Consider the following 49,711-nt stretch of genomic DNA (forward strand, 5'->3'; position numbering starts at 1 on the left):
GTGTTGCCCACCGATCAGGAGCTGCTGGACATGATCGCGAACGAGATCAATATCCGTCCCCGGCGGTGTTTGGATTCATGGTCCCCGGTGGAGGTCTTTAATAAACTACTGTCCGATGAACAACTTGCTTAGGCGACTTGACACTGCCGTGTTCTTCTTCCTGGAACGTTTCGCTGTGCTGGGGCTTGGGGGAGCTCTGGCGCAGTCCCCCTTGAGTGCCTGCGCGTCTGTCTGCGGCGTCCACTACATCGAGCCTGATGACAACGGTTGAACCCCACGTGCCCATTCGGTGGCGTCAGCTCATCCGTGATTGGATGCCGATAGTGGTGCTGCTCCCGCCCGCACTCGGCCCACGTATCGCGTATTCGTCCTCCAGCCTCGCGTGCCTGGCCATTGGTGCCGTGCGGATGCTGGGACATCGATGCATCGTTGGCCAATGTCTGGAACCTACCCTCGCCTGCGACGTTGAGCGCCCTTGTCGCGTTTCCGACGTGCGCGTGTCCATCAGTGCGGTGGAAAGTCTCCACGATCCACACTGTGGCCTTGTGGTCGTAAAAATCAGCTCCGTGGGTCTGGGGAGCCGTGCTCGCGGCGGCACCCGTGGGGGCAACGGTCAGGGTTGTCACGCGTGGAGTCATTCGAGGCACCTTATCCGTTGCTGGAGGAACTTTTCGATTGTGCTCGACGGTACATGGGTTTTCCTGCCCTGTCTACGCTTTTTGCAAACTTTTTTGTTCGTGCAGGTCAATGTCGGCAGCACATGCGCAGCTGTGCTGGGCGTGGCTTCTTCGCGCTGAGGGGAAAGTCGGAAAACCAGCACGGCAGCGTGCGCACTGCGTGGCATGGCAAAGGCTGGGGGATGCCCCAATGGGCGATACCCTTGATGGCCCCCCGGCTGTGGGTAGGGTGGCAGGTACCCTGCGCGATGCAGGGGTGATTCTCAGAAATTTCTCAGCGGGAAGCGTTGATCGGGGTCGGCACCAGTGTGGCCCTTATTGGCGAGGCATCTCTGCATTGGTGCACCCCTCCTCAAGAAAGGTCGAAGACATGGGCATTGTGGAAATCCTCATCGTGCTGCTCAGCATCGCGGTCCCGGTTGTGACTGTGGCGCTGGTGATTTGGGCGCTGATGACGCTGGCTCGGATGAAAAAGGACGTCGATCAGCTACGGCAGGACGTCGACCGGCTGCAGTCCACGCCCTGATTTCACAGGCTGCACGGCGCTGAGGGGTGGGGTATCTCAGCACCGTGCGGCGGCAGGGGAGGTTCCAGGGGGAGCTTGGGCGCGTGGGCGCTGTCCGGGCGCTCGTGTCGTGGTTCGCGTGCCTGCGGGGAAGGGTCCTGGGGGGTGGGGGGTTCGCTTGGCGGCAGGGTGCACAGTCACTTCCCGGTGCGTGGGGGAGGGGTGGGCGGTTATGTGCCTGGGTGGTTTGCGAAGAAGGCTGCGGCTTTTTCCAAGAACTCCGCCTCTTTCTTCATCCGGAGGTTCTCGGCGCGCAGCCGGCGGTTTTCTGCCTCGAGGGCGGCCACGTCCCGGGTGCTGGGGCTGGTGTTTTTGCGGCGGGTGCGTTCTTTGGACACCCAGGCGCGGACGGTGTTGATGGACACGCCGGCTGTAGTGGCGGCGTCGCCGTAGGTCATGCCGGCATCAATGACCTTGGAGGCGACGTCCCGGCGTGGGTCGTCGGTGAAGCGGGGGTGTGAGGTGCTCATGTCGATATTCTTGGCCGCTCGTAGCCGGGGATCGTGTGTTTGTGCCGTGAAGGGCGTGGTAGGCGGGTACTGACTGCGCCCGGATGGGGTGGTGTGAGTCGCCAAAGGGATACCGCTCTTCGGGTGAGTAGTGCAGGGTTGCCTTAAGTGCTGCTGATGGCCGTGGACTGTCGCCGGGTGGGCGAAACGGATGCGCCCTTTTCACCCACTTGGCACTGGGGTGGGGTTATCCTGCTGGCAATGATTGTGCCAAGAACGTTGTGTTTGACGTCTCACCGCGATTTTTCTCGTGGTGCCCATCACGACCTTGGAGAAAGGGTGGTTCCCCGTGAACACCTTGAAGAACATCATCGGTGGCGAGTTTGTCGCCGCCCACGGCACCTCGACCTTGGACCTGGTCAGCCCCGTTGACGAGCAGGTGGTTGGCATCTCACCGATCTCTGACGCGACGGACGTGGATGCCGCCGTCACCGCCGCCGCCGAAGCCTTCCGCACGTGGCGACGCACGACCCCTGCTGCCCGCCAGGCAGCACTGTTGGCGATCGCGGACCTCGTGGAGGAGCATGCCCAGGAGATCGCAGAAATCCAGTGCCGGGAGACCGGCCAGCTGGTGGAGATGGTGAAGACGGAGGAGTGCCTCGTCGGTGCCGACCAGATCCGCTTCTTCGCCGGCGCGGCCCGCACGCTGCAGGGGCTGTCGCAGGGGGAGTACATGGAGGGCCACACCTCCTCCATCCGGCGGGAGCCCCTGGGTGTTATCGCCCAGGTGTCCCCGTGGAACTACCCCTTCATGATGGCAGTGTGGAAGCTCGCCCCGGCGCTCGCCGCGGGCAACACCGTCGTCATCAAGCCGTCGGATACGACGCCGTCGTCGACGCTGAAGTTCGTCGAACTCATGCAGCAGGTCCTGCCCGCAGGCGTCGTCAACGTGGTGCTCGGGGATGCCACGACGGGGGCAACGTTGGTGGCCCACCCGCAGGTGCGGATGGCAGCCATCACGGGTTCTGTGCCGGCGGGCCGCGCGGTGGGCCGCAGCGCCGGCGAGAACTTGAAGCGCTCCCACCTGGAGCTCGGCGGCAAAGCCCCGGTCATTGTCGCCGCCGACGCGGATCTTCCTGCCGCTGCCGAAGGCATTGCCGCCGCAGGATTCTTCAACGCCGGCCAGGACTGCACGGCCGCCACCCGCATCCTCGTTGACCGCGCCGTGGAGGAGGAGTTCACCTCGCTCCTCGTCGCTGAGGCCGCGAAGCTGCGGTGCGGGGCGCCGGATGATCCGGACGCGTTCTACGGGGCGCTGAACAATCGCCGCCACTTCGACAAGGTCATGGGCGTGCTGGCGGAGCTGCCGGCGCACGCCCGCATCCTCACCGGTGGGACCCGGGTCGGCGACACCGGCTTCTACCTGGCGCCGACCATCATCGCGGGACTCACGCAGCAGGACAAGGCCATCCAGGAAGAAACCTTCGGCCCGGTGCTCACGATCCAGAGCTTCGACACCCTCGATGAGGCCCTGGAGTTGGCCAACGACGTCTCGTATGGGCTGGCGTCCTCGGTGTGGACGACGAACGTGCACACCAGTGACCGGGCCGCCCGCGAGTTGGAGTTCGGCTGCGTGTGGATCAACTGCCACATCCCGCTCGTCGCGGAGATGCCGCACGGCGGGTTCAAGGATTCCGGCTACGGCAAGGACCTCTCCCTCTACGGGATGGAGGAGTACACCCGCATCAAGCACGTCATGAGCGCCCACTAACCCGACCCCCCGACGTGGCGTTGGGCCCACAGGCACAGGTGGGCCAGCACATAGTGCCCCTGCGCAGGGCGCATCCCCGCCGACTCGCGCGGCAGGTGCGTCCCCGCAGCCCGTGGCTTCGTTCCCTTTTCCCTTTTCTTCTTCGTGTGTTGTTCCAGCCAGTCCCCGCCGCGCGTGGCGGAACTGGCGCAGCTGACCCCATTTTTCAAGGAGTTTTCTCATGTTGACCAGCGATGTTGTCATTATCGGTGCCGGCCCGGCGGGGTTGAGCGCGCCTACCGCCTGCAGCAGGCCGGGCACACCGTCACCGTTGTCGAGGCCCGCGACCGCGTGGGCGGGCGCACCCGCTCCGACGTCATGAATGGTGCCTGGTACGAGATCGGCGGCCAGTGGGTGTCCCCCGACCAGACGGCTCTGATCGCCCTGCTCGAGGAGCTCGGCCTGGAGACCTACCAGCGCTACCGCGAGGGGGACTCCATCTACCTCGGCCCGGACGGCCAGGTGCGCCGCTACACCGGGGAGATTTTCCCCTGCGCCGAGGACACCCAGGAGGAGATCAAGCGACTCATCGCCCTCATGGATGAGCTCGTCGCCACCATCGATCCGGCCGCGCCGTGGGAGCACCCCCGCGCCGCCGAGTGGGACTCCATCTCCTTCGAAGCGTGGCTGGCAACCCAGTCCGAGGACGAGGAGGCCAGGAAGAACATTGGCCTGTTCATCGCGGGCGGCATGCTCACCAAGCCGGCGCACGCGTTCTCCGCGCTGCAGGCGATGCACATGGCCGCCTCTGCCGGGTCGTTCACGAACCTGGTGGACGAGGACTTCATCCTCGACGCCCGCGTCATCGGCGGCATGCAGAAGGTGTCGCTGACCCTGGCGGACAAGATCGGGGAGGACTCCATCATCCTCGGCACCCCGGTGCGTCAGATCGCCTGGGACGACGAGGGCGTGACCGTCTACGCCGGCGCCCGCGCCGGCGAGGTGGAGACCACCGTGCGGGCTCGCTACGCGATCCTGGCGATCCCGCCGAACCTGTACAACACGATCTCCTACGTGCCGGAGCTGCCGCGCACCCAGCAGATCATGCACCAGCACCAGTCGATGGGCCTGGTGATCAAGGTGCACGCCACCTACGAGACCCCCTTCTGGCGGGAGGAGGGGCTGAGCGGCACCTGTTTCAGCTCCTCGAACCTGGTGCAGGAAATCTACGACAACACCAACTACGGCGACACCCGCGGCACCCTCGTCGGTTTCGTCACCGACGTCGACGCGGAGGCCATGTTCGCCCTCCCGGAGGAGGAGCGCAAGCAGACGATCCTCGCGGCGATGGCCACCATGCTGGGGGAGAAGACCATGCACCCGGAGTCGTTCTACCTGTCCGACTGGGGTGCGGAGGAGTGGACCCGCGGCGCGTACGCCACCTCCTACGATCTCGGGGGCTTGAGCCGCTGGGGCAAGTACAACGAGCAGCCCGTCGGCCCCCTCCACTTCGCCTGCTCCGACATCGCCGGCGAGGGCTTCCAGCACGTCGACGGTGCGGTGCGGATGGGCCAGAAGGTCGCCGCCACCCTGACGCAGTTGCTGGCGGGGAAGTAGCGTCATGCGCTGCCTCATCGGATACGAGGCGACACCCCAAGGCCTCGATGCTCTCGGCGTCGGTATCGACCTGGCGCGCGCGACGGGCGCGGAACTCGACATCGTCGTGGTGCTGCGCCGCCACAACGCCTTCAGCCACGAATACCCGCCCAGTGGCCGCATCGACGACATCCTCGTCAGCCAGGCCTTCGGCTGGCTGCGGGAAGCGATGGCGATCGTGCCCGACGACGTCGACGCCCGTGGTGTCGTGCTCTCCGACACGAATACTGCCGAAGGGCTCATCCGCGCCGCCGACAGCCGGGGTGGGGACATCATCGTCGTCGGCGGGGCATCCGCCAGCCCCCTGAAACGCCACACCCTCGGCAGCGTGGCCACCGACCTGCTGCTGGCAGCCCCGGTGCCCGTCGCCCTGGCGCCCCGCGGCTACCGGCGGGGCCCGCTGCACCGCATCAATGCTGCCGTCGGTACCCGCCCCGGCACGGTACCCCTGGTGCGCGCCAGCCTCGCGGTCGCCGCCCAGGCCGGCCTGCCGCTGCGGCTGGTGGCCCTGCCGGGCCACGCCCACGGGCGCGCGACTGCGGCCGCAGCCCTCGAACACGCCGAGGGGGCGCTCGCAGAAGCCCAGTCGCAAGTGCCGGAGGCCAGCACCAATACCACGGTGGACGTCGCCCCCACCGACGACATCAACGCTGCCGTGGAGGCCATCACCGTCGCCGACGGCGACGTCTTCTTCGTCGGGTCCTCCCGCGTCGAACACTCCCGGCACCTGTTCTCCCGGGCCATCGCGATGCGGCTGCTGAAAAACCTCGACTGCCCCATCGTCGTCGTACCCACCGAGTACGCCGGCCTGCGGCACATCGACCCTGGAGGCTCCCCGGAGGTGACCCCATGAGCACACCCACCCTCATCCCGCAGCCCACCGCAGCGAAACCCAAAGGCCTGGCCGCCGGGAAAGTGGGCTTCCTCTCCGCCGCGATCATCGGCATGAGCTGCATCGCGCCGGCCTACACCCTGTCCGGGGCGCTTGGCCCCACCGCCAGTGAGGTCGGCAACCACCTGCCCGCCATCTTCCTCGTCGGCTTCATCCCCATGCTGCTCGTCGCGATCGGCTACCGGCAGCTCAACGAGGCGATGCCGGACTCCGGCACCACCTTCACCTGGGCAACCCGCGCCTTCGGGCCGGCGATTGGGTGGCTCGGTGGTTGGGGCTTGCTGGCCGCCACGATCCTCGTGCTGTCCAACCTGGCGGGCATCGCCGTGGACTTCTTCTACCTGCTGCTCAGCCAGATTTTCCGCGACCCATCACTCGCCTCCTGGAGCGCGAATATCCCCGTGAACATCGCCACCTGCTTCGTGTTCATGGTGATCGCCTGCGCGGTGAGCTACCGCGGCATGGACACCACGAAAACCGTCCAGTACATCCTCGTTGGACTGCAGCTGTGTGTGCTGCTGCTGTTCTCCGGGATGGCGCTGTGGAAAGCCCACCAGGGCACCGCCTTCGACACCACCCCTTTCTCCTGGGAATGGTTCAACCCCTTCGGCGTCGACAGCTTCTCCTCCTTCGCCGCCGGCATCGCCCTGTCGGTGTTCATCTACTGGGGTTGGGACGTGGTGCTCACCATGTCGGAGGAAACCGAAGGCTCCTCCACCACCCCCGGCAAAGCCGCCACCGCCACCATCCTCGTCATTGTGGTGCTGTACCAAATCATCGCCATCGCCCTGCTGCGCTATTCAGGCACCTCCGACGGCGAGTACGGGCTCGGCAACCCCGCCATCCAAGAAAACATCTTCGCCGAACTCGCCGGCCCCATCATGGGACCCGCAGCGATCCTTATGTCGATCGCAGTCCTCGGCTCCTCGGCAGCGTCCCTCCAATCCACCTTCATCGGGCCCGCCCGCACGATGCTCGCCATGGGCTTCTACGGGGCACTGCCGAAAAGGTTCGGCACCGTCAGCCCGAAATTCCAATCACCCGGCTTTGCCACCATCGTCGCCGGCATTGTCGCCTTCGGCTTCTACGCCATCATGCGCGTCATCAGCGAAGCCGTCCTCTGGGACACCATCACCGCCCTCGGGATGATGGTCTGCTTCTACTATGGCATGACCGCTTTTGCCTGCGTGTGGTACTTCCGGCACCACTGGTTCGACTCCTTCGGCAGCTTCCTCACGAAGCTCGCCTGCCCACTGGTCGGCGGCGGCCTGCTCATGGTGTTCTTCGTGCAGACTTCCATCGACGCCATGGACCCGGCCTACGGGTCCGGTTCGGAACTCTTCGGCCTCGGACTGGTCTTTGTCCTCGGAGTGGTCATCTTGTTGCTCGGGGTCATCACGATGGCGCTCACCTGGTGGCGCAGCCCCGCCTTCTTCCACGGCACGACGCTGAGCCGCGGGCTGCCCACCGACCAGGACTTCGTCACCATCGACGACGCATTCGGCCTCCCGCCCGCATAGCGCCGACGCGCACACCCGGCAGACGACACCCGCGCGCACCCGCCCTCCCAGGCACGCGTGCGCGCCGGGCAGACTGGGCCTGCACCCGCTGTACTTCAAGCGGTGCAGGCCCAGTGTCGTGTGCGGGGTCGGATCGGGTGGGTCGTCGAGGTACCCAGGAGTACGCAGAGAGAACGTACGCACTCGGTCAGCGCGCGTGCGCGTCGGCATTACAGGTCCCTGAACCGACCCCACCCGCACAATATCGGCGATACGCGGTGCCGCATCGGATGAGGCTCAAGGGGCCTGCGCCCCACGCCTCAGGGGACAGGCGCGCCAGGTGGCCTGTGTGCGTGCGCTCCCACGCCCCTGGAACCGGGCGCGACCACTGCTTGATCCGGAGGGGCCTGGTGCTGGGGCAGCTCCTCGATACCCCTACCAACTCCCCGGAATCAGCGCTACCAACTAGACGGAACACCCCTACCAACTACACGGAACACCCCTACCAACGACCCCGATTTCGCGCACCGCCATGGAGCTGCGCCGCACACGTCTGCGGGCAGGAGCCCAGACAGCCCCGTGCCCAATCCCGGGGGCGGACACCGCGGGTTGGCGTGAAAAATCCCCGGCCTGCGCGGGTGGCAGGGCCGGGGCTGACGAAGGTGCGCGAGGGCGCGGGAGTGGGAGTGGCGCGTGGATCCGACTCCACGCGGGGCGGGGGCGTGCCTACGCCCAGGCGGCGGGCACGAGCCCGAACAGCAGCGCCACGCTGAACAGGAACGCCGCCGTGTAGACCACGATGATCGTGGCCTGAATCAACGGGTGGGCAGGCCATGTGACCTGCCAGGCGGTGGGGCACTCGTCGGTGCGGCGCGCCGCGCGGAGCAACAGCACCGGAATGATCGACATGATCGCGCCCGCGAACCCGCCAGCGTAGCCGAGGGCATCAACGAAACCACCCCAGCCGGCCAAGGAAATAGCCAGCGGCGGGAGGACGGTGAGCAGCACCGCGAGGATGCGCTGGGTGCCGTATTCGGGCCAGTGCGCCATGTCGATGATGTTGCGCATCGTCGTGAACCCGATCGCGAGGAAGCTCGTCAGCATCGCCAACAGGGCGAAGATGTTCGCCAGATAGTAGGCGACGGTGCCGAGGTTCTCACCCCACGCGATGGTGACGACCTCCGTGACGTTGTCGCCCAGCAGCCCCAGGGCGGCGAAAGGTACGAGCGCGAGCGTGAAGCCGGTGATGCACATCCCGCCGATGATGACCTGGGGGATGGCCTTCGGGTTGTCGTCTTTGAGCCCGCGGGCGAGCTCCGGGACAACGTACTGCGCGAGGAACGTGAACACCGCCAGGTTCATGATCGGAACGATGAAGTAGGGACGCAGGATGAGCAGGTTGTCCATGTCGATGCCGGGGCCGACGAACGTCCACCCGCAGAGCACCACAATGATGAGCGCCATGCCGACAGTAATCGCGCCTTCCATGACGCCGGTGGCGTGCAGGCCCCGCCACATGACGAAGGCCCCGAGGGCGAAGAACACCAGGGAACCGGCGATGGGCGGCACCCCCAGCAGGTTGTGGGCCAGTCGGCCCGAGCCCGCGGCATAGGCGATGAGCGCGCCGACGCCGTTGATAATGACGGCGATGAACACCAGCCAGCGGCCCAGCTGGCCGAGGTATTTCTCCGCCAAGCCGGACAGCTGCAGCGGCTTCGACGTCCGCAGGGACACCTCCGCGACGTACAGCATGGAGATCGTCGTCAAGGTGCCCGCGATCACCAGGGCGATGAGCAGGGCGAGGAAGCCGCCATTCTTGCCGGCATAGGGCAGGGAGAGGATGCCGGCGCCGATATTCGTGCCGAAGATGAGGGCCACTCCCTGGATGGGGGTGATGCGGTGCTCGTGCGCCTCCTCAGGCGCGTGGGCCAGCGCTTGCGCGAGGGGGTTGTGGTGCGGGTGCTCGGTGCCGTGGGGGAGCGTGTGCTCCGAGTGACTCGTGGTCTGCATCAGGGGTAGACATCCTTTGGAGAAGAGGAATCCCGCAGAAACTGCGGGAACGACAAAAAGAAAAAGCTGCGGCCGTGAGGTGCCGGCGGGTTGCCGGGCGCGGCCGGGGTGAATGCAGGGTGAGTACGCGCGGGCCGGGGCGAACAAGGGCGAAAAAACACCGCGCCGGTGACTGTCACAGCATCGAAGAAACTCCACGATGCCGTGTCTTCACGTGCCACCGGGCGGTGGTGCCGGGCGACGGACCCTATCTCCCTGTAGGGCTGGGCGGGGTGGGCCGTCGACCGTGGTGAGAATGCTGGGGCGACGGTGCGCTTAGGGCAGCGCCACGTACTTGACGTCCAGGTATTCCTCGATGCCCTCGGTGCCGCCCTCCCGGCCGAAACCGGACTGCTTGATGCCGCCGAAGGGGGCCGCCGGATCGGAAATCACACCCCGGTTAATGCCCACCATGCCGGCCTGGAGTTCCCGGGCCAGTTTCTGTGCGGTGTGGGTGTTTTCGGTGAAGGCGTAGGCCGCGAGACCAAACTCGGTGTCGTTGGCCTTGGTAATGCCTTCCTCCAGGGTGCTGAAGGTGCTCACCGTGGCGACGGGTCCGAAGATTTCCTCCCGTAGGATGCGGGCATCCGCGGGGATGTCGACGAGGACGGTGGCGGGGTAGAAGTAGCCGGGCCCTGCGGGCAGGGTGCCGCCGGTGGTGGCGCGCGCCCCGCGGGACAGGGCGTCGTCGACGAGGTCGGCGATGCGGTCGCGCTGCGCGGCGGTGATGATGGGCCCCAGGGTGGTGCCCTTGTCGAGGCCGTTGCCCATGACCTGGGCGGCCATGGCCGCGGTGAGCCGTGAGGTGAATTCCTCGGCGAGGGAGTCGTGGACGAGGAAACGGTTGGCAGAAATGCAGGCCTCGCCGCCGTTGCGCATCTTGGCCTGCATGGCGCAGCCCAGCACCAGGTCAATGTCGGCGTCCTCGTGGACGAGGAAGGGCGCATTGCCGCCCAGCTCCATGGAGGTGCGCTGCAGGTGCTGGGCGGACTGGCCCACCAGCACCTTGCCCACCGCGGTGGAGCCGGTGAAGGTCACCTTCCGCAGGCGGGGGTCCGCCATGAGTTCGGCGGAGAGTTCCTTGGCGTGGGTGGTGGTGATGATCTGCACGAGGTGGGGGTTGATCTCGTGGCGGGCCAGCACCTCTGCGATCACCTCCCCGAGGAGCAGCATCGTCAGCGGGGTTTCCGCCGCCGGCTTGACGATGATGGGGCAGCCCGCGGCGAGCGCGGGGGCGATCTTGCGGGTCGCCATCGCCAGGGGGAAGTTCCACGGGGTAATCGCCAGCACGGGGCCAACGGGGGCGTGGGTGACGAGGATCGTGCCGTTGCCCGCAGGGGCGGCGGCCAGCCGCCCCTGGATACGGACGGCTTCTTCGGCGAACCAGCGGAAGTACTCGTTGCCGTAGGCGACTTCGCCGAGGGCTTCCGCGAGCGGCTTGCCCATTTCCTTGGTCATGAGTTCGGCGAACTCTTCGCGGCGGGCCGCGACGGCGTCGAAGATCTCGAGCAGCACAGTGCTGCGGAGGCGGGGTGCTGCGTCCTTCCATTCCTCGCCGGCGGTGACCGCCTGGTCGAGGGCCGCCATCCACTCGGCGCTGGTGGCGTCGTGGACTTCTGCGAGGGTTTCTTCCGTCGCCGGGTTGATCACGGTAAAAGTCTGCATGGGCGAAAACTCTTCTCGAAGTTGGGGAACCGAACAATAAGCCAGGGCACGTCACGCATCACCGCAGTCGGACAGGCCCTGCGCACAGAGGCTGCGAATCTCGTTGTGGGCCACGGGCGTGGTGTGTCACGTGAACGAAACAGTCATTCTACGTGTGCGCGGTCACTCATGTGGGCGTTTGGGCAGCAGTCTTGATCACTGTCTAGGTGTGGCCTGCTGCGGTGCACCTGGTGGGGTGGCCTGTGTAGGGTGGCCCTGGTGTGCCTGTTCGGGGTGCTAGGAGCGGGCGGCGATTTCCTCGGCGAGGATGCCGAGGCCTTCGCGCAGCAGCGCTTCGCTCATCACCAGCGAGGGCAGCAGGCGGATGACGTTGCCGTCCAGCCCGCAGGACAACAGCAGGATGCCCTGGGCCTTGCAGGCGGCGACGACGTCGGCGACGAGCTGGGTCCCGGGGGCACCGTCAGGGGTGGTGAACTCCACGGCGACCATCGCGCCCCGGCCGCGCACCTCGGCGACGGTGGGCAGTTCCAGCAGCGGCTCGAGGACCTCGCGGATGATGGCCTCCATCTCCCGGGCGCGGCCGGCCAGGTCGTGGGTTTCCATCTCGTCGATGGCTGCGAGCGCTGCCGCGCAGGCCACAGGGTTGCCGCCGTAGGTGCCGCCCAGGCCGCCGACCACGGGGGCGTCCATCATCTCCGCGCGGCCGGTCACGGCCGACAGGGGCATGCCGCCGGCGATGGCTTTCGCGGTGCACACCAGGTCCGGCACGACGTCTTCGTTAGTGCAGGCGAACCAGTCGCCGGTGCGGCAGAACCCGGCCTGGATTTCGTCGGCGACGAACACGACGTTGTTGTCCGTGCACCACTGCTGCAGGGCGGGCAGGAAGCCGGGGGCGGGCACGATGAAGCCGCCTTCGCCCTGGATGGGCTCGATGACGAGGCAGGCGAGGTTCTCCGCGCCGACTTCCTGCTCGATTTTTGTCAGCGCCCGGCGGGCGGCGGCGGCCCCGTCGAGGCCGTCGCGCAGCGGGTACGACATGGGCGCCCGGTACACGTCGGGGGCAAACGGCCCGAAGCCGGTCTTGTAGGGCTTGTTCTTCGCCGTCATGGCCATCGTCAGGTTGGTGCGCCCGTGGTAGCCGTAGTCGAAGACCACCACCGCATTCTTGCCGGTGTAGGCGCGGGCAATCTTCACGGCGTTTTCCACGGCCTCCGCGCCGGAGTTCAACAGCACCGACTTCTTGGCATGATCGCCGGGGGTGAGCTCGTTGAGCTTCTCGCACACCGCGACGTAGGACTCGTAGGGGGAGACCATGAAGCTGGTGTGGGTACAGCGCGCGGCAGCCTCGGCCACGGCAGCGGCGACCCGCGGGTTCGACCCGCCGACAGAGGTCACCGCGATGCCGGAGGCGAAGTCGATGAAGGAGTTGCCGTCGGCGTCGAGCAACACGCCACCGTCAGTGTCGACGACGAAGCCTGGCAGGCCCGGCTGCAGGGCGCGTGCCACAGCGTCCTCGCGGCGCTGCGACAGTGCGGAAGAGACAGGCCCCGGCAGGGCAGTAGTCAGGCGGCGTTCCTGGGGGATGCGGTAGTCGAAATCTTTCATGGCGGTTACAGCCTTTACGGTTGTCCTGGTGATGATTGGCGTGCGCGGCGAGGGTAAGAGCCTGCGGCTCCACGGGCGGGTGTGTGCTGTCCCTGCCGCGCAGTCACAGTGTGTTTCAGCGCACCACACCAGGCGAGTCCCCTCATGGGCGAATCGAGGGTGCTACTTTGTACGACATGGCGAACACACAGCGTGCGGGCACCACAGGGGCCACTCGGGAGAAAGCCGCGCGGGACTCCACGACAGCAACCCCGAAGGCGGCGTCGCAGGCAACGGCGCCTGCGCCAGCCACCACGCCACCGGCTGCTGCGCCGCCGGCTGCTGCGGCGGGGCAGGCGGTGACACTGCCGGTGGGGTGGCTGTACCGGGCAGGGCTCGGCATCCTCCCCGCCAACACCTGCGAGGCGGAGTTCAGCATTGTGCAAACCAGCGAACTCAAAGACCCCACCACGTTTATCCTCCCCGGGGCGATCGTGCTTACCCTGGGCCTGGCCTTCGCCGACCGGCCGGAGGATCTCGAAGGGCACGTCCACGCCCTCCACGAGGCGGGCGCGGTCGCCATCGGCTTCGGCACCGGCGTCGCCTTCGACACCATTCCCCCGGGTGTCCGCGCCGCGGCGGACGCCTGCGGCATGCCCCTGTTTGAGGTGCCCCGCGAGGTGGCGTTCATCAAGATCGCCCACGCCGCCCACACGGAACAAACCCGCCAGTCCCGCATCCACCAGCAGTGGGCGAGCGACACCCAAACCCGGCTGACACGGGCCGCCGTCACCGGCGACCTGGGCCAGGTGCTGCAGGACGCGGCCAGTAGCCTGCAGGCGGCAATCGTGATCGTGGACAACGATGGCCGCGTCCGCGGCCACGGCGGCACCGCCATCGCCCCGGAGGTACGGGAAGCCATCGTCGGCGACGCCGACACCCAGCGCAGCCGCGCCGGTTACCACGGCACGATGAGCTACCTGGTGCAGAAGATGACCCAGGAAGGCGACCGCTACCACCTGCTGCTGGCGCTGCGGGACCACGGCTTCGACACTTTTGAACGGGCCGTCATCACCCACTGCGTCGGCCTTGCAGACATTCTCCTCAAACGGCCCGCCTACCTGCGCAGCGCGCGCAATGAGCTGAACTCTTTGGCGGTGGCGCTGCTGCTGGGCATCACCACGGAAGGCGCCTCCATCGAGCACGCGATGCGCAACGTCGTCGACGCCCGGGGTCGGGTGCGGGCGGTCGTGGCGCGCGCCAACGAGGCCCGCTACCTGGAGACCGCCCACCGCGCGGTGGACCGCCGCCTGGCGCAAGCCACCCGCTCCCTGTTCTCTTTGCCACTGGCCGACGATTTGCGCCTCTACCTGTTCCGCGGCAACCGGCAGGTCGCCAGCATCGTGGACTTCTTCGGCCCGGAGGCGAAAAACATCGCCCTGGCAGTAGGCCCACCCACCGACTGGGACACCCTCACCGAGGATGACATCACGGCGCTGACGCGCCGCGCCCGCGCCACCGCGGTGGGTTCCTGCGCCAGCCCCTTCACCAGCGGCAACCACTGGCTGGCGGACCCGGCCGTGGTGACGGTGCTTGAGGGGCGCGCCGCCGAAACCTTCGGGGTCCTCGCCCGTGACGATGCCGCCTTCGGCACCGACTACACCCGCACCCTGGAAACCTACCTCCGGCTGGGCGGCCACCTGGGGCAGACGGCACAAGCCCTCGGCGCGCACCGCCACACCATCCGCACCCGCCTGCGCCGCATCGCGGAAGTCTGCGCCGTCGATCTCGACGACCCGGTCGTCCGCGCCGAGCTCCTCCTCGTCGCCGTGCACCGCACCACCGACACCGCATCCCACAGCGCCTAGGCTGTGCGCTCACGGCGACGCGGCACACGCACGCAGCACGCCCCAGCGGGGAGCAGCTGGGAAGCAGGCACCGGGGGTTGAAGTGTCACACGGTGTGTATGAAACCTGCGATTTACCCGCTCCGAGCAGCGGAAACGTGCGAAGTGTAATCTCCTTGCGCACGCCCATGTCCTGAGGCGCTGTGGGCTACGGCATGACCATGTTGATGGCCTCGAAGCGGGCCTCCATCTCGTAGCGGTAGTCCTCCGTCATCGGGCCGATGTGGTTCGCGATCACCTTCGACTGGGCATACTCCCAGCCGCTTCGGTCGGGTACTTCCGGCTCGCCGAAATAGTCGAAGGCGTATTCCATCAGATTCACGTAGGCGCGTCCCAGCGTCTCCAGCCAGATGTTGCCGTTGTAGAGCTTGACGTAGGCGCGCATCCAGTCGAAGTTGACCAGGCTGAACAGGTCGGTCTCGGGGGTACCGCCGGTGAGTTTGTAGCGTTCGGACTCGGCCAGTTCACGAGCCTCCCGCGCGTACTCGTGGAACCGGGCATTTGCGGGGTCTTTCTTGAACTTCTCATTCAGCGCATGGAGGCGGGCGCGTTCTTCGACGATGCCGAACGTCGACGCCGGCCGCTTCAGCCCTTCGTCCCACCAGCGCTGAGTTTCCTCGCCGCAGGGTTCGATGAGCACGCCCGTCAACTTGTGAAGGAAGTTCTGGACGTGGCCCAAGCCCTGGGGGTCAATGTTGGTGAACGCCGCCACGGACTCAACGAGGGTGGGGTGGGTGTCCTCCCCGACGTAGAGGCAGTCGAGCGCCTGCTTGAGCTCCCGGTGGTCGTAGAGGTAGTAGGTCACTCCGGTGTCCTGGTCGGAGATGTTGAAGTGATAGGTCGGCATGGTGGCCACTCCTTGCTTGTGATCGGTGACAGGGGACTGTCCGGCCCGTGCTGGGGTCGGTGGTTGTCACGCTAACGACGGGCGCCAGGAGCCATGCCGGCAATTCTTGAACATTTGTACGAATCCCCATGATAGTGGCGGTGTGTGGGGGTAAAGAGGTAATCCCCCCGATCGGTGCTGGTCTCACACGTGCAGCCCGCTGTGAGTAGATGGAGACCGCGCATGGCAAAGCACCCAGCTGTCCTCGCAACGGGAAGCGAATTCTCCTCGCGATGGCAGCTGGGTGCTTGGGGTGGCGCTGGCGCCAGAAAAAGGGTGACGCCTGAAAAAGAAGCGCCGTGGGGGACGGGCTGTGGAGGGCCTGCGGCTTAATCCTCGTCGGGCTCCAGCACCTGGTTGCCATCCACGGTGCGCACGCCCTTGACTTCCTTCATCCGCGGAGTCGGATCGAGCTTCTCAGCGATCGCCTTCCGCGTCATCGTCACCGCCTTCTGGGTGACGGGAGAGTTCACCGTCGCCTGGTAGCCCTTCTTGATCTGCTCATAGCGCTTCCGGCCAGCCTTCGTACCGAACACGTAGCCAGCGGCAGCGCCTACGACGAATTGGATCATGGTTCCTCCGACCGCGAAAAAATAAACAACAGGTCCCGCCCCGTGGCACGTGTTGGGGAGGACTCGTACGCAGACAACACCCGGCAACCCGCAGTGGAGAAGAAACCTGCGCCGACTGTGATGTGCCGGGGTGTGTCTTCAGCCTACTTAACTCCCCGCCACCCCAGCAGAGTTCCCCGGCAGTATGCGGCCGCGTGGCCTGGAGTGGTGGGGGAGAGCCACCCGCACAAAGTCCTTCGCTGGGCGCCTGTGCCGCACAGGCAAAACCCCTACCGGGCGCGCATAACGCCTGGTAGGGGCTGAAGGAAAAATGTGGGGCCAGCGGGGCTCGAACCCGCGACCAACGGATTATGAGTCCGCAGCTCTAACCGACTGAGCTATAGCCCCAACATGACCGCGAGTGCATCGCAGCATCCCTCCAGGAGGGGCTGCCTCACCCGTGGGCAACGGGTGAAAGTATAGACCACCCCAAAGGGGGTGCATTCTCGTGCCGGGCTCGCGCCAGTGCCACGTTCGCGGGGTGCGCCGACGTGGGCGGTGCTCGCGCGGCGGTCGTGGTGGTGGTTGGGGTGTGGTTCCTGCGTGTCGGAACCTGTGGCTGACGTGCGGATTTGCCAGAGCTTACGGCAGGTCATTATAGTTTCATCTCGTTGCACAGCGCACCGCCGAGTAACATATTCCCCCATAGCTCAATTGGCAGAGCATTCGACTGTTAATCGAAGGGTTACTGGTTCGAGTCCAGTTGGGGGAGCAAGACTTGAAGGAATCCTCACACCACGCCCGGTGTGAGGATTTTTTGCGTTCCGCCGAGCCGGTGAATCTGGGGGTTAAACGACAAAATGTGTGTCTGGGCGGCGGGTTCGTCCGCTGATCTGGGGCGGCATTGTGGGGGCCAATGTGTCCGGTTCGTGGTCAATGATCGAACTTAGGTAACCCAACCTAGCGGGGGGGGGATCTTCGATATGGTCCACATGTCCTGGTCTGTCTACCAGGGCAAACTCTGTGGCCGATGTCTGGAGTGACCAGCACACGTTCCCATGACCACTGTAGCGCCCTCGTCCCCGACGACTCTGATCGGTGGCGACGCTCAAGGGGCGCGTCGGTGGTGGGCTCAAGGGTGTGGTCCTCCGGCACCCTGCGCCCAGTCTGTCTTCCGGTGTGCCTTGGCACCAGCCGTTCCGCGCGACGCTTCGCGCGTGTGGGCTGTGTGGCGCGATGGGGACTGGCGGCGAAAGACGGTCACGCACAGTTTCACACTTTTCCCCAGTCTTTCCCCGAAAGGTTTCCCCATGGCCAACGATCAGATCCCGGGCCAGCCGGATCCGCAGCAGCCCCAGGTCGTCTACGTCCAGGCTCCGAAGAAGCCCTGGTACAAGAAGCTCGGCTGCATGATCCCGCTCGGCATCGTCGTGCTCATCATCATCGCCATGTCCATGAGCATGGGCGGCTCCAGCGACTCTTCCTCTGATTCCTCCTCCGGCTCCTCCTCGTCGGTTGATTCCGCACAGGCTGCGGATACCCCGGCGATTCCGGTGACCGCCGTCGACCTTGTTTCGGCTTACGAGGCGAACGAGATCGCCGCTGACAAGGAGTACAAGGGCAAGAAGCTTGAGCTCACCGGCACCCTGAAGTCCGTCACTGAGACCTTGGGTACCTACACCGTGACTCTGGAGGGGCCCGAGATGTCTATCGCCGATGTGTGGTGCAAGCTGCAGAAGTCCCAGGTGGACGCCGCGGCTGAGCTGGTCACGGGCAATGTCATCACTGTCCATGGTGTCGGCGATGGCTATGACAGCCTGAACGCCTACGCCAAGGATTGCACCCTGAACTAAGTAAGGCGGCTGTGGGCACGAGCCGCGCCCACACCCCACGCGCTCACGCGCGCCCCGCGTAGAGTCCTCGCGCAGGATGCTCTCACACCCCGCCACCGGCTTTGGTCGATGGCGGGGTGTGCTGCGTTGTGCGGGGTGCGGTTACTGGGGGCTGGGGCTCTGGCGCTGGTGCAGTACAGATACCTGGGTGTGCGGGTGCTGTGTGCGGCACTGTGTGCCTGCCGGGGTGGATGGCGGTGTCCCGCCTGCCGGTGGTGCGCGCCGCCGGGGTCCCGGTTCGGGCAGGGGGTAGTCGATGTGCTGCCGGGTGTGGGGGAGTGTGTGGGTGTGGCGGCTACCCCCACGGGGTTGTGGTGCAAGTCTCGTTACTTGTGTGCTGCCTGGCACAATGGTCCGCATGCCCACAGTTGACCCGACACTCCTGGCTATGTACTCCACGCTGGACCTCATCGGCGTGGTGCTCAACGGTGCTATCGGCGGCACGATTGCCCGGCAACGCAACTTCGACATCATTGGTTTCTCTTTCCTGGCGTTGTTCTCCGCGCTGGGTGGCGGCATGCTCCGCGACACGCTCATGCAGCGCGGCACCCCCGCCGCGATCGCGGAGCCCATGTACATGGGCTTTGCGGTGGCCGGTGGGTTGCTGGCGATGTTCGTGCATTTGCGGGGCCGCGCCTGGGAGCTGTTTGAGGCCCATGCCGATGCGGTCATTCTGGGTGTGTGGGCGGTCACGGGCTCGACGAAGGCGTTGAGCTACGGGATGCCGTGGGCCTCAGCGCTGTTCATGGGCATGCTCACCGCCGTCGGTGGTGGCATGATCCGTGATATTGCGACCGGGAATATCCCCTCGATTTTCGGCGGCAACAAGCTCTATGCGACGCCGGCGCTGGTGGGTTCGGCGACGATGGTGGCATTCCACTACTTGGGCCACGATGCGGTGGGCATGATCGTGGCGACGACGGTGGGCGCGGGGTTCGCGATTGTGGCGTATTGGCGGGGCTGGGTGCTGCCCGCGAATCAGGAGTGGGCGCCGATCAACATGACCGCAAAGCAGTTGGCCCGGGCGCTGCGGCGGGCGGAGGACTCCGGCCGTACCCGGGAGCGTCGCCGTTGGCGGACGGCGGTGGGGGAGGGGCACTTGCCCGCCGGGGAGAAAGGTGACCTGGAGGGCGAGCTCACCGCAGATCTGGAGGCCGACTGTGCGGCTGAGGCTGCCTGCGAAGCGGCGGCCACCCAGGATGCGGCAGCGGCGCACCACGCCCCCGAACGCCCCACCGCTGAGCACGCCCCGCACACGTGCCCCGCGGGGGACGCGGTGCCGGACGCCGATATGGTCGTCGCACTGGTGGAGCACGAAGCCGACGTGGCGGCCCGCGCGGCCCAGCGCGCCGAGGACATTGCCGCCCAGTTGAGTCGCCTCGCACACGACGTGCATGACGTGGAGGCGGCGCCACACGTGGAGGCAGCACCGAACCTGGAGACTCACTCCAGCGGCCAACGCGCCGGACACGCCACTGGCACCGACCACGGCACTGGCCACGGCCACGGCACCGGCCATCGAAGTGTGGGTGCGCCCGCCCCGGGCTCTCCCGATCCTGCGGGCAGCGATACGTCTGCCACCGACTCTGCGGGGCACACCCCGCCCGGGGGCGTTGAGCCCACGCCGTCGACATGACGTGCCCGCGGCACGCCACGATGCCCGGCTCTGCAGGCACCGCCGGGTGCCGGGCGGGGCACTGCGTGAGGTGAGGTTGTCGTCCCCGGTTGTCGTGCCTGTTCGGGCAGGCCGGGGCGATTCCGTGCGCGGGGGATGGCGGTCGCGGATCGCGGGCCGCGATGTGCGATGACTCGTGGTCTAAGGGGTTGTTTCCTCGAGGCACTGCCTTAGCAGTACGAACTCGTCTTCTGTGATGACGCGGTCGTCCCGTGGTGGGCCGTCCTGCGGGCTCAGCAGAGAAAACACCACCTCGCGAGGAACGTCCCGGCAGGAGTCTGTGATCGTGTGCGTGAGTTGGAAGGAGATCTCCGACGATGCGAAGTGCTCGGGGTCGGTGAGCGTGCGCTTCTTGTACAGCCCAATTCTCGCCATCGGCTCGTCCACGTGGGCAGTGACGTTATCCACCAGATAGATCCTCGCAGGCAGGTGCTCCTTGGCCGGCAAGTGCTCATAGAGCTGGCCCACAGTGGTCGCCGCCGCGGGGAGGAACGGCGCGTTCGCCGGCGTGGAACACAGCTGACTGTCGAGATGCTCGATCGGCACACATGTGGTCATCTGCGCGCGGTGGTCCATGAGCGGGGTGGCGAAGAATCTGAACACGCTGAGAATCACGGCGATGCCGACGATGAACACCAGCGGGGGAACCCACACACCCCGGCGCAGGACACCGATCGCCGCCCCCGCCGCGGCCAGCACCGCCACGGTGAGGGCCACCGCAGCCACCGAGCGTGCGCCGCTGAGCACCTCGTGGTGGATGACGGTGGTCGGCACACCATGGTGGTGAAGAAAAACGGTGTTGACGGCCAGCGCGACAGCTGCGATGACGAGGAGGGGAACTACGGTGGCTGACACTGCGCACAACACCGGGCGGGTAGCCAGTGCACGGTAGCTCAGCCCGCTGATGCGCTCCCAGACGGCCACCCCGGTGCGCCAGCGGGCCTGGCCCATGATCACGCCAAGTGTGAGGGCCAGGCCGCCGAAGAGGAACCATCCATCGCTAATCGCCTGCCCCACCAGCCGGGGGCTTCCCGCCCAACTGCCCCGATCGGTGAGCAGTGACACGGCCCACCCCAGCGCGGTGATGAGCACAGCGGGCCAGAAGAGTGTGGCGCGCCGCCAGCCCCGGGCGATGAGCCGGGGCCATGCCACACCCGCCCCCGTACGCCGTGCAGGGATACTGGTGCCGATGGCGCGGGCGCGACCCGTCGGCGCACCCAGGCCTGCGATGTAGCACCCACATGCCGGGAGAGCGAGTGCGAGCGCGAGAGGAATACTCGCGTCGATGGTGCCGTCCGGGTAGCTCAACACTCCGGGGCTGCGCAGCATGCCGTAGACGGTGTGCCACGTGGTCGGGTACTGGGGGAAAGCAAACACCATCGAGGCTGCTGCGGCGGCCAGCGGCAGCACCCACACCCACGACGAACCAAGCACGAACACCCCGAGCAGGCCCAGGCCGATGAAGGCGAGGATGTTGCGGAACACGGCGATCATGCCGAACTCGATGACGTTCGTCGGATACGTCAGCAGCGCAATGAGCAGGCCGGCCGTGACCGTGGTGGCGACGAGAACGGATCGCCGGGCTGCCAAGGACCGTGCCGCACACACCTCACTCGGGGTGTCGTGGCTGAAGACGAACACCAGTGGCAGTGCCCCGGCAATGCTCACCCACAGCGCGCCCACCTCGACGAGCTCGCCGTTGGACTCCAGCAGGAGGTGGACTGCGAGGCGCACGAGGACGGCCGCACAGATCCCAGCCAGTGTGTTCTGCGGGAGGCGATGGTGTCGCGCCCACAGCACCCAGCCCGGCTGCACAGGGGCATCGCCGCGGGCGCTCATGCCTGCTCCCCAACGAGGCGCAGATAATGCTCTTTGACCTCGTTGATCGTGCGCGTGCCGCAGAAGTCCTGCCAGGGGCCGGTGAATACGAACGATCCCGCGGACATCACGGTGATCGTGTCGGCAAGATCAACAATGTCTTCGACGATGTGCGTGGAGGACAGCACAATAGCCTCGTCGGACACCCGCGCGAGAATCCTTCGCAGGGAGTCCCTCTGCGCCATGTCCAGCCCGGCAGAGGCCTCATCCAGCAGGACCAACCTGGGGGAACCCACCAGCGCGGAGGCAATCCCGACGCGCCGCCGCATGCCGCCAGACAACGACGCAATCGTGGCATCGGACTTCCCGCCCAGATCGGCCAGGTCGATGAGCCGATCGACTTCGGCTGGCACTGCGTGGGGGTCAAGCATTTTCAGCCAGCACATGTAGGCCACGTGCTCCCGGACGGTGAATCGCGACTTCGGCAGATTGTCCTGGGGGAGATAGCCCACGACGCGGCGGACGGCGGTACCCGACAACCCGTCGACGGTGAAGTGGCCAGACGTGGGCTTCCTCAGTGTCGCCAGCACCTCAAGGAGGGAGGATTTGCCTGCCCCATTGGGCCCCAGCAAGGCGTGGATGCCGGAGGACAGCTCGAGGGACACCTCGCGCACGGCCACCGTGGACCTGTAGGACACCGTGATCTCGTCAAGAAGAAGTGACATGGGGTGGCGCGGCCTTTCGCAATCGTGCTTCTGTGGTCTCTTCATCAAGTGTGCACGCAAAAACCGCAACCAGTGGGCACTCACGTGTGTGAGGTGGAGCCAAGGTGGCGGCCTGTTGGTTGGCGCGGGCAGCTGAGCAGCGAAAACTCTGGGGCGCGTCCCATGACGGGGTGTGTCGGCCGTCGTTCTGCGCGCGCCTGCCGTGCCCTTCGCTCGCGGCGTCCTCCGTCACGGGGGTGGCGTTGTCAGCGTCAGCGCCCACGGGGGTGCTCCCGTGCGGGTGGGGTGCGGCCAGCTGGCGCAGGCCCGTGGAGTGTGGGCATGAGAACACCCGCCCCTGGGGTGGGGCGGGCTGTGAAGAGCGGGGGGTTAGAGGGAGAGCCAGGGCTGGTCGGGGTCCTCGGGTTCAACGAGGGCGCCGGTGTAGCCGTCGCGAAGAAGGCCCTTCTCGTTCATTCGCCGCCAGAGTTCCCTCGACACCCGGAACCAGTCCGGGTAGTGCTCGGGGATACCACCCCACGGTGGAATTAGTTTCACCGCTTCGCCGGTCAGGCAGTTGACCCGGGCACCCGTCCTGCCACCGCCGATTGACCTTGGCATGTTGGGGTCGATCTCCCACGCCTCCAGCTTGCGTGCATCGACGAAGTGGCCGAACGCCCGGGGCGGGGCGTCCATCGGAATGTACCCGCCATCAAGGCCGTCGTTGATGAACTTCTCGGCGACGACACGTGCCTCTTCGATGCTCAGCATGGTTGCCGCTCCTCCTCACTGTCGTGCGACGTCATCGCCCAAAATTTTTGCCTCGGGGGCATGCCTGTCTGTGCGCCCATGTGTGCGTGGTCGATGGTGTGGGGGATGTCAGCGCGGGGCGCCCGTGGCGGGGTGGGGGAGGCGCCCCTCCCCCTTCTAGACCGACTAGTCTGGAGTTGTTGAACTGGGTGGTGTGGGATAGGTTGGGTTGTCGGACCAACGCCATCCGTGATGACCTGCGCCGATTCGGCTGCGGGAATAGGGCGGGTTGTGGCGGTGGTTTGAACAAGTACTGCCGCCGAATGGGTGACCGTGCCGCCGCTGTGGCGCGCGGCACCAGCGCCCTCCGCGCGGCCTTGGATTTATTGACATCCCCCAGCTTTTCTTTGAGACGAAAAAGGTACACACCATGACCACGCCCCTCACCTCCGGCGACGCGCACGTCGCCGAGGAGCTTGAGGCCCCGGAGGCAACCTCCGGGGGCAAAGGCTCCATTTTTTCCAACTTCGGCTTCCAGGTCGTCCTCGGCCTGGTGGTCGGCCTCCTGCTCGGCGTCGTCGCCCGCGGCATGGGGGACGACAATTGGCTGACGGGTGCGCTCACCGGGGTGGGTAGTGCCTATGTGAGCCTGCTGAAGCTGCTCATCCCGCCGCTGGTGATCACGGCCGTGGTGACCTCGATTGCGAACCTGCGGCAGGTGACCAACGCGGCCCGCCTGGCGTGGAAGACCATCCTGTGGTTCGCGATCACCGCCTTTGCGTCCGTGATGGCCGGCCTCGGGGTCGGCTTGGTGATTAACCCCGGCCAGGGGGCGTCGGTGTCGGCGGATGCCGCCCAGGCGCCGTCGACCGTGGGCTCCTGGTGGGCGTTCATCCAGGGGCTGGTGCCCAGCAACATCATGGGCCTGTCCGTTGGCGTGAAGCAGTCCGCAGAGGGCGCGCTCAGCGCGAACCCCAGCTTTAACGTCCTCCAGCTGCTGCTGCTGTCCATCGCCTTCGGTATCGCCGCCGTCCAGGTCGGCAAGGCCGCGGAGCCGGCCATCGCCTTCGCGGAGTCGGTGCTGGCGATCGTGCAGAAGGTGCTGTGGTGGATCATCCGCCTGGCGCCCATCGGCACCGCCGCTCTTATCGGCAAGGCCGTGGCGGTCTACGGCTGGGACGCCATCGGCTCCCTGGGCAAGTTCGTGCTCGCGATCTATGTGGGCCTGGCGCTCGTCGTCGGTGTCATCTACCCGGTGGTGCTCAAATTCAACGGCCTGGGCGTGGCCCAGTTCTACCGCAAGGTGTGGCCGGTGACCTCCCTCGGGTTCGTCACCCGCTCTTCCATGGGTGTCATGCCCGTGACCCAGACCGTCACCGAGAAGGGCCTGGGCGTGCCGCAGGCCTACGCCTCCTTCGCCGTGCCTCTGGGGGCCACGACCAAGATGGACGGCTGCGCCGCCGTGTACCCGGCGATTGCTGCCATCTTCGTCGCCCAGTTCTACGGGGTGCCGCTGCACTTCACTGACTACCTGCTCATCATCTTCGTCTCCGTGATCGGCTCTGCCGCCACGGCCGGCACCACGGGTGCCACCGTCATGCTCACGCTGACGCTGTCGACCCTGGGCCTCCCCCTGGAGGGTGTGGGCCTGCTGCTCGCCGTCGAACCGATCGTGGACATGGGCCGCACCGCCGTCAACGTCACCGGCCAGGCGCTCGTCCCGGCGATCGTTGCCCGCCGGGAGAAGATCCTCGACGAGGATGTCTTCAACGAGCCGGCCCGCGCCTACGCCTAACTCGCCCCGCCTCTTCTCACCCAGCCCCCTGCTGGCAGCTGTTCCCGCCGCACGCATCTGCGTCGCGCGCGAGCTGCCCGCAGGGGGCTTCGTGCTGCACGGGGGTGCACAGCTCCTCGTGCGCGCCAGTGTTTGCTTCAATGGGGAACTATGAGCAGCGCATCGGATACCACCCCCTCCTTCAACGCCCACGCCCGCACCCGCACCCCTGCCGATGTGGCCGCGGCCGATGCGGCCGCCGAGGAGGCCCTTGTGCAGCGCCTTGAGGAGCTGCGCACGGCAGGTGCGGCAGGAGCTGGCGATGTGGTCCTCAAGGAGGTGCTGGCGACGAGTGCCCTGTGGCCGGTGGAGACGGTCGCCACGGGCGCGCTGCTGCTGGGGGAGGAGCCTCGCACCGTGACCACGGGGCCCGCGGATAAGGTGTTCGCCTTGGCGTCGGTGACGAAGCCGCTCGTGGCCTACGCCGTCATGGTGGCAGTCGAAGAGGGAGCTCTGGAGCTCGACGAGGAGCTGCCCCCGGGGGCGAGCGTGCGGCAACTCCTCAGCCACACAGGCGGGGTGGGGTTCGCCAGCCGTGCCCTGGAAAAGGCCCCCGGTCAGCGGCGCATCTACTCCTCCGCGGGCTATGAGATCCTCGCCGAGGCCGTCGCCCGCGCCACGGACATGCCCTTCGAGGAGTACTTCCATGAGGCGCTCTGCGTGCCGCTGGGGATGACCTCCACGACGCTGGCTGGCTCCGCGGGGCATGGGGCGCGCTCCACGGTGGGCGACCTTCTGCGCTTTGCCGCTGAGGTGCTCCACCCGCAGCTGCTGCACCCCAGCACCGTGGCGGAGATGCTCCACCCCCAGGGCGGGGATGTCGACGGCATCGTGCCGGGCTACGGGGCGTTCCGCCCCTGCCCCTGGGGGCTGGGCTTCGAACTCAAAGGCGTGAAGAACCCCCACTGGACCGGGGCTGCCCAGCCGCCCCACACCGCCGGCCACTTCGGGCAGGCCGGCACCTTCCTCTGGGTGGATGTGGAGGAGCGTGTGGCGGCGGTGGCGCTCACAGATCGCGACTTCGGTCCCTGGGCGAAACCTGTGTGGTCCCCGTGGAATGACGCAGTGTTTGCTGCGCTGCGCGCTGCCCAAAACTAGCCCTGAGCAGGCGGAAGTGGCCCGTGTGGCCCACGTTAAAGTAGTGGTTGAGAGTTGCCTGTGCTCACTTCCGTGACAAACAATGGTGGCGACACGCCGCACCCCATGCGCCCGTCACCGAACTCCACGCACCTGCCCGCGCAGGGCACCGCGCCGCACCCGCTGGCGCACCCGAGCCGTGGACAGCAGTGACGCGCCCGGGGTGCCGCACATCAGACGAGATCGTTGGGGAAGACGATTTGGTCACACCGTGCGCACCGGCCCCCCACCAGCACAGCCACCAGCAGCCTCTCCGCCGCGGCCCCGTCCGCAGCAGGAAAACCACGTGGCACTGCGCCCTGGGAGGGGCGATTGCGCGCGGCCGCAGGACACCCACCACCTTCTTGTCAGGTGCGTGCACGCCACCCTTGGAACACGTGGTTCTTCGAGGGATCGCGCCACCTGACGCCGGGGATGTACCCGGCCACTTGTCACCCTTGCGCCCGCACACGACGGAGAGCGCGCCGGGACTTCCTTGTCGGGGAGGACCCGTGGCGGAGTGGGGAGGCATGCACACCCGTGTACGGGTGGTACCTGCGGAATGGCCACATCTGTTCTTTTCCGCTTCCACCTCGACTGACTTTGCAAGGCTGTGCTTTCCCATGACCCCGCCCCACACTGCCCTTGACGGCACTCGTCCCTTACACTCCTCGCCCTCCGCGGCACCTGCCCCGACTGTGGCCCCCGATGCGCCTGCCCCACAGGCGGCGCAGCTGGCCGTGATCCACGCCCAGGACATTCCCGCCCGGCTGCGGCCGGTGGTGGAAAACCTGGTGGCGGACCTGCTGCCCACCCCGGCCTCCACCCCCGTGGGCGGCGGCGTCGACATCTTTGCCGCCAGCGGATGGTTCCTTGGATGGCGCAGTGGCCCCACCCCGGGGCACACCTCCTGCCAGCAACTCACCGACGCCCCCGCCGAGGAACTCGAAGCACTGTCCGCAGCATTTCGGGAACTGGGTACTGCCTATGGTGTGGATCTCGCGGTGCTGCCGGCACCCCGCTGGCGGGAAGCTGTCGATCTTGCCCCTGCACACTCGGCCGCCGAGCGCACCGGCGAGGAGCTGGCCCGCCGGGCCTTCGCGTCCTAACACCGGGTGGAAGCGGCAGCGCTCTGCTTCAGCGCATCCGTGGCGAGGACACTCGGCGGCAGTGGCTACCTGTGTGAAGGCCACCTGCTCAGCGGGCGTGGCCGTACACACGACAAGGGCACCGCATTACCCCAGGGTGGGGACGCGGTGCCTTCAAGGGACGTGCAGCCTGTGGATTAGGCCTCCGGCAGGCCCCGGGTGGCATGGGAGGCGATGAACTCTGCGACGTCCTCGGCGGTGGCCAGGTTCGCCATGACACCGTCGTCCATCCGCACCCCGAAGGCGTCCTCGCAGCGCACGGCAATATCGACCATCGACAGCGAGTCGATGCCCAGGTCCTTCGTCAGGGCCTTGGTGGGGTCCACCTCATCAACCGTGAGCCCCGTGGCGGAGGAGATGATCTCGCGGATGTTCAGCGTCAGCTGCGGGGAGACAACGGCCATGGGGTACACACTTCCTCAACAAGGCAAACCCGCCACACCACCCACACCGAGGATGACGACATCCTGCGGGCTGGGTTGGCCAGAGCGCACTCGCGCTCACAGCGTGATGTGGGGCTGCGGGGAATCGGGGACAAAAACTTACAATCACCTGCGTGGACACGAGTGTGCGCCGCAGGGGTCGTGCGGACAGGCGCTCTCGCGCGCGCCGCCTGCAAGATTCTAGCGCACCCGCGCCCTCCGCCCTGGATGCCTGCGCGCCCACGAGTGGTGGTGGGCAGGGCGGTGGTGGGGTGCGGTGGGATGCGAAGTTGTAGATTGTTACGCATGCCTGTCGACGTCGTGCACGCGGGAAAAATTGCCAGCCGCCTGGGCCGCAAAGCCGCCCAGCAACTCACCCCTGCGGGGCGCCGCCGGCGCGCCCTGGAACGTGCCGCCATCGACGCACCCACCTCGCGCCCCGGCCTGCACCACGTGGACGAACAGGGTGTGGTGGTGACCTGCGGGTGCCGCACCCACCAGCACCACTCGGACACCCTCGTCACCCCGCCGGTGCGGCAGCAAACCCGCCCGGCAGAAGAGCTCCTGCGCCCTGGTTGTGGGGACACGGAACGTCCGGCGTATACGCAGCCGGTGGGGGATGCGGCCGCCCGCCACGAGCACGACGACGAGGCGGCCCCGGTGTCCGCCGCCGCGGCGGCGTCGGAGTGCACCCCCGTCGAGGTCGCCTACTACCGGGTCGGTCCCCGGGTGACGGACGACAACCACACCACGGTGGTGTTCGTCCACGGATTTACCCTCGCCTCCGACTCCTTCTTCCTCCAGGTCGACTACCTGCAGACCGTCTTTCCCGAAGTCACCAGCCTGCTTGTCGACGTCCGCGGCCACGGGCGCACCGGGAAAGTCGCCCCCTCGCTGTGCACGGTGGAGGGCACCGCTGACGACGTGCTCGCCACCATCGCGATGCACGCGCCGCGAGGGCGCCTCATCCTCGTCGGGCATTCCCTCGGCGGGATGACGGTGCTCAACCTGCTGCGGCGGGCAGACAGCAGCGTGCAGGACCGCGTGGCGGGCGTACTGCTGCTGTCGACCGCGATCGAATCCTTGGCCTCCCAGGGGCTGCCGCAGGTGCTCGCCAGCCCCGTGGCGAACCTCGTCCACGACCAGATGGAGATCGCCCCGGAGCTCGCCCGCGAGTTCCGCACCCAGGTCGCCGAGCTCTTGGCACCCACCCTGGCGGCGACAGTGTTCTACCGGGACAGCACTCCCTACGACATCATCGAGTTCCACGCCTCCATGATCCACGACACCCCCTTGGAGACCATCGTCGGTTTCTTCGATGATCTGCAGGAACATGAGGAAACCGCCGCGGGCAAACTCCTGCGGCGGCTCGACGGCGCCTGCGTCGTGGGCGACAAAGACCACTTCACCCCACTGGGGCAGACGGACCTCATCTGCCGGACGTGGACGCGGGCCACCCGCCACGTGCTGCGCGGGGTGGGGCACATGGTGATCCTGGAGGCCCCGGAGCTCGTCAACAGGGAACTGGGTCGCCTCGTGGCCCGCACGCTTCCGGCGCTGACCAGCCAGTAGGAGCACGCGGGGGCCTCGGCGGGTCCGGGGCGTCGGAGGGGGCGCGCTGCCGGCGCGGCTGAATCCTCCCACCGACGCATGGGCGTCCAGTCGCCAGTGGTGCGCGGCCGCCATCCCACGCCGCACCATGTGACCGGCGTGCGGGGCGGGACGACGGGGCGGTTGCCTTTAGCGGCCGACTTGCGCGCTGCCCGCGGTGGCGGTGGCGGACTCAGAGGTGCCGTCGGTGGTGACGGTGACGGTGTACTCCTTATCCGCCGTCATGCCCGGGGCGCTGGCCTGCACGGCACCGAACTCCTTGGCCGCGGTGAGCTCCGCGAGGACCTCACCGTTGCTGTCGCGCACCTGCACCGTCGAGCCCTTCGCGCCGGCGAGCGGCACACTGATCCAGCTCTGGGAGCCGGCGTCGGGGTTTTGCACCATGCCCGTCGACCCGACCGCCACCAACGTGCCCCCGTCGAGGGTGAAGGTGTCGTCGAAGTCGAGGGCACCATCGCCGCCACCGGTCGGGCCCTGCACCAGCAGGGTGCCGCCCCGCATGACGATCGAGCCGTTGGCATCCACACCATCGCCCTGGGCGTTGACGGTGTGCGTACCGCCCGCGATGGTCATGGTGACCTCCAGGGGGTCGGTGTCGGCGGTCTGCGCGTTCCAGCCGTCGTCGCTCGCCGTCACCGACGACGTGCCGCCGGTGGCGATGATCTGGTTGGCCTCCAGGCCCTCGGTGGAATGCTCCACCGTCAGATCACCGCCGGTGAGCAGCAGGAAACGCTCGCCGTGCACACCATCGTCGCCCGCGGCCAGGCGCACCGCACCGGAATCCATGCGCACGCCGAACCCACCGTTGATGGCGTCGTCGGCGGCATCCACCGCCAGCGAAGCCGGCGTGTTCGCGGGCTGGCGGGTGGTGCTGGTCGTGACATCGATGTCGGCGTCGAGGTCGATGATGACGTAGCGGGAGGCATGAAGGCCCCGCGGCTTCGGGGAGCCGTCATCGCTTTCCTCAGAGGCCGTGGCACTCGTACCGGAGGATTCTCCACCGGGGCCACCGGCGGGCCCGCCGAGGCTGCCGAAGCCGCCGGGCGGCGGCACCGGCCGGGAGCCGTCCCCCGCACCCGGGCCACCAGCGCCATCGCCTGTGGGCGGTGCTGGCATGTCGGTGGGCGCGCCGGCGGGCGGCTCACCCATCCCCGGGCGGTCGGGCATGCCACCCCCGGGAGCACCTGCCACGTCGCCCGCCGCAGTGTCCTCAGTGTGTGCCGTGGTGGCGGCACCGCCGCCGGCCCGCAGGTCCGTGGTACCGCCGGCCACCACGATGTCGCGGGCGGAGATCGCATCCAGTTGCGCGTCGACGCTGAGCTTCCCACCGGTGATGCCCACGAGGCCAGCATCCTCTGCGGTGGCGGACACACCGGTGCCCTGGGCGGTCACGGTCTGCTCCCCGCCGGCCAGCAGCACGCTGTGGGCGCCCCGTAGGCCATCGCCGCCGGCAGTCACCGTGAGCACACCATCGGTGATGAAGAGCTGCCCGGCCGCCGCCACACCGTCGCCCGCCGACGTCACACTCAACGCGCCTGTGCCACTGATCGCCAGGTCGCCGGCCGCCTCGACGGCGGGTGCCGCCGGAGCGGTGCTGGTGGTGCCCGGGGTGCCGGCGGTGATGCTGCTGGTGCCCTCCAGCACGAGGCGCACCGTGGAGTCGACCCGCAGGGCTGCGGTCTCCGCGTCCGCGCTGCCCAGGTGGGCGTCCCGCAGCACCAGCACCACGGGCTCCGTGGTCGTGACCTGCACGCCCGCCGGGTAGTCGCCCTGCAGGGCGAACGAACCACCATGGTCGATGGTGACCGCGGTGGTGCTGGCGGGGATCTCCTCCGGGGTGCTGTCCGCCTGCGGGAAGGTGGCCGCCTCCAGGGGCATGGTGCCGGCGGTGGGGATGAGCTCCGCGTAGTCGCTGCTGCTGCCCGCCGGGGTGGCCGTGTAGCTCGACGCCGCGTCGCTGGATGCGACGGGCACCTCTGCGGCCTGGCAGCCGGCCAGCACACTACCCGCAGCGCCCAGTGCGGCGAGCGACAGCGCGGTCCGGCGGATGCGGGTCCGGGCGGCCCGTGCACGGCCGGCGGGGTGCGCGGCCCGGGCGGCAGCCCGGGTGGCACCTGCGGTGCCTGCGGGGGTGGCTGTGGTGTCGGTCGGGGTGGTCATGATGGCAACACGTCGCTTTCACTGGACAAGGGGGAAAGGGGAGTGGAAGAGAAACAGACACGAAGCATCGACTGTCGTCGACTCGGGCCCGACCACGCGGTGGGGACACAGAGCCTTTCATGGGTCGGGTGCGTGGTGTCTAGTGTGGCGTGCCTGGGTGAAAAATCACCCCGCAGTGACCTGGGGATCCCTGGGAGATGTTCTCCAGCTTCCTGGGAGCGTCGCAGTGCTCGTCCCATGAGCGTGAGGCATGTCGCCCCGGTTGGAGCGGCCTGTGCGGGCGGCTGGTGTGGGGCCGCGGGGCGTCACGCACGCGCCGACGTCCCCACCTGGTACCCGCCGGCGTGCGCCCGGGTGCCTTCCCCCTCCTGTGGCCTCCGGGCCCCACAACGCGCGGCAGCCCGCCGGCCCCGGACCACGCGGCGGCGTGGTGGGGCGGGCGGGCTGCGTGAGCCACTTCCCCCGGGGTGGTCCCGGGGTGGGCCTGGTGGCGTCTACGCCTGCGTCGGGTCGGAGAGGTTGAACTCTTCGGCGGCCTTCTGCACGGCCTCGATGCCGATCTTGCCTTCGCGGGCCAGGCCTGCGAGGGCGGCAACGGCGACGGATTCGGCGTCGTTGTTGAAGAAACGGCGGGCGGCGGGGCGGGTATCGGAGAACCCGAAGCCGTCGGCGCCGAGGGTGGTGTAGTCGCCCGGCACCCACTTGCGGATCATCTCCGGCAGGTCGGTGGCGAAGTCACTGACCGCAATGAAGGGGCCTTCCACGCCGGCGAGCTGGGTGGCGACGAACGGGGCGTCGATCGTCGCGGCCGGGTTGCGCAGCTGCTCCTTGTCCTTGGCGTGGCCGTCGCGGGCGAGCTCCGACCAGGAGGTGACGGAGAAAATATTGGACTGCACGCCGTACTGCTCCGCGAGCAGGTCTGCGGCGCCGAGGGCGGCCTGCATGCCAATGCCGCTGGCCAGCAGGTTGACGACCCGGTCGCCGGCCTCGGCCGGGCGGTACAGGTAGATGCCCTTGTGCAGGCCCTCGACGTCGAGGTTCTCCGGCTCCGCGGGCTGTGGGGTCGGCTCGTTGTAGATCGTCAGGTAGTAGATGACGTCCTCGCCGCGGCCCTCACCGTACATCCGGTCAATGCCCTCCCGCACCAGGTGGGCGACCTCGTAGGCGAACGCCGGATCGTAGGAAACAACACCCGGGTTGGTGGCGGCAATGATGGGGGAGTGGCCGTCCATGTGCTGCAGGCCCTCACCGGTCAGGGTGGTGCGGCCCGCAGTCGCGCCCAGCAGGAAGCCGCGCGCCATCTGGTCAGCGGCCGCCCAAATGGAGTCGGCGGTGCGCTGGAAACCGAACATCGAGTAGAAGATGTACAGCGGGACCATCGCCTCCCCGTGGGTGGCGTAGGAGGTGCCGGCGGCAATGAACTCCGCCATGGAGCCCGCCTCGTTGATGCCCTCGTGGAGGATCTGCCCGTCGGTGGCCTCCCGGTAGCTGAGCATGAGGTCGTGGTCGACCGGGATGTAGTTCTGGCCGTGCGGGTTGTAGATCTTCAGCGTCGGGAACCAGGAGTCCATGCCGAAGGTGCGCGCCTCATCGGGGATGATCGGCACGAAACGCTTACCCAGCTCCTTGTCGCGCATGAGCTCCTTGAAGGTACGCACCACCGCCATGGTGGTCGCCACCTCCTGCTTGCCGGAACCCTTCCGCAGGATCTTCAGATCATCCATGCTGGGCACCGCCAGCGGGGCGTAGGTGCTGCGGCGCTCCGGCAGGTAGCCGCCCAGCTCCTTCCGGCGGGCCAGCATGTACTGGATCTCCGGGGAATCCGGGCCCGGGTTGTAGTACGGCGGCAGGTAGGGATCCTTCTCCAGCACCTCGTCAGAGATCGGGATGTCCTGCTTGTCGCGGAACTGCTTCAGGTCCTCCAGGGTCAGCTTCTTCATCTGGTGGGTGGCGTTGCGACCCTCGAAGTTGTGGCCCAGGCCGTAGCCCTTAATGGTGTGCGCCAGGATGACCGTCGGGCGGTCCTTCGTCTCCAGGGCGCGCTTGAACGCGGCGTAGATCTTGCGGTAGTCGTGGCCGCCGCGCGGCAGACGCCAAATCTCCTCATCGGTCATGTCCTCCACCAGCTTCGCGGTGCGGGGATCCCGGTTGAAGAAGTGCTCGCGCACGTAGGCGCCGTCGTTGGCCTTGAAGGTCTGGAAGTCACCGTCGGAGGTCTTGTTCATCAGGTCGACGAGCGCGCCCTCCTTATCCTTCGCGAAGAGCTCATCCCACTCGCGGCCCCACACGACCTTGATGACGGACCAGCCGGCACCGCGGAAGAAGGACTCCAGCTCCTGGATGATCTTCGTGTTACCACGCACCGGGCCGTCGAGGCGCTGCAGGTTGCAGTTCACCACGAAGGTCAAGTTGTCGAGGTTGTTCACCGCCGCCTGCTGGATGAGGCCGCGGGACTCCGGCTCGTCCATCTCGCCGTCGCCGAGGAACGCCCACACGTGCTGATCGGAGGTGTCCTTAATGCCCCGGTTGTGCAGGTAGCGGTTGAACCGCGCCTGGTAGATCGCATCCATCGGGCCCAAGCCCATGGACACGGTGGGGAACTCCCAGAAATCGGGCATGCACTTCGGGTGCGGGTAGGACGGCATGCCGCCCTGCTCCCGGGACACTTCCTGGCGGAAACCGTCGAGGTCGTCCTCCGTCAGACGCCCCTCGAGGAAGGCGCGCGCGTACATGCCGGGGGAGGCGTGACCCTGGAAGAAGATCTGGTCGCCGCCGCCCGGGTGGTCCTTGCCGCGGAAGAAGTGGTTCATGCCCACCTCGTACAGCGGGGCCGAGGAGGCGTAGGTGGAAATGTGGCCGCCTACACCAATTCCGGGGCGCTGGGCGCGGTGCACCATGATGGCCGCGTTCCAGCGAATCCACTTCCGGTAGCGCTTCTCCATCTCCTCGTCGCCGGGGAACTCCGGCTCCATCGACGTCGGAATGGTGTTGACGTAGTCCGTCGACGTCAACGGCGGCAGCGGCACCCGCTTCGCGGTCGCGCGCTCCAGCAGCCGGAGCATCAGGAAGCGGGCACGATCCAAATCAGAACGATCCAGCAGGCCATCGAGAGACTCCAGCCACTCGCGGGTCTCTTCCGGATCGGAATCGTTCAGGTAGGACGCCACGCCATCGCGCATGAGCGCAAAGTTCGTGCCGTCCGTGTCGTACCGGGGCTGATTGTCAGCCATGGGGCAGATCCTCCTTACAAAGCCGGGGCGTGAACACCGCCGCCACACCCCAAGACTCCCACCCGCATGCATTGACGCTGTGCCGCGTGGCCCATCGTGTGGGTGGGGCGCACCGATACCGGCGCCGCCACGACACAGCGGACCACACAAGGACGCGTAAGAAAAGACACGCAGGAGGACACCCTGGGGCGGCGGGCGCGCTGCAGGCAGCGATCCACGACCGGGTGGGTTTTTCGTGTGTGGTTGTACAACTCCCAGGCGCCACCAGTCGCAGAAGACCCGCGCACGCTGCACAAGCACCTTCGGTGCCGCAGACGAGCGCCGTCACCTGCAACGATGAGGCCCGAACCCTCACAGCGCAACCACACCCAGCAGCATTATGCGCACCACAACAGTGGCCGCAGATGCCCGCCGGGTGCCATCACGCACGGGAAACCACTCAGCACGGCACGCAACAACACTGTGCGCGCCGAGGGCCGGGTGCGGTTTCCGCCCTGTGTGGACAAGGGGGTGAAAGGGGGACATACAGTACAAAACCCGCAAGCCTCACCCCGCAAGGAGACCCTGCGGGTGGCGATGGCTGCGGGAACACGACGGCGGGTGGGGGAGGAGAAGCGAAAAGCTTCCTTGAAAGAAGACCACTTCCGTCATGTGTCGTGCACTGCACGTGCCACGTCTCCTCCCACAATAATGGGGGTGAGGGGAAACCGTATAGCCGCCGGGCGATACCGCAGCGTACAGGCCTCACCGGCCGCCGCCCGCGGGGGTACCAGGCGCCCCGGGAAACGCTCACCCCGCAGTCTTCACAGCGCCCGCATCACCCACGCGCATGGCCGCCCGCCCGGCAGCGCGTGCCGGCGGCGGCAGGGCGCGTGCCGCAGGCCCGATGGGGTGAGTGCGTGGCGGGTTCGGTGGGGTGGCGCGCACTTTGCGCAGGTGGGTTCTTAGAGAAAGCAGGCGAAGAAAGGTAAGGTAAGAAACATTCGGTCTCGCTGCATGCGAGACAGCTGCGAAACAGCAAGAAACAAACAACCACTTCCGCCACGCCCAACCAGTGCCCCAGAAGAGAAAAATGGGGGCGCTGCTGCGCGGGGCGTTCATGAGGAGGAACAACCACTGTGGCTGACGCTTCGAGCGAAAGCATGACCGGAACCCACGACTACGTCCGACTGCTCGGCATCTCGTCCGACGACGTGGTCCAGGAAGTCGGCTGGGACGATGATTGCGACAGCGCCATCAGTGAAGCGATCGAAGACGCCATCGGCGAGGAACTCCTCGACGAAGACACCGACGAGATGGTTGACGTCGTGCTGCTGTGGTGGCGCAAGGACGACGGCGACCCCGTCGACGGCATGGTCGACTCCCTGCGTTCCCTGAGCGACGGCGGCCGCGTCTGGCTGCTCACCCCCGGTGCCGGGAAAGCCGGCGCGATCGACCCGGGCGTCATCCAGGAATCCGCCCAGACCGCCGGTATGGTGCAGACCTCCGCGGAGCGCCTCGGCGACTGGCAGGGCTCCTGCCTCGTCAAGGGCGGCGGGCGCTAAACACCCAGGCCACAGCCGGTAGTGCTGGCCCTCACCCGACCCCGGGGTCGGCGTGCTACAGTAATACCCCGTTGCCCGGCCGCGTGCCGCGGCCGCACAGCGCGCCTTTAGCTCAGCTGGAAGAGCAGCTGGTTTACACCCAGCAGGTCGGCGGTTCGAACCCGTCAGGGCGCACCACGTCGAAGCCACTTGCCCCACCCGGCGCAAGTGGCTTTTGCCATGCCCGCGAGAGTACTCGGCTTTTTACTGAGGGCTAGAGGTGGGGTAGCTGCAGCTTCATCAGTGCTTTGGCGTGGAGGATGATAGCGGGGTGGTTGCCGTGGACGGTTAGCGCGGTCGTCTGGGCAGTTGTGTGCTGCGATGGTGTGTGACTCGTGGGGTTGGAGCTCGCATTTTTGGTGGCGCTGATCATGAAGAATGACATGGTGCTTGACAGGGGTCAGCGCCACTTCAGCCATTCTTTGAAGATGCGTGCCGTGTCGATAGTCGATGCGATGGCGGATACGAGGATCAGGACGAGGCCGAGGGGCGGGTAGACGAGCAGGCTGATGAGGCCTGCGACGTACAGTGTCGTGAGAAGGTCCATGGTGAAGGCTTTCTTCGTTGGTGAGGAGGCACTCGGGGGAGTCCTCCTGGGTCATGGCGTATACAGGTGGTCTTTATATCCGATGCTGCCGGATCGTCAGGCTGCTTCCATCGAACAACTGACCGAGTTAAGTCCTGGTGGCCAGGGAAAAGTGGTGCGATTCTAGGTCGGGTCTGGAATTGGATGTGCCTCCACAGCGAAGGGGGCGCCATGGTCACTTTCATGCCCCGCCACCCGGCTGGTGGGTCGCGAGATGAGGCAACTGGCGAAGCGGTCGATTCCCACACTGTCGCTGCGGCCAGTAGCTCTACCTGCCGGAGTAGTTTCTCGCGCGGCGTCGATGTGGGTCGCTTGTGCATGCACCCCAGGGGCGCGGCGGGCGGCGCGACCGCCAAGACTTCCCTCGGGGTGGATCCACATCTGTGCAAGCTGCTGGGGCGCTCGTGCGCTCGATGTGGCGCAGATGTTGGTTGGCGCCGGCGATGAGGGGTGCGCGTGGACGGGAACGTCGTCGCCGGGAAGTGGGTGGGGTCAGCCGGAGCCTCTGTGACGTGAGCCTTTCGCTGTACACACTCAACGCGGCGGTCCCTGTCGAGGGGGCGGGAAGTGCCCAGGGGCGAATGGGCCCTCCCGTCTGTCGAACGAGTGCTGCGTAATCGTGCTTCGTATGCGCAGGGCTCAAAGGAGTAGATCGCGGCCCCTTGCAAGAGTTGCGGAGCCGGCCCCGATCGGTGGGTCTGTGCGGTCTTGGCTCTGGGGAAGGGGTTGGGCTGCTGGCGCCTCACAGGGCAGGTCGTTTCGTGGGGGAGGCCCATTTTTTTTCACGCGGGGGCGCGGACGCCGAAATGGGCGCTTAAGCCTAGGGCAATGATAATTATTCACCAAAATGTATGGCATTCACTGCGGGTTCTGCAGATTATGTCTTGTAGTGAATGACATGTCTACCGTTCTGGCGGCCTGTTCGGGTGGGTTCTTGTTGGCTGCGGGTCGGCGTTGACGTGACATCTACTGTGACTCCTGTGCCCAGTGGGACGTGGCCTATCGCTCGATAGGTGCAGGTTGTCGGACCTTTTTAGGGGTCCCCACATGCGTTTCTGATGGTTGAAAACTATGATGTTTACCACTATGGGGAGGTGTCCCTGGGGGTGGGTTTCGTGGTCAGGTGAGGCCGAAAAGGTGCAGCTCTGAGGCGATTTTTCCGCCCCTCGACGCGTGGTGTGCGCCATGCTTATGGTGTGACGTATTGCTGCCTAGCAGTGGATATAGGGGTTCAACATTGCTTACTCTGGGTCGAAAGGTAAACCCTCACCGTGGTGTCACGAAGCTCTGGGTTGACCGTCCGAGATTTTTCAGGATTCCTCCAGGGAGGCTAGTTATGTTCGAGACCATGAACGCCATCAATGCAATGAATACGAATACTCAGCGCACCGACAATGTCATCGAGATCGCTGAGGGCAACCGGCGCACCGCGCGCCGCAACACCGAGGACCTCTTCTACCGAGTCAACAGGTTCAACGACCCGTACTCGCAGCAGGAGACCTCGGGGCTCTACGACGACGAGAGGCTTGCGGGCTAGTCCCCAGCCCCCGGTGTCGCGCACGATGCGCGCACAGACGCCCGCCACGGATTCGGTCATCCGTGGCGGGCGTCGTCGTGTCTTTTGGGTGAGGTGCTGCGTGGCCGGTCGCGGAGCAGTTACTCCTCCGGCGCCGCTTCCTCGGCGGGTGGTTCGGGGGTTTCTGCCGGCGGCTCCACGTTCTCCGCGGCGTCCGCCGCTGGCGGCTCGTCCGCGGGCGGTTCCTCCGGGGTGGGCTCCTGCGGTGCCGGCTCGCCGGGGGTGGCGGGGAGGTGGCAGCGGCTGATGCGGTCCCCGGCGACCAGGCCCGCCACTGTCTGCTCGTCGAAACGGAACGTCGTCGCATCCTGCGCCGGGATCACCACCGTGGCCTGCCCTTCGTCGGGGGAGAGGGTGTAGAAATCGCCGATGAAGGTGCGGTCCTGCCCCTCAATTTTCAGGTAGTTCTCCTGCAGCTGCGCCTCCCGCACCACCAGTCGGCGCACTGCAGGTGCCGTGGCCTCGTCGAGGCTCTTCGTGCCATCCAGCTGGACGACGGTCGCCGTGAAATCTGCGGGCAGGAAATCGTTCAAGTAGAACGTCACCTGCGGGCCCTTGTGGGTGTCCTCCACGGCGGCGAGGTGCACCACCCCCTGGTCGACCTTCTTCTGCTGGCCCTGCTCGGTGAGCTCAAAATGCTGGCACTCCATCGCCCGCGCCCCGGGGTTGAGGGGGATGTCCTGGTTGGGGCCCACCACCTGCGGGGTGCCTGTGGCGTGCAGGTCTTCTGCGCTGATGCTCGTCATCGGCGCCAGCACCGTCGTCCGTGTGGAAGGGCCCGCGGCCGTATCCTCGCCCCCACACGCCGCCAGGGTGGGCGCGGGAAGCATGAGCGCCAGCAACACTCCACCCCGCCACAGGCCGGGGGTTGTCCGGCGGGTGGTCGAGGTGCGGGCGGGGGAGGAAAACAACACGTCAATCACGTCCAAGCCGCGAGAAAAACACAACAAACGAAGGTCGGGCAGCCCGGGTGTGTCCCGCGCGCGGGTGCGGCGTGAGTCGCGCGCGATCGGCGAGGGTGGCACAACCTGTGGGCGTCCCCTGGGTGCCCCGTGGGGTACCCGATGTAGATAGATTAACCAACACACGTCCACCGCCACACACCCCGGTAGCAGATGTGACGCACGCGCGGTGCGGCGCCGGCGGCCCAGCGGGTGCGTGTGTGGGGCGGATGTGGGCCTGTGGTGTGCCCGGTGGCCGGCGGCGCTGCGCGCGTGGGGGAGTGGACGGCTGTCCGCGGCCCAGCGGGGATGGTGCCGAGCGTGTCCGCTCCTGCCCGATTGGGTGGGATATGCCACCGTGGCGAACCTGTTGTGCCAGGTCGCGGTGTGGGGGTGTGTGGGTTTTCGGCGCGCACGTGCGGGGGTCCGGACTACAATCGGCGCACATGCACCTCGAGGTCCAGCCGATCACCGCCATCAACGCGCCGCTGCCCATCCAGGTCGGCGACGTCGACCCCGGCGCCATCGTGCACCTGGCCTACCAGGCCACCGATCACGCCGGCCACGTCTTCGAAACCACCCAGCGCTTCCAGGCCGACGCCACAGGCCACGTCGACACCGCCACCAGCCTGCCGCGCACCGCCGCCTGGCACCCGGCGCACAGCCTCGGGCCGGTGTGGGTCATGAGCGGCCCCGGGGTGGGGTTCTGCCTCCACGGGGCGAAAGGGATCACGCTCACGGTGACGGCCCGCACCAAGGGGCAGCCGGGGGCGATGACGACGGTGCAGCGGATCTTCTCCCGCACCATCGCACCTTTCGCGGTCGCGGGCTTCGGCGGCTACCAGCCCACCCGGGGTGCCGGGCACCCCGTGGTGCTGCTCCTCGGGGACGCGGTGGGCCAACCCCACCCCGAGGGCGCGGACCTCGACGCCGCCGCAGCGGAACTCGCAGGCGAAGGCTTCCGCGTGCTCACCGCCGGTTGGGCGCTCGGCGCGGGGGAGCAGATCGCCGTCGCCGACTGCCTGGCCCAGGTCCGCGACCTCATCGCCGCCTGCGGGCCCATCGCCCTCGTCGGCATGGGGCGCGGCGCGGAGCTCGCACTGCTGCTCGCCGGGGAGATCAGCCGCACCGCGCCGCAGGACCTCTACGCCGTCGTCGCGCATTCCCCCAGCGACATCGTCACCCTCACCCCGCACCCCCGCCGCCCGGAACCCACCTTCAGCGACCGGGAGGCGCTCGCCGCCGACAGTAGCTTCGGCGTGGGCTGGCAGGCGTTCCTCCAACCCACCCTCACCGGCAAACCCTGGGAGATCGGCAGCTTCTACAGCCGCGCCCGCGAGCACGCCACCGAGGACGCACTCGCCGCCGCCACCATCGACATCCACGCCCTCCAGGCGCCGCTGCTGCTCACCGCGGGGGAGGGGGATGCCGTGTGGGATGCGCCCCGCGCCTGCCGGCGCCTCGCGCACGCCGCCACCTGCGAGGTGTTCACCAAGCTCTACGAGCACGCCGGCTACGGCATCGGCTACCCCTTCAGCTTCGGCGGGCTCCCCCAACACGCCACCATCACCCTCTACGGCCACAAGGTCGCCACCGGCGGCACGCCCGCCGACCGGGGAGCTGCAGCCGGCGCTAGCAAGGAGCAGGTCACCAGCTTCCTGCGCAGCGCTGCCGACGCCGCCACCGAGGACACCCACAGCCCCACCCCGTAGGGGCCGCCGGGGCTCTTCCCGGCGCGGGGCGTGGGCGGAGACCGGGCGCGGGCAAGCGTTTAAGCTAAGCGGCATGACAACCTACCTTGGGCGGGCAGTGGGCATCGCGGTCGGGGTGGCCGCCGACCGGATCCTGCCGGACCCCACCCACCACCACCCCGTCGCCCTATTCGGCCGCTACGCCACCTGGGTGGAACGCCACACCTACCGGCCCACCACCACAGCCGGCGCCGTCTACGTCGCCGCCACCTGCATCCCGCCCGTTGTCGCCACAGCGTGGCTTGCCAAGGTGTTGCCGCGCCCCGTCGTCCTCGCAGCCAGCCTCTGGGCAGCCCTCGGGGCCGCCACCCTGGAGCGCACCGGCACCCACATGCACGCCGCCCTCGCCGCCGGCGACGAAGACGCCGCCCGCGGCTGGGTGCCGTGGCTGTGCTCCCGGGACCCTGAGCACCTCGACGCCGCCGGCATGGCCCGCGCCACCGTCGAATCACTCGCAGAAAACACCAGCGACGCCACCATCGCCCCCATCGTCTGGGCGGCACTCGCCGGCGCGCCGGGAGTCGTCCTCCACCGCTGTGTCAACACCCTCGATGCGATGGTCGGCTACCGCAACGAACGCTACAGCCGCTTTGGTACCGCCGCCGCCCGCCTCGACGACGTGCTGGCCTGGATCCCCGCCCGGCTGACGGCGATGTACCACGTCCTGCTCGCCGGGGAGAACCACGCGGTCGCCAGACAAGCCTGGCGGGAACAGGCCAGCGCCCACCCCTCTCCCAACGCAGGCCCCGTTGAAGCCACCGCCGCCGGCGCCCTCGGAGTCCGTCTCGGCGGCACCACCATCTACCCCCACGGGGTGGAGCACCGCCCCGAACTCGGCTACGGGCCCGCCCCCACCACCGACACCATCCCCCAGGCCGTGCGGCTTGCGCGCCGCACGGAGCTTCTTGCCGCCGCCGACGCCATCGGCGACCTCCTCGCCTGCCACCTGCTGCGCAGCCGCAGGAAGCGCCGCCACCGCTAGACCCCGCACGCACCTCCGCAGGACCCCATGACTACTCGTGAGACGCGGCGGCGCGTGTGGGCGTGGCACAAAGACACCCCAGCCACCAGGGGTGGCTGGGGCTGAGATGGGGTCCTTTAGGAGGACAGCGACGAGCCGCCGAAGCTTCCCGCCTGCCGCAGGCCCGCCGGCGGGGTCGTGCCGCCAGGCGTCAAGGAGTCCTTGAACCCCCGCACTCGGTGAGCTTGTTGTCCCAGAGCGCCATCGTCGCGTCGAAGATTCCCCGCGCCCGCTGTTTCTGCGCGGCAGTGAACTTCCTCGCCGCGGGAGTCGTCATCTGCGCGGCGAAGCCTGCGTTCCCCAACGCCCGGAATTCCTCGCGAGTGATCGAACCAGGCGCGTAGGGAGAACTATTGGGCTGCACCACGTCCGCGATGGAAGAACAGGGCCTCGTCGGCAGATCCCTCCGATAGAAGTCGAGGAGTGCCTGCTCTTGGGCAAGGGCCTCCTCGGGCGACATATCGGACCACGAGTCGGAAGGCGCTGCGGCGCTGACAGACGTGGGCAGAGCCATGGTGGCGGCGAGCAGCGCGGCAGCAGTACGGGTGAGAAACTTCATGAGGGTCCTTCCATCGTTCGGATATGGGGCAGGTGCCGACACATACGGCGGTACCTGCGAGCGGAGGAAACGCAGCACAGGCGAGAGGAGTCCGGGCGAGCAGACCACACCCCATGGCAACGCTCGGCCTCCATCGCTGCCAGCGTGTGGGGGAGGGCCTCGGGCTAGAAGCGTTCCTCCTCCGCCAGGCCCTTGTAGTGGTCCGGGCGGTTGCCGTAGCGGGCGCGCCGGGCACGGCGCTGTTGCGGCTGGGGTGCTGCGGCCGGGAGATCGTCCGCGCTGGGCGAGTGCGCAGGGGTGTCCTCGGGGGCGGCGGGGAGCTGCGCCTCCGGGGAGGAATCAGCAGCAGTGTCCGAGTCGGAGTCGGTGCCTGCGGCATCCTCCCGGCGTTCCTTGAGCTCCGCGCGCACGAAATACACCAGCGCCAGCGGGGCCATGATGCCGAACGCAATCCACTGAATGCCATAGGACAGGTAGGGGCCCGGCTCCAACTGGGGTAGGGGGATGGCGGTGAGCCCACCCGGCTGATCCGCCGCCAGCTGCACATAGTCCGTGCCCAGCGGCTGGTCGAGAAGCTCCGCCACCTCGTGCGTGGAAATCCCCGCCACCTGCTGGAAGCCATCGCGCTCCACCGCAGGGGTCGTGGGCCGGCCCTCCGTGTGGCGGGCAAAACCCGTCACCGTCACCTCCCCGGACGGCGGGGCAGGAAGCTGCGGGGCGACGTTCGGGGTGGCGGGCACAAACCCGCGGTTGAGCATGAGCACCAGCCCCCCATCGGTGACGAAAGGCACCAGCGATTGGTAGGCCTGCTGGCCGTCGAGGGGGCGCATGCGCACCAACACTTGCGCGTCGTCGACATAGTGGCCGTGGAGTGTCACCCGCGTCCACTCATCCACCCGCAGGCCCCCTGAGGGGCCGAACGCCTCGGCCGCGTCGATGGGGGCGCGCTCAAAGGCGGCCTCGATGTTGTGGTTGCGTTCCGCGGTGCGGGCATTCTTGCCGAGCTGCCAGGGGGCCAGCACCGTGAACGCGAGATACGCGAAGCCGATGACGGCGACGGCGGTGATCACCCAGCCGGGTTTGAGGAATGTTCTCCACGCTGCGCGCATGCTAAAAGTTCCTGACACGAGTCGCTCAACAAAGACAATCGGGGTTTAGCGGTCGGAAGAATCTTCCACTTCCGCCCGTGCCCACGCCACCAACCCCGGCAGGGCCGCGGCAATCTGCTCACCGACCTCCACGAAGCCCTCCTCGCCCCCGTAGTAGGGGTCGGCGACCTCAGCCTTCGGCGCGGCCGCCGGGTCGAAGCTCCGCAGCAGCCGGATACGTTCCTTGGTGATCCCGGCGGCCCGCAGCTCACGCACGTGCCCGGCATCCATCGCCACAAACAGGTTCGCGTCCTCGTGCTCCGGGCCGAGCTGGGCTGCCCGGTGGCGGGTGCCATCGTGGCCCAGGCGGGCCAGCTGCTCCACGGCGCGGCGATCCGCACCCTGGCCCACATGCCAGCCACCCATCCCGCAGGACGCCACCCGCACCTGGCTGGACAGCCCGGCGTCATCGATCGCGTCGGCGAACATCACGTCCGCCATGGGGGAGCGGCAAATATTGCCCGTGCACACGAACACCACATAGACGGACTCCGTGCGGGGATCCTGCGCGTGGCTGAGACTATCCGAAAAGCTCATCAATGATCCTTGCTGCGTGAGAAAAATCCTCGGCCCGGGCGTCTGCCCGCGACCACTCCTCGCTGTCACCATAACCCCAGGTGGCGGCGATGGTGGGAATGCCGTGGGCATGCGCCCCACTACTATCGTGCACCCGGTCGCCCAGCATGACGAACTCGCTGGCGCCCGCGGCGGACAGCTGGCGCAGCGCCTCGCCCACCACGTCCGCCTTGGTGGGGAACTGCTGCCCGCCGGGCGTGCCGGCGGTGGCCACCACATCGAAGAACTCCAACAGGCCCGCGTGGGCCAGTACTTTGCGCGCGAAGTGCGCGCCCTTGCTCGTCGCCGTCGCCAGCAGCCGGCCACGCGCCCGCTGGGCGGCGAGGAATTCCCGCGCCCCGGGGTAGACGGAGTAGTTCGACCAGCCGGATTCCCCATAGGCCTCCAGGTAGGCCCGCTGTGCGGCCGCCACATCGCTGGCCCCCGCCGCGGTGAGCGAGTCCACCATCGGCGGGCCCAGAATCCGCCGCAGCGGCACTCCCTCCGGGTGGGTGCCGCCCGTGGCTTTGAGGGCGTGAAGGTACGACTCGGTGACCCCGGGGAAGGAATCCACCAGGGTGCCATCCACATCAATGAGCACCGCCTGCATGCCCACCAGTATGTCACTGCCCTAGACTGCCACCTGTGAACCAGCCCCCACCCGCAGCAGACGGTGCCGCATCCTCCCAGCCCACAGCCCCCGCCGGCGCCGGGCGCGCACACCACGGCGACGATGATGCCCGTGGTGCGACCATCGACTTCGCCGTCAACGTGCGCAGCACACGGCCCCCCGCCGCCCTCGAGGAGGCGCTGGCCGCCGAACTGCCACGGCTGGGCGCCTATCCGGACCGGCACCGCCTGGCCGCCGCCACCGCCGCCATCGCGGCGCGCCTCGGGGTGCCCGCGGAGCGCACGCTGCTGCTGAGCGGGGCGAGTGAGGGCTTCGCCCTGCTGCCGGCGTTGCTCCGGCGCGGGCTGGTGGTGCACCCCGGGTTCAGCGAACCTGAGGACGCGCTGCGCGCGCAGGGGGTGCCCACGCGCCGCATTGTGCTGCCCGCCCCCTGGGATGGTGCCGCCCTGGAAGGGGCACTCGCGGCCGCGCCGCCGCGCGCCGGCGACGGGCTCATCATCGGTAACCCCACCAACCCCACCGGGCGTGCCTTCGACCCCGAACTCCTCGCCCGCCTGGCAGGCCCCGGCCTGCTCATCGTCGACGAGGCCTTCGCGGACGTCTCCCCGGGGGTGAGCAGCGCCCTGCCGCTCGCGGCCGCGCGCGAGCGCGTGCTGGTGCTGCGCAGCCTGACGAAAACCTTCGCGCTGGCGGGGCTGCGCTGCGGGGTCGCCGTCGGCCACCCGGACCTCTTGGCGGCACTCGCCGCCCGCCGCCCCCACTGGCCGCTGAGCAGTCTGCAGCTCGCCGCGGTCGAGTGGGCCGCGCAGGTCGCAGACGAGCACTACGCCACCATTGCGCAGCAGGCGGCGGAAGAAAAAGCTGCCCTCCTTGCCGCCCTCGCCCCCTTCGGCATCACAGCCGCCTGCCCCAGCGCCGCCCCCTATGTGCTCGTGCGGCTGCCCTGGCCGCCGGAGGTGTGCCGCGCCGTGCGGGAACGCCTGCGCGCCCGCGGGGTGGCGGTGCGGCGCTGCGACACCTTCCCCGGGCTGGGGGAGCAGTACTGGCGGCTCGCCGCCCGCGGTGCGGACGCCCGCGAGGGCCTCGTGGCGGCCCTGCGTCACATCGTCGACGCCCCGCCCCGCCCGGGGCAGTACGATTGAGGCTCTCCACTAGCAACGCCGCGCCGGTGCGCTTGTCGCCGCGCGGTGCTGGTGACGAGTGTTGACCAAGAATAGGGATGTAAAGGAACCCCCGTGAGCAGGATGACCGTCGGCGATGTGCGCGCCGTCTTCGACCAGGCCTACCCGCCGCACCTGGCAGAGAGCTGGGATGCCGTCGGGCTCGTGTGCGGCGACCCGAATGCTGAGGTCCGCCACGTGGCGTTCGCCCTCGACTGCACTGACGCCGTCGCCGCCGAAGCTGTTGCCCGCGGCGCCGACATGCTGGTCGTGCACCACCCGCTGCTGCTGCGGGGCGTGACCTCCATCGCGGCAGACACCCCGAAGGGGAAAGTCCTCCACCGGCTGCTCACCGGCGGGGTGGCACTGTTCGCCGCCCACACCAACGCCGACGCCGCCCGCCCTGGCGTCAACGACCAACTGGCCACCACCTTGGGCCTCATCCCCGGGGCCCCGCTGGCACCGAAACCCGCCGACGGGGTCGACCTGTGGGGCGTGCACGTCCCCGCGGGCGCCGTCGACGCCGTCCAGGAGGCGATCTTCGCCGCCGGGGGCGGCACCATCGGCGACTACAGCGAGTGCGCCTACCGGGTCGAGGGCACCGGCCAATTCACTCCCCAGCCGGGCGCCCACCCCACCGCCGGCACCATCGGCGAGCGCCACACCACCGACGAGACCCGCATCAGCTTCGTCGCGCCTGCCGCCCGCCGCGCCGCCATTCGGGCCGCGATCCTCGACTCGCACCCCTATGAGGAACCCGCCTACGATTGCGTGGCGCAGGTCGCCCACGCCCCCTCCGATGTGGGCATCGGGCGGGTGTGTACCCTCCCGGAGCCGATGACGCTCGCGGAGTTCACCCAGCAGGTCGCCGATCGGCTGCCCTCCACCGTGTGGGGGGTGCGCGCCGCCGGCGACCCGGAGGCCATCATCCGCACCGTGGCGGTCGCCAGCGGCTCCGGCGACAGCTTCCTCGACACCGTCCGCAGCCTCGGCGTTGACTGCTTCGTCAGCTCCGACCTGCGCCACCACCCCGTCGACGAATTCCTGCGCGCCGGCGGGCCCGCTGTCATCGACACCGCCCACTGGGCGAGCGAATTCCCCTGGGTGTACCAGGCGCAGCAGATCCTGCAGCAGCAGCTGCCCGGTGTGGAGACCAGCATCATTGAGCTGCGCACCGACCCCTGGGTGCTCTCCGCCCACTAGAGCCCACCCAGCCGTATGCCCGTATTTGTGTGAAGGAACCGACGTGAAGCTTTCCCCCGATGCGCAACGCATCTTGCTCCAACTGGCGGCTGCCGACCTCACCGTCGCCGCCGACAAGGACCTCCCCGAGGAGCAGCAGTACCAGGAACTGCTCCAGGAACGCGCCCGCCTGCGCGACAGCTCTGCCGCCAGCCACATGCGGGCCGCCGACGTGGAGCTGGAACTGCGCAAACTCGACGCCGACATCAACAAACTCCGCCGCCGCGAAAAAGCCAACGTCAAGGGCCTGTCCGCGGCGGTTGACCAGGACACCCGCCGCGACCTCGAACACGACCTCGTCTCCACGCGGCGCAGGCTCGCCACCCTGCTCGACTCCCGGGAGGCGCTCGTCGCCCGCATCGACGCCCACGCCCTCAACGAGGGCAGCGCCGGCGCCCACTCCGACGAACTCGATGAGAAAATTGCCGCCGCCCGCCGCGCCCTCGACGCCGCCCGCGCCGCCTACGACAGCGTCCGGGAGGAACGCGAACAGAAGATCCGCGCGCTGCGGGAGAAGATCCCCGCGGACGTCCTCGCCGAGTACGACACCCAGCGCGAGGACCAGGGCGTCGGCGCCGCCCTGTTCACCGGGCGGGTGTGCCGCGGCTGCCACGTGCACCTCGCCCCCACCGCCGTCCGCGAGATCCTCGCCACCCCCGCCGATGAGCTGCCGCACTGCCCCGAGTGCGGCACCCTCCTCGTGCGCTAAACCCCCACCTCACCCGAAAGGTCACGCTTATGCGGCTCGTCATTGAAGCGGACGGCGGTTCCCGCGGCAACCCCGGAACCGCCGGCTCCGGCACCGTCATCCTCAGCGAGGACGGAAAACGCGTCCTCGGCCGCATTGCGGAATTCATCGGCGAAGAAACCAACAACGTCGCCGAATACCGGGCGCTGCTCAACGGGCTGCGCGCAGCACAAGCCCTCGGTGCGCAGTCCGTGGCGGTCCACATGGACTCCAAACTCGTCGTCGAGCAAATGACCGGCCGGTGGAAAATCAAACACCCCGACATGCGGGCATTGGCCATCGAATGCCGGGATCTCGCCGCCCAGATCGGGCAGGTCAGCTACACGTGGGTGCCGCGGGCGAAAAACTCCCGCGCCGACGAGCTCGCCAACAAAGCCATGGACGCCGGCGCCGCCGGCCACGAGGCCGGCTACCTCGACGGCTACGGCATCGCCGACCTCAGTGCCCCTGAGAAGGAGACCACGGCCGCACCTGCGGGCGTGCCGTCGACCCCGCAGCTGGGGTGGGCCACCATGGCGCCGACCCGCCTGTACTTGGCCCGCCACGGGCAAACCGAACACTCCCAGCGCGGCGTCTACAGCGGTAATGGCTCCAACCCGCCGCTGACCGACCTCGGGCACACCCAAGCCGAACGGCTCGCCGCGATGCTTGCCGGCCGCGAGGACATCACCGCCATCGTCGCCAGCCCCCAGCTGCGCGCCCAACAAACCGCCCACCACATCGCCGACGCCCTCGGTCTCACAGTCGACACCCTCGAGCTCCTCCACGAACTCGACTTCGGCGCGTGGGAAGGCCTCGACTTCGCGGAAGCCCACGCCGCCGACGAAGAACTCCACAGCCGCTGGCTCAGCGACACCTCCGTCGCCCCGCCCGGCGGCGAATCCCTCCAATCCGCCTACCGCCGGGCGAAGAAAGCACTCGCCCACATCACCGACACCTACGGCGCCACCGGAGTCGTCGTCGTCAGCCACGTCACCCCCATCAAGAGCCTCCTGCGCATCGCGCTCGACGCCGGGCCCAGCTTCTACCACCGGCTCCACCTCGACCTCGCGAGCCTGTCCATCGCCGAGTTCTATGCTGACGGGCCAACCTCCGTCAAACTCATCGGCGCCGTGGGGTAACATTCCAGGGTGCGACTGCATGAACCCCGGGCGATTGCGGCCGCCGGAACACCCCACCCGTCGCGGTGGGGCCGCCGGCAGTCGAGGAAAGTCCGGACTCCACATGCGTGACGGTGGTTGCTAACGGCAACCCAGGGCAACCTGCGGGACAGTGCCACAGAAAACAGACCGCCTGCCACGGCAGGTCAGGGTGAAAAGGTGCGGTAAGAGCGCACCAGCGGCCCAGGTGACTGGGCCGGCTAGGTAAACCCCACCGGGAGCAATGCCAAGCCGCGACACCACCAGTGGTGTTTCGGGCACGTAGATCCCTCCACCCCTCGTAATGAGGGGCAGGGATGCTGGGCACGCGCCAGTGTCAACGTGCGGGTAGGCAGCTTGAGGGCACCAGCAATGGTGACCCCAGATGGATGATCGCCCCCGCAGTAGCGGGACAGAATCCGGCTTATAGGGGATCTGCAGTCGCCCCCAACGTCCAACGCCCCGGTGCAGCCACACGGGTTAAACGACAAAATGTGTGTCTGGGCGGCGTGTCGCGTTCGAATGACCCGAAGTGTTACCTACTTCATAGGGCCCTTGCGGATGCCCATAGAATGTGAGTAG

Annotated in this window: 37 protein-coding genes, 3 tRNA genes, 1 other RNA gene and 2 pseudogenes; 24 read left to right on the forward strand and 19 right to left on the reverse strand. The window is 67.7% G+C overall.

Annotated elements, in window-relative coordinates; all coding sequences use genetic code 11:
- Positions 1 to 115: 115 nt before the first annotated feature.
- Both C1Y63_RS12730 and C1Y63_RS12735 read left to right on the forward strand, forming a co-directional pair.
- Positions 116 to 271 (forward strand): hypothetical protein, encoded by a 156-nt coding sequence (locus C1Y63_RS12730; protein ID WP_158256144.1) that lies wholly within the window; start codon positions 116 to 118, stop codon positions 269 to 271.
- 776 nt (positions 272 to 1,047) lie between these two features.
- Positions 1,048 to 1,203, forward strand: coding sequence for a hypothetical protein (locus tag C1Y63_RS12735; RefSeq protein ID WP_158256145.1), 156 nt, complete (start codon positions 1,048 to 1,050; stop codon positions 1,201 to 1,203).
- Positions 1,204 to 1,412: 209 nt separating this feature from the next.
- Here C1Y63_RS12735 and C1Y63_RS09945 read toward each other — a convergent pair whose 3' ends face one another.
- Complete coding sequence (locus C1Y63_RS09945; protein ID WP_106016308.1) at positions 1,413 to 1,712, reverse strand: transposase; 300 nt, start codon at positions 1,710 to 1,712, stop codon at positions 1,413 to 1,415.
- A gap of 328 nt (positions 1,713 to 2,040) precedes the next feature.
- On the opposite strand from C1Y63_RS09945, the gene C1Y63_RS09950 reads away from it, so the two are divergent.
- The 4 genes and pseudogenes from C1Y63_RS09950 (at position 2,041) to C1Y63_RS09965 (ending at position 7,509) form a co-directional block, all read left to right on the forward strand.
- Entirely contained in the window at positions 2,041 to 3,462 is a 1,422-nt protein-coding gene (locus C1Y63_RS09950; protein WP_106016341.1) for an aminobutyraldehyde dehydrogenase, read from the forward strand.
- Positions 3,463 to 3,682: 220 nt separating this feature from the next.
- Positions 3,683 to 5,058 (forward strand): annotated as a pseudogene (locus C1Y63_RS09955) (flavin monoamine oxidase family protein).
- A 4-nt stretch (positions 5,059 to 5,062) separates the two neighbouring features.
- Positions 5,063 to 5,950: a universal stress protein gene (locus C1Y63_RS09960; RefSeq protein WP_106016309.1), complete on the forward strand. Its 888-nt coding sequence runs from the start codon at positions 5,063 to 5,065 to the stop codon at positions 5,948 to 5,950.
- Positions 5,947 to 7,509, forward strand: coding sequence for an APC family permease (locus C1Y63_RS09965; protein WP_106016310.1), 1,563 nt, complete (start codon positions 5,947 to 5,949; stop codon positions 7,507 to 7,509). The genes C1Y63_RS09960 and C1Y63_RS09965 overlap by 4 nt, the downstream gene beginning before the upstream one ends.
- A 705-nt stretch (positions 7,510 to 8,214) precedes the next feature.
- On the opposite strand, the gene C1Y63_RS09970 is transcribed toward C1Y63_RS09965, so the two are convergent.
- From C1Y63_RS09970 to gabT, 3 genes are all read right to left on the reverse strand, one after another.
- Positions 8,215 to 9,498, reverse strand: a complete 1,284-nt coding sequence (locus C1Y63_RS09970) for an amino acid permease (RefSeq protein ID WP_106016311.1) — start codon at positions 9,496 to 9,498, stop codon at positions 8,215 to 8,217.
- Between the two features lie 315 nt (positions 9,499 to 9,813).
- Positions 9,814 to 11,202, reverse strand: a complete 1,389-nt coding sequence (locus C1Y63_RS09975) for an NAD-dependent succinate-semialdehyde dehydrogenase (protein ID WP_106016312.1) — start codon at positions 11,200 to 11,202, stop codon at positions 9,814 to 9,816.
- A 276-nt stretch (positions 11,203 to 11,478) separates the two neighbouring features.
- Positions 11,479 to 12,807, reverse strand: a complete 1,329-nt coding sequence (gene gabT, locus C1Y63_RS09980) for a 4-aminobutyrate--2-oxoglutarate transaminase (RefSeq protein ID WP_106016313.1) — start codon at positions 12,805 to 12,807, stop codon at positions 11,479 to 11,481.
- 176 nt (positions 12,808 to 12,983) lie between these two features.
- Here gabT and C1Y63_RS09985 point away from each other — a divergent pair, with 176 nt between their 5' ends.
- Positions 12,984 to 14,654 (forward strand): PucR family transcriptional regulator, encoded by a 1,671-nt coding sequence (locus C1Y63_RS09985; RefSeq protein ID WP_146128930.1) that lies wholly within the window; start codon positions 12,984 to 12,986, stop codon positions 14,652 to 14,654.
- A gap of 186 nt (positions 14,655 to 14,840) precedes the next feature.
- On the opposite strand, the gene C1Y63_RS09990 is transcribed toward C1Y63_RS09985, so the two are convergent.
- From C1Y63_RS09990 to C1Y63_RS10000, 3 genes are all read right to left on the reverse strand, one after another.
- The gene (locus C1Y63_RS09990) at positions 14,841 to 15,539 is read right to left on the reverse strand and encodes a hypothetical protein (RefSeq protein WP_106016315.1); all 699 of its coding nucleotides are present in this window, start codon (positions 15,537 to 15,539) and stop codon (positions 14,841 to 14,843) included.
- A gap of 368 nt (positions 15,540 to 15,907) precedes the next feature.
- Positions 15,908 to 16,150 (reverse strand): hypothetical protein, encoded by a 243-nt coding sequence (locus C1Y63_RS09995; protein WP_106016316.1) that lies wholly within the window; start codon positions 16,148 to 16,150, stop codon positions 15,908 to 15,910.
- 313 nt (positions 16,151 to 16,463) lie between these two features.
- Positions 16,464 to 16,537 (reverse strand) — tRNA-Ile (locus C1Y63_RS10000).
- 291 nt (positions 16,538 to 16,828) lie between these two features.
- On the opposite strand from C1Y63_RS10000, the gene C1Y63_RS10005 reads away from it, so the two are divergent.
- From C1Y63_RS10005 to C1Y63_RS10015, 3 genes and pseudogenes are all read left to right on the forward strand, one after another.
- Positions 16,829 to 16,901: transfer RNA gene (locus C1Y63_RS10005), tRNA-Asn, on the forward strand.
- Between the two features lie 538 nt (positions 16,902 to 17,439).
- Complete coding sequence (locus C1Y63_RS10010; protein ID WP_158256146.1) at positions 17,440 to 17,982, forward strand: hypothetical protein; 543 nt, start codon at positions 17,440 to 17,442, stop codon at positions 17,980 to 17,982.
- A gap of 397 nt (positions 17,983 to 18,379) precedes the next feature.
- A pseudogene (locus tag C1Y63_RS10015) lies at positions 18,380 to 19,114 on the forward strand (trimeric intracellular cation channel family protein); the annotation flags it as partial.
- 723 nt (positions 19,115 to 19,837) lie between these two features.
- On the opposite strand, the gene C1Y63_RS10020 reads toward C1Y63_RS10015, so the two are convergent.
- The 3 genes from C1Y63_RS10020 to C1Y63_RS10030 all read right to left on the reverse strand — a co-directional run bounded on the left by C1Y63_RS10020 (position 19,838) and on the right by C1Y63_RS10030 (position 22,989).
- The gene (locus C1Y63_RS10020; protein WP_106016318.1) at positions 19,838 to 21,535 is read right to left on the reverse strand and encodes a hypothetical protein; all 1,698 of its coding nucleotides are present in this window, start codon (positions 21,533 to 21,535) and stop codon (positions 19,838 to 19,840) included.
- Positions 21,532 to 22,239 (reverse strand): ATP-binding cassette domain-containing protein, encoded by a 708-nt coding sequence (locus tag C1Y63_RS10025; RefSeq protein WP_106016319.1) that lies wholly within the window; start codon positions 22,237 to 22,239, stop codon positions 21,532 to 21,534. The genes C1Y63_RS10020 and C1Y63_RS10025 overlap by 4 nt, the downstream gene beginning before the upstream one ends.
- Positions 22,240 to 22,608: 369 nt before the next feature.
- Positions 22,609 to 22,989: a hypothetical protein gene (locus C1Y63_RS10030; RefSeq protein ID WP_106016320.1), complete on the reverse strand. Its 381-nt coding sequence runs from the start codon at positions 22,987 to 22,989 to the stop codon at positions 22,609 to 22,611.
- Positions 22,990 to 23,398: 409 nt separating this feature from the next.
- Here C1Y63_RS10030 and C1Y63_RS10035 point away from each other — a divergent pair, with 409 nt between their 5' ends.
- From C1Y63_RS10035 to C1Y63_RS10045, 3 genes are all read left to right on the forward strand, one after another.
- A complete protein-coding gene (locus C1Y63_RS10035) occupies positions 23,399 to 24,763 on the forward strand; it encodes a dicarboxylate/amino acid:cation symporter (RefSeq protein WP_106016321.1) in 1,365 nt (454 codons plus the stop codon).
- 150 nt (positions 24,764 to 24,913) lie between these two features.
- Complete coding sequence (locus C1Y63_RS10040) at positions 24,914 to 25,900, forward strand: serine hydrolase (RefSeq protein WP_106016322.1); 987 nt, start codon at positions 24,914 to 24,916, stop codon at positions 25,898 to 25,900.
- A 641-nt stretch (positions 25,901 to 26,541) separates the two neighbouring features.
- A complete protein-coding gene (locus C1Y63_RS10045; RefSeq protein WP_146128931.1) occupies positions 26,542 to 27,027 on the forward strand; it encodes a hypothetical protein in 486 nt (161 codons plus the stop codon).
- Positions 27,028 to 27,203: 176 nt separating this feature from the next.
- On the opposite strand, the gene C1Y63_RS10050 is transcribed toward C1Y63_RS10045, so the two are convergent.
- Entirely contained in the window at positions 27,204 to 27,470 is a 267-nt protein-coding gene (locus tag C1Y63_RS10050) for an acyl carrier protein (RefSeq protein ID WP_106016324.1), read from the reverse strand.
- A 324-nt stretch (positions 27,471 to 27,794) separates the two neighbouring features.
- Here C1Y63_RS10050 and C1Y63_RS10055 point away from each other — a divergent pair, with 324 nt between their 5' ends.
- Positions 27,795 to 29,060 (forward strand): alpha/beta fold hydrolase, encoded by a 1,266-nt coding sequence (locus C1Y63_RS10055; RefSeq protein WP_158256147.1) that lies wholly within the window; start codon positions 27,795 to 27,797, stop codon positions 29,058 to 29,060.
- Positions 29,061 to 29,228: 168 nt separating this feature from the next.
- On the opposite strand, the gene C1Y63_RS10060 is transcribed toward C1Y63_RS10055, so the two are convergent.
- Together C1Y63_RS10060 and aceE are read right to left on the reverse strand one after the other, a co-directional pair.
- Positions 29,229 to 31,259: a carbohydrate-binding domain-containing protein gene (locus tag C1Y63_RS10060; protein WP_106016326.1), complete on the reverse strand. Its 2,031-nt coding sequence runs from the start codon at positions 31,257 to 31,259 to the stop codon at positions 29,229 to 29,231.
- A 494-nt stretch (positions 31,260 to 31,753) separates the two neighbouring features.
- A complete protein-coding gene (gene aceE, locus C1Y63_RS10065; RefSeq protein ID WP_106016327.1) occupies positions 31,754 to 34,489 on the reverse strand; it encodes a pyruvate dehydrogenase (acetyl-transferring), homodimeric type in 2,736 nt (911 codons plus the stop codon).
- A gap of 1,142 nt (positions 34,490 to 35,631) precedes the next feature.
- On the opposite strand from aceE, the gene C1Y63_RS10070 reads away from it, so the two are divergent.
- Both C1Y63_RS10070 and C1Y63_RS10075 read left to right on the forward strand, forming a co-directional pair.
- A complete protein-coding gene (locus C1Y63_RS10070) occupies positions 35,632 to 36,033 on the forward strand; it encodes a DUF3052 domain-containing protein (protein ID WP_106016328.1) in 402 nt (133 codons plus the stop codon).
- A gap of 101 nt (positions 36,034 to 36,134) precedes the next feature.
- A tRNA-Val gene (locus tag C1Y63_RS10075) sits at positions 36,135 to 36,210 on the forward strand.
- A gap of 262 nt (positions 36,211 to 36,472) precedes the next feature.
- On the opposite strand, the gene C1Y63_RS12740 is transcribed toward C1Y63_RS10075, so the two are convergent.
- Positions 36,473 to 36,619, reverse strand: coding sequence for a hypothetical protein (locus C1Y63_RS12740; RefSeq protein ID WP_158256148.1), 147 nt, complete (start codon positions 36,617 to 36,619; stop codon positions 36,473 to 36,475).
- A 1,375-nt stretch (positions 36,620 to 37,994) separates the two neighbouring features.
- Between C1Y63_RS12740 and C1Y63_RS10080 the strand changes: the two genes are divergently transcribed.
- Entirely contained in the window at positions 37,995 to 38,195 is a 201-nt protein-coding gene (locus C1Y63_RS10080) for a hypothetical protein (protein ID WP_106016329.1), read from the forward strand.
- 119 nt (positions 38,196 to 38,314) lie between these two features.
- On the opposite strand, the gene C1Y63_RS10085 is transcribed toward C1Y63_RS10080, so the two are convergent.
- The gene (locus C1Y63_RS10085; RefSeq protein ID WP_106016330.1) at positions 38,315 to 39,163 is read right to left on the reverse strand and encodes a hypothetical protein; all 849 of its coding nucleotides are present in this window, start codon (positions 39,161 to 39,163) and stop codon (positions 38,315 to 38,317) included.
- A gap of 458 nt (positions 39,164 to 39,621) precedes the next feature.
- On the opposite strand from C1Y63_RS10085, the gene C1Y63_RS10090 reads away from it, so the two are divergent.
- Entirely contained in the window at positions 39,622 to 40,887 is a 1,266-nt protein-coding gene (locus C1Y63_RS10090) for an acyl-CoA thioesterase/BAAT N-terminal domain-containing protein (RefSeq protein WP_158256149.1), read from the forward strand.
- Positions 40,888 to 40,960: 73 nt separating this feature from the next.
- On the forward strand, positions 40,961 to 41,908 hold the full coding sequence (locus C1Y63_RS10095) for a CobD/CbiB family cobalamin biosynthesis protein (protein ID WP_106016332.1): 948 nt from the start codon (positions 40,961 to 40,963) through the stop codon (positions 41,906 to 41,908).
- A gap of 190 nt (positions 41,909 to 42,098) precedes the next feature.
- Here C1Y63_RS10095 and C1Y63_RS10100 read toward each other — a convergent pair whose 3' ends face one another.
- The 4 genes from C1Y63_RS10100 to C1Y63_RS10115 all read right to left on the reverse strand — a co-directional run bounded on the left by C1Y63_RS10100 (position 42,099) and on the right by C1Y63_RS10115 (position 44,819).
- The gene (locus C1Y63_RS10100; protein WP_106016333.1) at positions 42,099 to 42,506 is read right to left on the reverse strand and encodes a hypothetical protein; all 408 of its coding nucleotides are present in this window, start codon (positions 42,504 to 42,506) and stop codon (positions 42,099 to 42,101) included.
- 164 nt (positions 42,507 to 42,670) lie between these two features.
- Complete coding sequence (locus tag C1Y63_RS10105; protein WP_106016334.1) at positions 42,671 to 43,615, reverse strand: SURF1 family protein; 945 nt, start codon at positions 43,613 to 43,615, stop codon at positions 42,671 to 42,673.
- 45 nt (positions 43,616 to 43,660) lie between these two features.
- On the reverse strand, positions 43,661 to 44,191 hold the full coding sequence (locus tag C1Y63_RS10110) for a low molecular weight protein-tyrosine-phosphatase (protein WP_106016335.1): 531 nt from the start codon (positions 44,189 to 44,191) through the stop codon (positions 43,661 to 43,663).
- Complete coding sequence (locus C1Y63_RS10115) at positions 44,175 to 44,819, reverse strand: HAD hydrolase-like protein (protein ID WP_106016336.1); 645 nt, start codon at positions 44,817 to 44,819, stop codon at positions 44,175 to 44,177. Before C1Y63_RS10115 ends, C1Y63_RS10110 begins: the two co-directional genes overlap by 17 nt.
- 35 nt (positions 44,820 to 44,854) lie before the next feature.
- Here C1Y63_RS10115 and C1Y63_RS10120 point away from each other — a divergent pair, with 35 nt between their 5' ends.
- The 5 genes from C1Y63_RS10120 (at position 44,855) to rnpB (ending at position 49,572) form a co-directional block, all read left to right on the forward strand.
- Positions 44,855 to 45,982, forward strand: a complete 1,128-nt coding sequence (locus C1Y63_RS10120; RefSeq protein ID WP_106016337.1) for an aminotransferase class I/II-fold pyridoxal phosphate-dependent enzyme — start codon at positions 44,855 to 44,857, stop codon at positions 45,980 to 45,982.
- A 102-nt stretch (positions 45,983 to 46,084) separates the two neighbouring features.
- Complete coding sequence (locus tag C1Y63_RS10125; protein WP_106016338.1) at positions 46,085 to 47,203, forward strand: Nif3-like dinuclear metal center hexameric protein; 1,119 nt, start codon at positions 46,085 to 46,087, stop codon at positions 47,201 to 47,203.
- A 43-nt stretch (positions 47,204 to 47,246) separates the two neighbouring features.
- The gene (locus C1Y63_RS10130; RefSeq protein WP_106016339.1) at positions 47,247 to 47,951 is read left to right on the forward strand and encodes a zinc ribbon domain-containing protein; all 705 of its coding nucleotides are present in this window, start codon (positions 47,247 to 47,249) and stop codon (positions 47,949 to 47,951) included.
- A gap of 29 nt (positions 47,952 to 47,980) precedes the next feature.
- A complete protein-coding gene (locus tag C1Y63_RS10135; protein WP_106016340.1) occupies positions 47,981 to 49,111 on the forward strand; it encodes a bifunctional RNase H/acid phosphatase in 1,131 nt (376 codons plus the stop codon).
- A gap of 17 nt (positions 49,112 to 49,128) precedes the next feature.
- An RNA gene (rnpB, locus tag C1Y63_RS10140) (RNase P RNA component class A) lies at positions 49,129 to 49,572 on the forward strand.
- Positions 49,573 to 49,711: the final 139 nt, after the last annotated feature.

The organism is Corynebacterium sp. 13CS0277 (assembly GCF_002994655.1).
GTDB lineage: Bacteria > Actinomycetota > Actinomycetes > Mycobacteriales > Mycobacteriaceae > Corynebacterium.

Coding starts and splice junctions, on each gene's coding strand:
- C1Y63_RS10125 (WP_106016338.1), top strand. CDS start 46,085: ATGACCGTCGGCGATGTGCGCGCCGTCTTCGACCAGGCCTACCCGCCG.
- C1Y63_RS09995 (WP_106016316.1), bottom strand. CDS start 16,150: ATGATCCAATTCGTCGTAGGCGCTGCCGCTGGCTACGTGTTCGGTACG.
- C1Y63_RS10110 (WP_106016335.1), bottom strand. CDS start 44,191: ATGAGCTTTTCGGATAGTCTCAGCCACGCGCAGGATCCCCGCACGGAG.
- C1Y63_RS10070 (WP_106016328.1), top strand. CDS start 35,632: ATGACCGGAACCCACGACTACGTCCGACTGCTCGGCATCTCGTCCGAC.
- C1Y63_RS10020 (WP_106016318.1), bottom strand. CDS start 21,535: ATGAGCGCCCGCGGCGATGCCCCTGTGCAGCCGGGCTGGGTGCTGTGG.
- C1Y63_RS09970 (WP_106016311.1), bottom strand. CDS start 9,498: ATGCAGACCACGAGTCACTCGGAGCACACGCTCCCCCACGGCACCGAG.
- C1Y63_RS10090 (WP_158256149.1), top strand. CDS start 39,622: ATGCACCTCGAGGTCCAGCCGATCACCGCCATCAACGCGCCGCTGCCC.
- C1Y63_RS10105 (WP_106016334.1), bottom strand. CDS start 43,615: ATGCGCGCAGCGTGGAGAACATTCCTCAAACCCGGCTGGGTGATCACC.
- C1Y63_RS10080 (WP_106016329.1), top strand. CDS start 37,995: ATGTTCGAGACCATGAACGCCATCAATGCAATGAATACGAATACTCAG.
- C1Y63_RS10060 (WP_106016326.1), bottom strand. CDS start 31,259: ATGACCACCCCGACCGACACCACAGCCACCCCCGCAGGCACCGCAGGT.
- gabT (WP_106016313.1), bottom strand. CDS start 12,807: ATGAAAGATTTCGACTACCGCATCCCCCAGGAACGCCGCCTGACTACT.
- C1Y63_RS10035 (WP_106016321.1), top strand. CDS start 23,399: ATGACCACGCCCCTCACCTCCGGCGACGCGCACGTCGCCGAGGAGCTT.
- C1Y63_RS09975 (WP_106016312.1), bottom strand. CDS start 11,202: ATGCAGACTTTTACCGTGATCAACCCGGCGACGGAAGAAACCCTCGCA.
- C1Y63_RS10135 (WP_106016340.1), top strand. CDS start 47,981: ATGCGGCTCGTCATTGAAGCGGACGGCGGTTCCCGCGGCAACCCCGGA.
- C1Y63_RS09990 (WP_106016315.1), bottom strand. CDS start 15,539: ATGCCGACCTATCACTTCAACATCTCCGACCAGGACACCGGAGTGACC.
- C1Y63_RS10100 (WP_106016333.1), bottom strand. CDS start 42,506: ATGAAGTTTCTCACCCGTACTGCTGCCGCGCTGCTCGCCGCCACCATG.
- C1Y63_RS10095 (WP_106016332.1), top strand. CDS start 40,961: ATGACAACCTACCTTGGGCGGGCAGTGGGCATCGCGGTCGGGGTGGCC.
- C1Y63_RS10050 (WP_106016324.1), bottom strand. CDS start 27,470: ATGGCCGTTGTCTCCCCGCAGCTGACGCTGAACATCCGCGAGATCATC.
- C1Y63_RS12735 (WP_158256145.1), top strand. CDS start 1,048: ATGGGCATTGTGGAAATCCTCATCGTGCTGCTCAGCATCGCGGTCCCG.
- C1Y63_RS12740 (WP_158256148.1), bottom strand. CDS start 36,619: ATGGACCTTCTCACGACACTGTACGTCGCAGGCCTCATCAGCCTGCTC.
- aceE (WP_106016327.1), bottom strand. CDS start 34,489: ATGGCTGACAATCAGCCCCGGTACGACACGGACGGCACGAACTTTGCG.
- C1Y63_RS10045 (WP_146128931.1), top strand. CDS start 26,542: ATGACCCCGCCCCACACTGCCCTTGACGGCACTCGTCCCTTACACTCC.
- C1Y63_RS09985 (WP_146128930.1), top strand. CDS start 12,984: ATGGCGAACACACAGCGTGCGGGCACCACAGGGGCCACTCGGGAGAAA.
- C1Y63_RS10040 (WP_106016322.1), top strand. CDS start 24,914: ATGAGCAGCGCATCGGATACCACCCCCTCCTTCAACGCCCACGCCCGC.
- C1Y63_RS10010 (WP_158256146.1), top strand. CDS start 17,440: ATGGCCAACGATCAGATCCCGGGCCAGCCGGATCCGCAGCAGCCCCAG.
- C1Y63_RS10025 (WP_106016319.1), bottom strand. CDS start 22,239: ATGTCACTTCTTCTTGACGAGATCACGGTGTCCTACAGGTCCACGGTG.
- C1Y63_RS10055 (WP_158256147.1), top strand. CDS start 27,795: ATGCCTGTCGACGTCGTGCACGCGGGAAAAATTGCCAGCCGCCTGGGC.
- C1Y63_RS10030 (WP_106016320.1), bottom strand. CDS start 22,989: ATGCTGAGCATCGAAGAGGCACGTGTCGTCGCCGAGAAGTTCATCAAC.
- C1Y63_RS09960 (WP_106016309.1), top strand. CDS start 5,063: ATGCGCTGCCTCATCGGATACGAGGCGACACCCCAAGGCCTCGATGCT.
- C1Y63_RS12730 (WP_158256144.1), top strand. CDS start 116: ATGAACAACTTGCTTAGGCGACTTGACACTGCCGTGTTCTTCTTCCTG.
- C1Y63_RS09945 (WP_106016308.1), bottom strand. CDS start 1,712: ATGAGCACCTCACACCCCCGCTTCACCGACGACCCACGCCGGGACGTC.
- C1Y63_RS09965 (WP_106016310.1), top strand. CDS start 5,947: ATGAGCACACCCACCCTCATCCCGCAGCCCACCGCAGCGAAACCCAAA.
- C1Y63_RS10115 (WP_106016336.1), bottom strand. CDS start 44,819: ATGCAGGCGGTGCTCATTGATGTGGATGGCACCCTGGTGGATTCCTTC.